Origin of the sequence: Methylophaga sp. UBA3603, from assembly GCF_002375335.1 — a bacterium.
Taxonomy (GTDB): Bacteria; Pseudomonadota; Gammaproteobacteria; order Nitrosococcales; family Methylophagaceae; genus Methylophaga.
Genome location: NZ_DFMC01000001.1, coordinates 57672 through 115342 on the forward strand (window position 1 = coordinate 57672; position 57671 = coordinate 115342).

General features: G+C 44.0%; 44 protein-coding genes and 3 tRNA genes (2 of these 47 cut by a window edge). 29 read left to right on the plus strand and 18 right to left on the minus strand.

The window, feature by feature from the left end; translation table 11 throughout:
- The 13 genes from nirB to B4F66_RS00310 all read left to right on the plus strand — a co-directional run.
- A protein-coding gene (gene nirB, locus B4F66_RS00250) for a nitrite reductase large subunit NirB (protein WP_292354119.1) crosses the window boundary here: on the plus strand, positions 1-1450 show its 3' portion. It extends 980 nt beyond the left edge of the window; the window shows 1450 of its 2430 coding nt (coding positions 981-2430); its start codon lies off the left edge, out of view; it ends in the stop codon at positions 1448-1450.
- A 6-nt stretch (positions 1451-1456) separates the two neighbouring features.
- Positions 1457-1765: a nitrite reductase small subunit NirD gene (gene nirD, locus B4F66_RS00255; RefSeq protein WP_292354121.1), complete on the plus strand. Its 309-nt coding sequence runs from the start codon at positions 1457-1459 to the stop codon at positions 1763-1765.
- Between the two features lie 10 nt (positions 1766-1775).
- Complete coding sequence (locus B4F66_RS00260; RefSeq protein WP_292354123.1) at positions 1776-4424, plus strand: nitrate reductase; 2649 nt, start codon at positions 1776-1778, stop codon at positions 4422-4424.
- 186 nt (positions 4425-4610) lie between these two features.
- Positions 4611-5858, plus strand: coding sequence for a hypothetical protein (locus tag B4F66_RS00265; RefSeq protein ID WP_292354125.1), 1248 nt, complete (start codon positions 4611-4613; stop codon positions 5856-5858).
- A 402-nt stretch (positions 5859-6260) separates the two neighbouring features.
- Positions 6261-7127, plus strand: a complete 867-nt coding sequence (locus B4F66_RS00270) for a nitrate- and nitrite sensing domain-containing protein (protein WP_292354127.1) — start codon at positions 6261-6263, stop codon at positions 7125-7127.
- Positions 7111-7728: an ANTAR domain-containing response regulator gene (locus B4F66_RS00275; RefSeq protein ID WP_292399533.1), complete on the plus strand. Its 618-nt coding sequence runs from the start codon at positions 7111-7113 to the stop codon at positions 7726-7728. The genes B4F66_RS00270 and B4F66_RS00275 overlap by 17 nt, the downstream gene beginning before the upstream one ends.
- 379 nt (positions 7729-8107) lie before the next feature.
- The gene (locus B4F66_RS00280; RefSeq protein WP_292354131.1) at positions 8108-9499 is read left to right on the plus strand and encodes a CmpA/NrtA family ABC transporter substrate-binding protein; all 1392 of its coding nucleotides are present in this window, start codon (positions 8108-8110) and stop codon (positions 9497-9499) included.
- 39 nt (positions 9500-9538) lie between these two features.
- Positions 9539-10561 (plus strand): ABC transporter permease, encoded by a 1023-nt coding sequence (locus B4F66_RS00285; RefSeq protein ID WP_292354133.1) that lies wholly within the window; start codon positions 9539-9541, stop codon positions 10559-10561.
- Positions 10562-10570: 9 nt separating this feature from the next.
- The gene (locus B4F66_RS00290) at positions 10571-11362 is read left to right on the plus strand and encodes an ABC transporter ATP-binding protein (protein WP_292354135.1); all 792 of its coding nucleotides are present in this window, start codon (positions 10571-10573) and stop codon (positions 11360-11362) included.
- A gap of 117 nt (positions 11363-11479) precedes the next feature.
- Complete coding sequence (locus tag B4F66_RS00295) at positions 11480-12757, plus strand: EAL domain-containing protein (RefSeq protein WP_292412901.1); 1278 nt, start codon at positions 11480-11482, stop codon at positions 12755-12757.
- 35 nt (positions 12758-12792) lie between these two features.
- Positions 12793-14292, plus strand: coding sequence for a diguanylate cyclase domain-containing protein (locus tag B4F66_RS00300; RefSeq protein WP_292354139.1), 1500 nt, complete (start codon positions 12793-12795; stop codon positions 14290-14292).
- A gap of 166 nt (positions 14293-14458) precedes the next feature.
- Positions 14459-15925, plus strand: a complete 1467-nt coding sequence (locus tag B4F66_RS00305; RefSeq protein ID WP_292354141.1) for a NarK family nitrate/nitrite MFS transporter — start codon at positions 14459-14461, stop codon at positions 15923-15925.
- 14 nt (positions 15926-15939) lie between these two features.
- The gene (locus B4F66_RS00310; protein ID WP_292354143.1) at positions 15940-17652 is read left to right on the plus strand and encodes a bifunctional protein-serine/threonine kinase/phosphatase; all 1713 of its coding nucleotides are present in this window, start codon (positions 15940-15942) and stop codon (positions 17650-17652) included.
- A 350-nt stretch (positions 17653-18002) separates the two neighbouring features.
- Here B4F66_RS00310 and B4F66_RS00315 read toward each other — a convergent pair whose 3' ends face one another.
- The 3 genes from B4F66_RS00315 to B4F66_RS00325 are packed head-to-tail and all read right to left on the minus strand — an operon-like array spanning position 18003 to position 21603.
- Positions 18003-19943 carry an SMP-30/gluconolactonase/LRE family protein gene (locus B4F66_RS00315; protein ID WP_292354145.1) on the minus strand — a complete coding sequence of 647 codons (1941 nt, stop codon included), beginning with the start codon at positions 19941-19943 and terminating at the stop codon, positions 18003-18005.
- Between the two features lie 24 nt (positions 19944-19967).
- On the minus strand, positions 19968-20966 hold the full coding sequence (locus B4F66_RS00320) for a zinc-dependent alcohol dehydrogenase family protein (protein WP_292354147.1): 999 nt from the start codon (positions 20964-20966) through the stop codon (positions 19968-19970).
- A gap of 34 nt (positions 20967-21000) precedes the next feature.
- The gene (locus tag B4F66_RS00325) at positions 21001-21603 is read right to left on the minus strand and encodes a TetR/AcrR family transcriptional regulator (RefSeq protein WP_292354149.1); all 603 of its coding nucleotides are present in this window, start codon (positions 21601-21603) and stop codon (positions 21001-21003) included.
- 202 nt (positions 21604-21805) lie between these two features.
- On the opposite strand from B4F66_RS00325, the gene B4F66_RS00330 reads away from it, so the two are divergent.
- Positions 21806-22804, plus strand: coding sequence for a catalase family peroxidase (locus B4F66_RS00330; protein WP_292354151.1), 999 nt, complete (start codon positions 21806-21808; stop codon positions 22802-22804).
- Between the two features lie 64 nt (positions 22805-22868).
- Positions 22869-23471, plus strand: a complete 603-nt coding sequence (locus B4F66_RS00335) for a cysteine hydrolase family protein (RefSeq protein WP_292354153.1) — start codon at positions 22869-22871, stop codon at positions 23469-23471.
- Positions 23472-23521: 50 nt separating this feature from the next.
- Here B4F66_RS00335 and B4F66_RS00340 read toward each other — a convergent pair whose 3' ends face one another.
- On the minus strand, positions 23522-24523 hold the full coding sequence (locus tag B4F66_RS00340) for a cytochrome-c peroxidase (protein ID WP_292354155.1): 1002 nt from the start codon (positions 24521-24523) through the stop codon (positions 23522-23524).
- Positions 24524-24708: 185 nt separating this feature from the next.
- On the opposite strand from B4F66_RS00340, the gene B4F66_RS00345 reads away from it, so the two are divergent.
- The gene (locus B4F66_RS00345) at positions 24709-26460 is read left to right on the plus strand and encodes a pyrroloquinoline quinone-dependent dehydrogenase (RefSeq protein WP_292354157.1); all 1752 of its coding nucleotides are present in this window, start codon (positions 24709-24711) and stop codon (positions 26458-26460) included.
- Between the two features lie 78 nt (positions 26461-26538).
- The gene (locus tag B4F66_RS00350; RefSeq protein WP_292354160.1) at positions 26539-27984 is read left to right on the plus strand and encodes a sensor domain-containing diguanylate cyclase; all 1446 of its coding nucleotides are present in this window, start codon (positions 26539-26541) and stop codon (positions 27982-27984) included.
- On the opposite strand, the gene B4F66_RS00355 is transcribed toward B4F66_RS00350, so the two are convergent.
- From B4F66_RS00355 to B4F66_RS00385, 7 genes are all read right to left on the minus strand, one after another.
- A complete protein-coding gene (locus tag B4F66_RS00355) occupies positions 27979-28407 on the minus strand; it encodes a group I truncated hemoglobin (protein WP_292354161.1) in 429 nt (142 codons plus the stop codon). The genes B4F66_RS00350 and B4F66_RS00355 overlap by 6 nt on opposite strands.
- A complete protein-coding gene (locus tag B4F66_RS00360; protein WP_292354163.1) occupies positions 28407-29237 on the minus strand; it encodes a DUF3034 family protein in 831 nt (276 codons plus the stop codon). Before B4F66_RS00360 ends, B4F66_RS00355 begins: the two co-directional genes overlap by 1 nt.
- Positions 29197-31476, minus strand: coding sequence for an EAL domain-containing protein (locus tag B4F66_RS00365; protein ID WP_292412791.1), 2280 nt, complete (start codon positions 31474-31476; stop codon positions 29197-29199). The genes B4F66_RS00360 and B4F66_RS00365 overlap by 41 nt, the downstream gene beginning before the upstream one ends.
- A 52-nt stretch (positions 31477-31528) precedes the next feature.
- Positions 31529-32194: a methylamine utilization protein gene (locus tag B4F66_RS00370; RefSeq protein ID WP_292399507.1), complete on the minus strand. Its 666-nt coding sequence runs from the start codon at positions 32192-32194 to the stop codon at positions 31529-31531.
- Positions 32195-32239: 45 nt separating this feature from the next.
- Positions 32240-33592: an NADP-specific glutamate dehydrogenase gene (gene gdhA, locus B4F66_RS00375; RefSeq protein WP_292354169.1), complete on the minus strand. Its 1353-nt coding sequence runs from the start codon at positions 33590-33592 to the stop codon at positions 32240-32242.
- Positions 33593-33740: 148 nt separating this feature from the next.
- Complete coding sequence (locus B4F66_RS00380) at positions 33741-36461, minus strand: sensor domain-containing diguanylate cyclase (RefSeq protein WP_292354171.1); 2721 nt, start codon at positions 36459-36461, stop codon at positions 33741-33743.
- A 402-nt stretch (positions 36462-36863) separates the two neighbouring features.
- Positions 36864-37835 (minus strand): LysR family transcriptional regulator, encoded by a 972-nt coding sequence (locus B4F66_RS00385; RefSeq protein ID WP_292354172.1) that lies wholly within the window; start codon positions 37833-37835, stop codon positions 36864-36866.
- 82 nt (positions 37836-37917) lie between these two features.
- Here B4F66_RS00385 and B4F66_RS00390 point away from each other — a divergent pair, with 82 nt between their 5' ends.
- The gene (locus B4F66_RS00390) at positions 37918-39498 is read left to right on the plus strand and encodes a methyl-accepting chemotaxis protein (protein WP_292354174.1); all 1581 of its coding nucleotides are present in this window, start codon (positions 37918-37920) and stop codon (positions 39496-39498) included.
- 38 nt (positions 39499-39536) lie between these two features.
- Positions 39537-41603 (plus strand): putative bifunctional diguanylate cyclase/phosphodiesterase, encoded by a 2067-nt coding sequence (locus B4F66_RS00395; protein WP_292354176.1) that lies wholly within the window; start codon positions 39537-39539, stop codon positions 41601-41603.
- A gap of 454 nt (positions 41604-42057) precedes the next feature.
- On the opposite strand, the gene B4F66_RS00400 is transcribed toward B4F66_RS00395, so the two are convergent.
- From B4F66_RS00400 to rnr, 3 genes are all read right to left on the minus strand, one after another.
- A tRNA-Thr gene (locus tag B4F66_RS00400) sits at positions 42058-42133 on the minus strand.
- Between the two features lie 124 nt (positions 42134-42257).
- Positions 42258-42333 (minus strand) — tRNA-His (locus tag B4F66_RS00405).
- Positions 42334-42767: 434 nt separating this feature from the next.
- Entirely contained in the window at positions 42768-44936 is a 2169-nt protein-coding gene (rnr, locus tag B4F66_RS00410) for a ribonuclease R (protein WP_292354178.1), read from the minus strand.
- Between the two features lie 40 nt (positions 44937-44976).
- Between rnr and B4F66_RS00415 the strand changes: the two genes are divergently transcribed.
- The 4 genes from B4F66_RS00415 to coq7 all read left to right on the plus strand — a co-directional run bounded on the left by B4F66_RS00415 (position 44977) and on the right by coq7 (position 48045).
- Positions 44977-45063 (plus strand) — tRNA-Leu (locus B4F66_RS00415).
- A 209-nt stretch (positions 45064-45272) separates the two neighbouring features.
- A complete protein-coding gene (locus B4F66_RS00420) occupies positions 45273-46226 on the plus strand; it encodes a chemotaxis protein (protein ID WP_292354180.1) in 954 nt (317 codons plus the stop codon).
- An 85-nt stretch (positions 46227-46311) separates the two neighbouring features.
- Complete coding sequence (locus tag B4F66_RS00425; RefSeq protein ID WP_292354182.1) at positions 46312-47382, plus strand: GGDEF domain-containing protein; 1071 nt, start codon at positions 46312-46314, stop codon at positions 47380-47382.
- 18 nt (positions 47383-47400) lie between these two features.
- Positions 47401-48045, plus strand: a complete 645-nt coding sequence (gene coq7, locus B4F66_RS00430) for a 2-polyprenyl-3-methyl-6-methoxy-1,4-benzoquinone monooxygenase (RefSeq protein ID WP_292354184.1) — start codon at positions 47401-47403, stop codon at positions 48043-48045.
- A 7-nt stretch (positions 48046-48052) separates the two neighbouring features.
- On the opposite strand, the gene B4F66_RS00435 is transcribed toward coq7, so the two are convergent.
- Positions 48053-48358 (minus strand): PilZ domain-containing protein, encoded by a 306-nt coding sequence (locus B4F66_RS00435; RefSeq protein ID WP_292354186.1) that lies wholly within the window; start codon positions 48356-48358, stop codon positions 48053-48055.
- Between the two features lie 82 nt (positions 48359-48440).
- On the opposite strand from B4F66_RS00435, the gene B4F66_RS00440 reads away from it, so the two are divergent.
- The 5 genes from B4F66_RS00440 to B4F66_RS00460 all read left to right on the plus strand — a co-directional run bounded on the left by B4F66_RS00440 (position 48441) and on the right by B4F66_RS00460 (position 54087).
- A complete protein-coding gene (locus B4F66_RS00440) occupies positions 48441-50834 on the plus strand; it encodes a Lon protease family protein (protein ID WP_292354188.1) in 2394 nt (797 codons plus the stop codon).
- 155 nt (positions 50835-50989) lie between these two features.
- Positions 50990-51406, plus strand: a complete 417-nt coding sequence (locus tag B4F66_RS00445; RefSeq protein ID WP_292354190.1) for a hypothetical protein — start codon at positions 50990-50992, stop codon at positions 51404-51406.
- Between the two features lie 203 nt (positions 51407-51609).
- Positions 51610-52737, plus strand: coding sequence for a hypothetical protein (locus tag B4F66_RS00450; protein ID WP_292354191.1), 1128 nt, complete (start codon positions 51610-51612; stop codon positions 52735-52737).
- Positions 52738-52812: 75 nt separating this feature from the next.
- Positions 52813-53454, plus strand: a complete 642-nt coding sequence (locus B4F66_RS00455; protein ID WP_292354193.1) for an MBL fold metallo-hydrolase — start codon at positions 52813-52815, stop codon at positions 53452-53454.
- A gap of 3 nt (positions 53455-53457) precedes the next feature.
- Entirely contained in the window at positions 53458-54087 is a 630-nt protein-coding gene (locus B4F66_RS00460) for a carbonic anhydrase (RefSeq protein ID WP_292354195.1), read from the plus strand.
- 12 nt (positions 54088-54099) lie between these two features.
- On the opposite strand, the gene B4F66_RS00465 is transcribed toward B4F66_RS00460, so the two are convergent.
- Positions 54100-54678 carry an outer membrane protein assembly factor BamE gene (locus B4F66_RS00465; protein WP_292354197.1) on the minus strand — a complete coding sequence of 193 codons (579 nt, stop codon included), beginning with the start codon at positions 54676-54678 and terminating at the stop codon, positions 54100-54102.
- A gap of 77 nt (positions 54679-54755) precedes the next feature.
- Here B4F66_RS00465 and fur point away from each other — a divergent pair, with 77 nt between their 5' ends.
- Positions 54756-55178: a ferric iron uptake transcriptional regulator gene (gene fur, locus B4F66_RS00470; protein WP_292354199.1), complete on the plus strand. Its 423-nt coding sequence runs from the start codon at positions 54756-54758 to the stop codon at positions 55176-55178.
- A 1-nt stretch (position 55179) separates the two neighbouring features.
- Here fur and recN read toward each other — a convergent pair whose 3' ends face one another.
- Positions 55180-56853, minus strand: a complete 1674-nt coding sequence (recN, locus tag B4F66_RS00475; RefSeq protein ID WP_292354200.1) for a DNA repair protein RecN — start codon at positions 56851-56853, stop codon at positions 55180-55182.
- Positions 56847-57671: the 3' portion of an NAD(+) kinase gene (locus B4F66_RS00480; RefSeq protein WP_292399485.1), read on the minus strand. The gene runs 48 nt beyond the window's last position; 825 of the gene's 873 nt are visible here — the last part of the coding sequence; its start codon lies off the right edge, out of view; its stop codon occupies positions 56847-56849. Before B4F66_RS00480 ends, recN begins: the two co-directional genes overlap by 7 nt.

Genomic DNA, 57671 nt, shown 5'->3' on the forward strand with positions numbered 1-57671 from the left:
TTCTGCAGGTAACTTTATAGGCGATGAAAGTACTGAAGATCTGGTGTTCAAAGATGCTGCCCGTCATATCTATAAAAAGCTGGTCATTCAGGATGACAAGCTGATAGGTGCGGTTTTATACGGTGATACCGTGGATGGGGCATGGTACTTCCAGTTGATGCGTGATGGCACTGATGTGTCCAGTATCCGTGAGAATATGCTGTTTGGTCAGCACCATATTGGTGACTCTGGCCATGGTGCGACCAATTCTGTCGATGGATTGCCTGATGATGCCGAAATTTGTGGCTGTAACGGTGTTTGCAAAGGCGATATCGTTAAAGCCATCAGTAAACACAGCCTGTTTACTCTTGATGAAGTCAAATCTCATACCAAAGCTTCTGCATCGTGCGGTTCCTGTACCGGTCTGGTTGAGCAATTACTGGCATCGACGCTGGGCAGTGACTTTAACGATACGCCAAGTAAAAAACCCATGTGTGGTTGCACCAGCATGAGTCATGGCGAAGTGAAAAACGCCATTAAAGAACAAGGTTTGAAAACCATTTCTGATCTGATGGTCGCCCTGGAATGGAAAAATGCTGATGGCTGCCACTCATGCCGTCCAGCATTAAACTATTATCTGCTGAGCACTTGGCCAGACTATCAAGATGATCCTCAGTCACGTTTTATCAACGAGCGGGTTCATGCCAATATCCAGAAGGATGGTACCTATTCAGTGGTGCCACGGATTTGGGGTGGGGTAACCAACGCCAATGAGTTACGTGCTATTGCCGATATCTCGGATAAATATAAAGTACCCACCGTAAAAATCACTGGCGGTCAGCGCATCGATTTGCTTGGTGTGAAAAAAGATGATCTGCCGAAAATGTGGGCTGATCTCAGTGAAGCCGGCTTTGTTTCAGGTCATGCTTACGGTAAATCATTACGTACCGTGAAAACCTGTGTGGGTTCAGAATGGTGTCGTTTCGGTACTCAGGACTCCACCGGCTTGGGCATCAAGGTTGAAAAAATGACCTGGGGTTCTTGGACACCGCATAAATTCAAAATTGCTGTATCAGGTTGTCCGCGTAACTGTGCTGAAGCCACCATCAAGGATTTCGGTATTGTCTGTGTTGATTCAGGCTACGAACTGCATGTCGGTGGTAACGGTGGTATCAAAGTTCGTGCGACCGATTTCCTGTGCAAAGTCGCTACTGAAGAAGAAGCGATGGAATACTGTGCAGCCTTTATGCAGCTTTATCGTGAAGATGCCCATTATCTGGAACGTACCGCACCGTGGATTGAACGGGTGGGACTGAAAAGCGTTCAGGCCAAAGTGGTTGATGATCATGACAACCGCAAAGTTCTGGCACAGCGGTTTTACGAGTCACAGGAAAAATCGCAGGGCGATCCCTGGGCGGAACATGCGGCCAAACAGCGCGAAAACTATATTCCCATCAAGCAAGTAGGTTAACAACAGATGCAAAATTGGACTGAAGTAGGACCGGTAGAAAGCGTACCGCAAAAAGGCTCACGAGTGATGACAACGCCGGATGGGGATGTGGCGATTTTTCGGACCAGTGGTGATGAGGTCTTTGCCTTATTTGATCAATGCCCGCATAAAAAAGGTCCGTTATCCCAGGGGATTGTTTACGATAAGCGTGTAGCCTGCCCATTACATAACTGGGTGATTGATTTAAGCAGCGGTGAGGCCACTGGTCCAGACGAAGGTTGCACCCGTTCATTTGATACCAAAGTCGAAGACGGCCTGATTTACATTGCACTCTGAGGATTGACTGTTGGCACAACACGCAACACAAACAACTTGTCCCTATTGTGGCGTCGGCTGCGGCGTTTTAGCTGCTCCGCAAACCGATGGTACGGTCGCCATAAAAGGTGATCCGTCCCATCCCGCTAATTTAGGACGCTTGTGTTCAAAAGGTTCTGCTTTAGGGGAAACCGGCGGTCTGGATAATCGTTTGTTGTATCCACAGGTAAATGGCAAACGGGTTGACTGGGATAACGCACTGAACCATGTCAGTGACCGGTTTAAACAGATCATTGATGAACATGGTCCGGAGGCCGTGGCGTTTTATGTGTCAGGTCAAATTTTGACCGAAGATTACTATATGGCCAACAAGCTGATGAAAGGCTTTATTGGCAGTGGCAATATCGAGACGAATTCGCGCTTATGCATGTCTTCTGCTGTGGCCGCGCATAAACGTGCATTTGGCAGTGATACGGTGCCGTGCAGCTATGAGGATCTCGAACAAACCGATCTGTTGGTGATTGTCGGTTCCAATACTGCATGGTGTCATCCGGTACTGTTTCAGCGTATTACTCAGGCCAAGCAAAACCGGCCGAATATGAAAGTGGTAGTGATTGACCCCCGAAAAACGGCCACCTGCGATATCGCCGATTTGCATCTGCCATTACGGCCCGGTGCGGATGCGTTTTTATTTAATGGTTTGCTGAGTTATCTCAAACAGCATGACTGTATCGACTGGCATTATCTTGAGCAATATGTGGAAGGCTTTGCTTCATCACTGGATTCGGCGGGAAAAACCGCTGCCAATATTCCACAAGTGGCACGTCAGACGGAAATATCTGAAGCCGATATAGCAAAGTTTTATCAATTGTTTGCCTCGACTGAAAAAACTATCAGCCTGTTCTCTCAAGGCGTTAATCAATCGACCAGCGGCACGGATAAATGTAATGCCATTATCAACTGTCACCTGGCCACTGGTCGGATTGGCAAAGTCGGTATGGGGCCGTTTTCCATTACTGGTCAACCCAATGCGATGGGCGGGCGTGAAGTCGGTGGCTTGAGTAATCAGCTGGCGGCTCATATGGAAATAGAAAAACCAGAACATCATGATCGTTTGTCACGTTTCTGGAACACCGATCGCTTAACCAATACTGCCGGTCATAAAACCATTGAGATGTTTCAGGCGATAGAGCGTGGTGACATCAAAGCTGTCTGGATTATTGCCACCAACCCGGTGGTGAGCATCCCGGATGCTGATCAGGTCAAGAGAGCGTTGGAAAAATGTGAATTGGTCATTGTTTCTGAAATTGAAAAGCAAACTGACTGCACCGAATTTGCCGATGTACTGCTGCCGGCGCTTGGTTGGGGCGAAAAAGACGGCACTGTCACCAACTCTGAAAGACGTATCAGTCATCAACGGGCTTTTTTACCAGCACCCGGTGAAGCTAAAGCCGATTGGTGGATGCTCAAGGAAGTCGGCAAACGTATGGGCTTTGCTGAACAGTTTCAGTTTGAAACGGCCGTAGATGTCTTTCGTGAACATGCCAGATTGTCTGCCTTTGAAAATCAGGGACAGCGTGATTTTGATATTAGCGCTCTGGCCAATATCACCGAGCAGGAATATGAATCGTTGCAACCCATTCAGTGGCCAGTGACCGAAAATGCGCCTCAGGGCACAGCGAGAATGTTTACCGATAATCATTTTTATACCGCTTCCGGTAAAGCCAGAATGATTGCGGTTGATCCGCATTATCCGCAAAACGAAGTCGATGATACCTTTCCTTTAGTGTTAAACACCGGCCGTATCCGTGATCAATGGCATACCATGACCCGCACCGGACGGGCACCCAGATTAAATGCGCATATCAGTGAACCGATGATTGATATGCACCCGGTCGATGCCGGCCACTGGCAGATCCAGAACAAGGCTCTGGCCCAGGTTGAAAGCAAATGGGGACGACTCACCGGAAGGGTGAATTTAACTCAGGATCAACGCCCGGGCAGCATCTTTGTGCCTATTCACTGGAATGGACAGTTTGCCTCACAGGCACGTGTTGACACATTGGTCGCACCCCTAACCGATCCCATTTCCGGTCAACCCGAGTCCAAACATACCCCGGTGAATGTACGTCCATTTTTGCCGCGCTGGCATGGTTTTATTTTATCCCGCAAGCCATTGAGCCTCACTGAAACAGCCTATTGGGTCAAAGTCAAAGGTCAGCAGTTCTGGCGCTATGAACTGGCTGGTGAAAACTGGGTAGAGCAACCACTTGAGTGGATTCAGAATATTACAGAACAGCAAGGTGAATGGATCGAATTCAGTGACCAGCGAGCTGGCCGCTATCGTGCTGCCAATATTGTTGATAATCAGTTACAGACTGTGATGTTTCTGGCTGCCGACCATTATCTGCCAGAACGTGGCTGGCTATCTCAATTATTTTCAGAAGAAACACTGGATGGAGCTGCCCGGCAGAGTCTGCTTGCAGGCCGTCCAGGGCCGGGACAGCAGGATAAAGGCAAAATGGTTTGTGCCTGTTTCGGTGTTGGCGAAACCACCATTAAAGACGCTATCCGTAAAGGTGAAGCCAAATCGGTTGATGATATTGGCCGATGTTTAAAAGCAGGGACCAACTGTGGATCCTGCATTCCCGAATTAAAACAGTTGTTGGCTAATTCCTGACAGCTGTCAGGGCAGAGCTTGTTTCTGCCTGAACAAATTGACGAGTGTTGTGTATTTACGATGATGCATTGCCCTCTGAACCGCCCAGCGCGTATGCAGCCATAACGACGTGGCAAATCAATCTCTATTTTTTTGATATTTCGGTCGCCGAAGGTATTTTCGCGGCCCGTAAATTAAGGAAGGATCATGTCAAAATTACCTACATATACTGCAACGACGTTGATGGCGAGCTTCATTGGCACATTTTCAATGACAGCGGCTGCAGCCGAACAAGACAGCTTTATCGAAGCCCTGACTGGCGGAAAGGTCAGTTTTTCTGCCCGTGCCCGTTATGAATCTGTTGAACAGGATAACGACCTGAAAGATGCCGATGCATTTACCGTGCGTTCTACCCTGGGGTATGAAACCGGCCGTTTAAATGGTTTTGGTGCATTTCTTGAGTTTGAGAATGTTACTGATCTGGGCGGTGATAATTACAATAGCACCACTAATGGTGAGACTGAATATTCAGTAGTGGCAGATCCGGATGGTACTGAAGTCAATCAGGCTTATCTGAGTTATCAGGGCTTTGATACCGTTGCGAAATTTGGTCGTCAGCAAATTACCTACCGAGATGCACCATTCCATCGTTATATTGGTAATGTGTTATGGCGGCAGAATCATCAAACCTTTGATGCTTTTTCGATTCAGAATACTTCTTTACCTGATACCAGGCTGAGTTACGCTTTTGTCAATAAAATAAACACTATTTTTGGGGATGATCGTGATGCTGGGATTATCAGAAATGGCGTAATTGATGTTGAAGCTCATTTGCTTAATGCCCAATACAGCGGTTTACCATTTGGCAAACTGGAAGGCTATGGGTATTTATTGGAATATGAAGATGCCGAAGCGACCTCTTCTAAAACATTGGGTGTGCGACTCAGTGGTGCTCCTGCGATCAATGATGCCTGGAATCTGGTTTATACAGCCGAATATGCCCGTCAAAGTGATTATAAAAGCGGCACCATGGATGCTCAGGATTATTATCTGGCAGAGCTGGGTGCCAAGCATAAAGGCTGGATGGCCAAACTCTCTTATGAAGTGCAGGAAGGCGATGGAACGGACAGTTTTAAAACACCCCTGGGCACTAATCATGCGTTTCAGGGCTGGGCCGATCAATTCCTGAACACTCCGGCACAAGGACTGAAAGATGCTTATTTAACAGTCGTTGGCAATGTGATTTTCGGAGCCAAACTGATTGTTTCCTACCATGACTTTGAAACGGACCAGGACAGTCTGGATGCCGGTAATGAGCTGGATGTTCTGTTGGAGAAAACCTTTAACCAGCATTACACCGTGGGTGTGAAATACGCTGATTATCAAGCGGATGATGAATTTCCATCGTTAGTGGATACTGAAAAGTTCTGGGTCTATGGACAAGTTAAGTTCTGATATCTCCTCGGTATTAGAGGCTGTTGATTTTTCATAGCTGCCTTTGTTGTACCAAGCCAGCCCTTCAGGGCTGGCTTTTTTTTATCTGTAATTCTGCTTCGGCGCACCAAAAATAAGCGATGGTCCGTTTACTACAGCCCATTTTAATGCATGACGTGACAAGATGAATTTTTAAGTTACTGATAAATAATAATTTTATCTCTGGCACAGCTTATGCAATATCGTTGTCGTTGCCATACAAAGAAGGAGGCCACAACAATGGGATACTTAGTTGATTTTTTCTATTTGATGAAAGAGTTATTCAAGCTGCTTTTGTTAGTGTTGATTTCTCCCTTAGGCTTAATGGCTGGTTATCTTTTCAGCTGGGAATAATCGGAACAACGACTAATTGAGAGTCAGGCTATGATAGTCAACCCCACCATTGCAGGTGCATTATCGGTAGCAGCATGTTTTGCTGCTACCAGACAATTCACCCTGAATTTCCGTGATAAACGACGTACAGAATTTGCCATTTCTCAACTGGTTAATTTAAAACAGTTAATTGATTTATCTCAGCAACATCGGGGCACCAGCAGTGCTGTCTGTGCTGGAAATGCTTCCCTGGTCGGCAAGCTGACCTTTCTGCAGCAACAAATCGATCAATTTATTCTCGGTGCACAAAACACCGAAATGCAAACGTTACCGCAATGGCAATCGTTTGTAGATCACTGGCCGCGACTTAAAAAGCAGATACTGGATCGCAAGCTGACTCCTCATCAGGTTATCCGGCAGCACAATGCGATGATCGAAGGCCAATTGTCTTTGTTTGATGATCTTAGCCGTTTGTACAACCTTCACCATTTTATGCTGGATAACATCACTCGCTTATCCGAAATCTGTCTTGACACTCTCAGAGCTGCTGAAATTCTCGGCCAAATGCGTGCCGTTGGATCGACCCTATGTGCCCGAGGTCAGGCAGGGGGCACCGAAACGATGATGTTGTCATTCCAACGTTTAACAGCAAACAGCAGGATCGGTGAATTACTCAGGGAAATTGCCGGAATTCGTAATAAAGACCTGGTGGGAATTCTGGCTGGTCAAAACGGTAAAATCGAACGCGATACAGATTTATTGTTACAGACCATTGATCAACAAGTGCTGATTGAAGGTTCGATTACCTTATCAGCCGATGATTACTTTAAAACGGCCTCCCGTGCCATTGATACGGTACTCAATGTGTTTTCTCTTATCATTAACTATGCTGCGGATAATCATGCGAAACTCAACTGACATCATGACACAAAATTTTAACTCCACATTGGTGTGCGATCGTTCTGATATAGCACAGCAATTAGTCGAACAATTGAGTGGCACCATGTTTGAGGTGACCAACCAATCGGCTTCTCTTCCTAAACTAGCCATGAAACAACTCGAATTTACTGGCATGTTCATTCTGGCCGTTCGTAATTGCGATAGTGACATGATGGCGCTTGTCGATATGTTACTCAGACAGCAGCCAATGCCAGTGGTTATTTTCACCGACGTTTATGACGCGCAGGTCGAAAAACAGGCTATTGAGCTTGGCGTCAGTGCGTATGTGGTTGATGGTTTACAACCGCATAGGGTGTTGCCGTTACTGAGCACAGCACGAAACCGTTTTCTGCAACAACAGACGATGCGTCAACAGGTGCAATCACTGGAAACCAAACTGGCAGAACGCAAGATTATTGACCGTGCAAAAGGCGTTTTGATGCAGCAGCGTCAGTGCAGTGAGGACGAAGCTTATCGTCTGTTACGCACCACAGCGATGAACCAGAACATGCGTCTGGCGATGTTGGCAAAACAGGTCTTGGCTACAGCAAACCTGCTGGAAACTCATCCTCATAACTGAGTTAAATAAAATGGTCTGTTACTGCACCATCTGAGTGCCAGACCTTTTGTTAAGCCCCAAAGCGACGCAAGTTGAAATTGATTATTAGTAAAGCGATTTTATAAGTGATTGAAATATATTATTTTTTAAATAGGTATGTGATTGGCATATTAACTGCAAATAGGACAGTGGGATCTGTTGTTTTTTCATAGCCGTTTTTGTTCTTGGCTATGAAAATCAGAGGGTCTTGGAACAATCCAACGCAGGATTGAAAACCGTGTCTGGAAATGATTTCCCCGGTATCGGGCAACGTCGCCGTTTTCTGTCCTCTGGCCTTGTTTTTATGATCTCCAGTAATGGAATCATCAGAATGAACTGGCCCTAAAAGTTGGAGCTATTTATGTCTTTACCTAAAGTAAATTCACATTCCATACGCCGCTGGTTATCTGCCGTTGGCATCATTGGTGTTATCAGTTTTTCGACAAACTCACTGGCAGCTCCGGGAGAGCTGGAAAAAGAAGATCTTCGCCTCGGTTTTATCAAGCTCACCGATATGGCGCCATTAGCAATCGCCTATGAAAAAGGTTTTTTTGAAGATGAAGGCTTGTACGTCACGCTGGAAGCCCAGGCAAACTGGAAAGTGCTGCTGGATGGAGTAATTAATGGTGCACTTGATGGTGCTCATATGCTTGCCGGACAACCGCTTGGTGCGACAATTGGTTATGGAACTCAGGCCGATATCATTACCGCCTTCAGTATGGATCTCAATGGTAATGCGATCACCGTTTCCAATAATGTATGGGAACAGATGAAACCGCATATCCCCACGGCTGAGGATGGCAAGCCCCAGCATCCAATCAGTGCTGAAGCTTTAAAACCGGTTATTGATAGTTACAAACAGCAAGGTAAGTCGTTCAATATGGGCATGGTTTTTCCTGTCTCCACCCATAACTATGAATTACGTTACTGGCTGGCAGCTGGTGGCATTCATCCAGGCTATTACGCACCGCACAAAGGTGACAGTAGTGGTCAGCTTAAGGCAGAAGCCTTGTTATCGGTCACACCTCCACCTCAAATGCCATCGACGATGGAAGCTGGAACCATTGAAGGTTATTGCGTGGGCGAGCCATGGAATCAGCAGGCAGTATTTATGGAGATCGGGGTACCGGTGATTACCGACTACGAAATCTGGAAAAATAACCCAGAGAAGGTGTTCGGTGTTAGCCAGCAATGGGCTGATGAAAACCCCAACACCCATATTGCATTAGTTAAGGCCCTTATCCGTGCTGCACATTGGCTGGATGCTGAGAATAATGCCAATCGTCCTGAGGCCGTTGAAATACTTTCACAAAGTTATTATGTCGGTGCTGATTATGATGTCATTGCTAACAGTATGACGGGCACCTTTGAATACGAAAAAGGTGATAAACGTGAAATCCCCGATTTCAACGTGTTTTTCCGTTATAACGCGACCTATCCATATTACAGTGACGCCATCTGGTATCTGACCCAAATGCGTCGTTGGGGCCAGATCCCGGAAGCCAAATCGGATAGCTGGTATACCGATATGGCAAAGAAAGTTTATCGTCCCGATATTTATCAAATTGCAGCAAAAGAATTGATTGAAGAGGGCAAGTTAGCTGTAACAGATTTCCCAGATTTCACCTCTGAAACGGGTTTCAAACCGGCTCAAAATGAGTTTATCGATGGTATCGAATTTGACGGGACAGCACCTAATGCTTACCTGGAAAAATTTGCCATTGGCCTGAAAGGAGAGGAGCAGGTGGATTAATTCCCCTGCTTTTCATAAAACGGACAAAGATGGACTCTTATGAACGATAAACTTATATATTTTCTGGAAATAACGGGGCTCAACTGGTTCGTCCCACTGGCGAAAATCGCTGGTGGGGAACCCGCCGGGTTTCAATTTCAACAGCTAGTAAAAATGATTGGTTTGCCATTGATAGCGATGCTTGCCTTTCTATTTTTCTGGCATTTTGGAGCTGCCAAAGTTGATACCAGTCTTGGCCAATTACCCGGACCGGTTCAGGTATGGGAGCAGGTTAAGGTGCTGAATGAAGAACATCAGGCTGAACGTCAGCGTGAGACAGATTTTTATCAGCGCCAGGAACAGCGGAATGCGAACAAACTGGCGAAAAATCCCGATGCCGAAATTAAAGTTCGGGACTTCAATGGAAGACCCACTTTTATTGATCAGATATGGACCAGTCTGTTTACCGTATTTGTCGGTTTTCTGCTGGCCAGTTTGATTGCGATTCCGATCGGTATCGTCAGTGGTTTAAGTCAAAATCTGTATAACGCAATAAATCCTCTGATCCAGATTTTCAAACCAGTGTCACCACTGGCCTGGCTGCCCATTGTGACCATGGTGGTCAGTGCAGTGTATGTCTCGGCCGATCCGATGTTCTCCAAGTCATTTATTACCTCGGCCATCACCGTTATGTTGTGTTCTTTGTGGCCGACCTTGATTAATACTGCGGTTGGCGTGTCCTCCATTGATCGTGACTTGCTTAATGTGGGAAAGGTGTTGCGACTGGGATATTTCACGACGGTGTGGAAAATCGTGGTTCCTTCTTCCATTCCGATGATTTTTACCGGATTGAGAATTTCGCTGGGGATCGGCTGGATGGTATTAATTGCAGCAGAAATGCTCGCACAAAACCCGGGGCTGGGTAAGTTTGTCTGGGATGAGTTCCAAAATGGCAGTTCCAATTCGCTCAGCCGTATTATGGTCGCGGTATTGGCGATTGGTCTGATTGGCTTTGCCTTGGATCGCATTATGCTCACATTGCAGAAGTTTTTCTCATACGACAAAACCGCAAATATTCGCTAGGAGCAGACAATGGAAAGTTATTTAAATATCGATCATGTCAGCATTGATTTTCCAACCGCCAATGGCCCATTTAGGGCGTTGGACAATGTGAACATCCAAATCAATAAAGGCGAATTTGTCAGTATTATTGGTCACTCAGGCTGTGGTAAATCGACCGTTATGAATATTGTTGGTGGTTTGTATCAGGCCACTGAAGGTGGAGTGATTCTCCAGGGCAAAGAGGTAAATGAACCGGGTCCGGATCGGGCTATCGTGTTCCAGAATCATGCCTTGTTTCCCTGGCTTACTTGTTATCAAAATGTCGAATTGGCAGTGAAATCGGTGTTTGGTAAAACCCGTAATCGTCAGCAAATTCGTGACTGGACATTGCATAATCTGGAATTGGTGCATATGACTCATGCCAAAGATAAACTACCCGCGGAAATTTCAGGTGGTATGAAACAACGTATCGGTATTGCAAGAGCGTTGGCAATGGAGCCAAAAGTCTTGTTAATGGATGAGCCATTCGGTGCATTGGATGCGTTGACTCGTGCCCATTTACAAGATTCGTTGATGGAAATTCAGGCAGATTTGAACAACACCGTTATTATGATTACCCATGATGTGGATGAAGCCGTGTTGCTGTCTGACAAAATCGTGATGATGACCAATGGTCCGGCAGCCAGTATTGGTGAAATTCTGCAGGTAGATCTTCCCAGACCCAGACAAAGACTGGACTTGGCAGATAATGCCGATTACAACCATTACCGTTCTGAAGTGATTAAATTTTTACATCAAAGGCATGCCAGGAAGGCTGCCTAATGCGTTGAAATGAGCTAAATAAGACGCGTTGGCATGGATGCAAGTGTGAATCAAACCTGCTCAACTTGGGCAGGTTTGATAATTAACAAAACTTCTCGGTGAATTGACCGCTATATTATGTTGAACACAGTTGCTTTCCAATCAGAATTTAAAGGTATGCCAATGCAGCAGATGCATGATGCTGAACAAACCAGTCTATATGTGACGGCTGATTATCATCATTTAACGTTGAGCAGTCATTTTCAGCCCATTTTCAGCATCTCGCATCGTCGTCCTGTTGGCTACGAAGGACTGATTCGCGCGGTCGATACAGAACAACAACCTCATTCACCACTAGAACTGCTGGCAATACCCCAAACCGGTGTTGAAAACCTGTCTTTGGATCGATTATGTCGACGGTTGCATATGCACAATTTTGCCCGTCAGCCGAATGGTGAAACATGGTTGTTTTTGAACCTGAATTCACAATGTCTGGTTTCTGAGCGGCCGGATGCCGGCTTTATGAACACATTATTTGAACAAACCGGTATTACTCCCCATCGCGTGGTGATTGAAATTCTCGAAAGTGAAATTGATGACCGGCAATACTTACGTAGTTTGATTCGCCACTTTCGGGATTTGGGCTGCCTGATAGCGATTGATGATTTTGGTGCCGGCCATTCCAATTTTGATCGTATCTGGGAATTGGAACCGGATATTGTAAAAATTGATCGCAGCATGATCCATGGTGCGGGCACCTCGAGTCGAGTTGAACGCATTCTGACTGGCGTCGTTTCACTGATCCACGAAGCCGGTAGTCTGGTGGTAATAGAAGGGGTGGAAACTGAACGGGAAGCGCTGGTGGCTATTGCCGCCAACGCCGATATGGTTCAGGGGTTCTATTTTGCCCGCCCGCAACAACGTATCTCCCAAAACACGAAATTTGCTGAAGATATTGATCATCTTTTGAAAATTCAGCAACGCCAGCGTTTTAAAAACAGCCATCAAATGAATCAGGATTTCAAAAAGATCGAAACACTGTTTCGTCAGGCTGTCAGTGAATTTTCTATTACCAATGCCTTTGATACCAGCACGCTTATTTTGTTTAAGGAAAAGCGTGCGGTGCGCTGTTATTTATTGGATGAAGTAGGCTATCAGATGGCCAGAAATGTCTATTCTCCACATTACCAGCAAAAAATGGATACGCGTTTTACCCCGCTTTTGTCAGGTGATAATGCTAATTGGTCACACAAACACTATCATTTCAGAGCCATTGAACATCCCGGTGAAATGCAGGTTAGTCGACCTTATCTATCCGTTGCAGATTCCAGAATGTGCATCACGGTTTCCCAGACGGTAGTGGTACATAACAAGCTTTATGTGTTTTGTTGCGATCTGGACTGGCAGGACGATTAACGCTAAAAATCCTTAGCGGATAACAAGGGGGGGGCATGTTTGAGGTAATCAAAAAGTACCGATATTTTTTGCTGCCACTCAGTCTGGTGATTATCTTTGATGTCACGTTACTGGCAATGAATTATCATATTTCGGTTCAGCTGGAAGCTTCCTCAATCAATATCAATATTGCTGGTCGTCAACGCATGTTGTCACAGAAAATGACCAAAGCACTGTTGTTAATGCGATATCAGCAGAGTCAGGGGCTTAGTACCGACGAGGCTTATCAGGAATTGATGGAGGCCATGTCCTTATTCGATCAAACTCTTAACGCCATGATGAATGGTGGTGAAACGTTAAGCGCCAATGGTCAACTTATTCAGGTTGAACAATTCAAGGAAACCGTAATTCAAAAAACACTGAAGCAGTCAATTGAGTTGTGGGAACCGTTGTACCGGTCTATTCAACAAATGCAGCTTAGGGAATCGGCGTTGGAGCAACTGGTGAATGCCATGGTGGCGGATAATCCGCAGTTACTTGCCCTGATGAATAAATTAACCAATCAACTCGAAGCTTCTGCTAAACGGCAAACATATTTGTTGAGAGGACTACAGAGCATTATTGTGATTTTGATTCTGTTGTCATTTGTGATGGCAATAAGTCGATTGATCCGTCGCGAGCAGTATTTCAGCAAGCTGATGGAAAAAAGCTCAGATATCGTTATCGTCATCAATTCTGCCAGTGGCAATATCACCTTTATTAGTGCGTCAGTGAAATTATTGCTGCAACACGAAGAACGTTATTATCTCGGCCAACACTACCACCGCCTGTTTGATCAGGAATCAGCGACACGCATCTCACATTTATTATTACTGGCCAAAAAATTTCGTCCTTTGCCTTATAGCCGCTGTGAAGTACAACTGGTCAGGGCTGACAATGCACTAATTGATGCGGAAATGTTACTTCAACTCAATCGTAGTGAAGATGGTCGCACCATTGAACTCAGCGGTGATATTCGTGATATTACCGAACGCAAACAATTGGAGCTGGCGCTCACCGAAATGGCGCATAAAGACAGTTTGACCGGTCTGGCCAACCGGGCACAGTTCAGCCTGCTGGCAGAGCAGGCCATATTACAGGCACAGCGTAAGGGTACTTCGCTGGCGATGATGTTTATTGATCTGGATAACTTCAAATCCGTTAATGACGACTGTGGTCATCATGTGGGTGATGCTTTATTAAAAGAGGTGGCCCAGCGCATTGGTCAGCGTTTACGTGCATCGGATACCGTATTCCGTATTGGTGGAGATGAGTTTGTCGTGCTGATTAGTGATGTAGCTAAAGATACGCATTTACAAACGGTAGGCGATAAAATCATTGCCACACTTTCCGAAAAAATGGTGATTGATAACTGCCCTTGTCAGGTGGGGGCCAGTATTGGCATTGCCCGTTATCCCGAGGACGGTGAAAACATTGATGCCTTGTTAAAAGCAGCCGATGAAGCGATGTACCGGGTAAAACAATCAGGCAAGAATGCAGTGGCCTTTGTCGCCTGACAATCTGCACAGCCATGGTGCAGCAAGAATAACTACGGCTTAAATAAGTGCATAAGATACCTGTTTAAATAATAAGTACTTAACAAAATCAATAGCTTATAAGTTGGCATAATTCCCGCTTTAGATGATGACCAATGTTGGTCAAACGTTCTGAAGTGAGAACACAATGTCTGCCTCAAATTTAAAATTTTTATCCTTCAGCGGTAACAGCCGCATTTTACATCTCAGCTGGATGGCTTTTTTTATCAGTTTTGTGGTCTGGTTTAACCATGCACCATTACTGGTTTCGATTAAAGAAACACTTGGCCTCACCGACCAGCAAGTTAAAACTCTATTGATTCTGAATGTCGCGCTGACCATTCCTGCCCGGATTGTGGTGGGGATGTTAGTAGATAAATACGGCCCCAAAATCATGTATTCATTGCTGCTGGGGATTTCCAGTATGTTGTGTTTCTTTTTTGCGATGGCCGACAGTTTTGAACAAATGGCCTTAGCTCGTTTTATGCTGGGCTTTGTTGGTGCCGGTTTTGTTATCGGTATTCGAATGATTTCAGAGTGGTTTCCAGCTAAACAGGTCGGTCTGGCGGAAGGCATTTACGGGGGCTGGGGTAATTTTGGTTCAGCTGCAGCGGCGATGAGTCTGCCGACGATTGCGTTGATGTTTGGCGGTGATGAAGGCTGGCGTTATGCGGTAGCGCTGACCGGCTTAATTGCATTGATTTATGCGTTTATCTATTACAACAGCGTTTCTGATACGCCAAAAGGGTCAACTTATTTCAAACCGAAAAAGTCCGGGGCAATGGAAGTTACCAGCAAAGGCGACTTTGTTTTATTAATTCTGATGACTCTGCCGATGTATGGCGCTTTGGCACTACTGGCCTGGAAACTGTCTCCAAACGGGGTCTCATTACTGACTGAATCAGTATCCATGCTGATTTATGCTGGACTAATACTGTTGTTTTTGTACCAGCTTTATCATATTTTTCAGGTCAACAAATCTATATTTCATACGCCGGTTCCAGAAATTCATCGTTACAAATTCAAGCAGGTCGCGGTGCTGAATCTGGCCTATCTGGCAACGTTCGGTTCTGAGTTAGCGGTGGTGTCGATGTTACCGCTATTTTTCAGTGAAACATTTGATATTACTGTTGTTCAGGCCGGACTACTGGCATCCGGTTTTGCCTTTATGAATCTGGTCTCACGCCCAACCGGCGGTTACTTCAGTGATAAGCTGGGTCGTAAATTGACGCTGACCATTTGTCTGGCAGGCCTGGCTGTGGGCTATTTTGTTATGGGCCTGATTACGCCTGAATGGTTTATTGTATTAGCTGTGTTGGCGACCATGTGCTGTTCGTTCTTTGTTCAGGCGGGTGAAGGAGCGGTGTTTGCTGTGGTACCTTTAGTGCAACGTCGTCTGACGGGACAAATTGCTGGCATGGCAGGCGCATATGGTAATGTCGGTGCGTTATTGTTTTTGACGGTATTGTCCGTGGTCTCAGCGCAGTTGTTTTTCTGGGTAATTGCTGCCACCGCGGTTGTTACCTTGATCGTAGTGCAATTTATGGATGAGCCGCGCGGCCAGATGGCAGAAGTATTGCCGGATGGAACCGTGCAAATGATCGACGTGCATTAAACGGGATCGAGATCATGCTGAAAGTCCGTTGCGGGCAATACTCGCGGGCCGGAGTGAAAGCCGAAAATCAGGATGCGATCGGTTTTTATGCCCCGGAGAACAGCTTGCTGCTGGAAAGCAAGGGTACCATCTGTGCAATTGCCGATGGTATCAGTAGCAGCGAACAGGCCCGCGAGGCCAGTCATGCCGCCATCACCGGATTTATTGCTGATTATTTCAGTACACCAGATACCTGGTCGGTCAAACAATCCGGTGGCAAGGTTTTAACGGCGATAAATGTCTGGCTGTGTGGCCAGAGTCATCAGTTTCGGGAAATGTCACGAGGCTTTGCTACGACCTTCTCGGCGGTGATTATCAAATCAGTTACCGCTCATCTATTTCATGTTGGCGATGCCCGTATCTATCATTATCGTAATAATACGCTGGAACAACTAACCCAGGATCACCGTATAAAACTGGATCAAGGAAAGGAATATCTGGGACGGGCATTGGGAGTCGATTATGCTTTGGATATCGACTATAAAAACCTGGCTGTGGAACAGGGTGATGTTTTTATATTGATGACGGATGGTGTTTATGAGTTTGTTGCAGACAATGTCATTAAACAGCAGTTAAGCGACAATGCTGATCCTGAGCAGTGTGCCAAAGAATTGTGTGAGTTAGCGTTGCAAAACGGCAGTGGAGATAATGTAAGCTGCCAAGTGTTTTGTATTGACGAGTTATCTGATCCCAAGCCGGATGAAGTCTATGCCCGATTGACGGCGTTACCGTTTCCACCAGAATTGTACGAAGGTGTCATTCTTGATGGTTACCGGGTGTTACGTGAGCTGCATGCCAGTTCCACCAGTCAGCTGTATCTGGCAATAGATACCCAAACCCAGCAGAAAGTGGTGTTGAAAACACCCTCAGTAAACTTTGAAGATGATCCGGCCTATCTGGAACGTTTTCAGCTGGAAGAGTGGATTGGACGACGAATTGACAATGCCCATGTCGTTCGCATCGTTGAGCAACAGCGTCCCCGACGCTTTCTTTATTATGTGATGGAATATGTGGCGGGCAAAACGCTGCAACAGAAACTGGATGATGAAGGGCCACTTAGTCTGAGTGAAGTCAGACAGATACTCCCACAACTGATCTCAGGACTTCGGGCATTTCACCGACTGGATATGCTGCATCAAGATCTTAAGCCCGGTAATGTCCTGCTTAGTGATGAAGGTGTGGTGAAAATTATTGATTTTGGTTCCACCCGAATAGCTGGTATCGCGGATGTGGCATCGCCGATAGAACGCAAAAAACTGCTGGGAACCAAAGAATTTACCGCGCCTGAATATCTACTGGGAGAACAGGCGGGAGTGCAGGCTGATCAGTTTTCTTTGGGCTCGATTATTTACCAATTGCTGAGCGGACAGTTACCTTACGGAAAGCGTTTCGAAAAACACATAAATCGTCAGCAATTGAGCCGCCTGAATTATAAATCTCTGACGCTAGTGACAAACGATATTCCTGTGTGGGTTGATAAAGCGATAGAAAAGTCCGTACAGCTTAATCCACAACGACGCTATGAAGCCTTATCCGAACTGCAGACGGATCTGCTAAAACCCAACCCGGCATTTTTACAAACTGAATTTGTGCCATTGATTGAACGTCATCCTGTGCGATTCTGGCAAACGTTAGCAGTATTAAGTTTGTTATTTAATCTACTATTGCTGTACCAACTATTGGGTTGATGGTGTCAGATCTTCATTTCTGATCGGTCACAAAGTAAAGAGGGGTCTACTAGGTGAGATTTCAGACTTCGCTTGATTTTAGTGATGGGAAACAACCATTGAAAACTCATTTGTATCAGAAGCAGTAATGCTAATAAACAATGAAAACTGATGATGAGAAATTGTTTAATACTGCGTTTGTTGAACATATATCACCCCACAACAACCAATCTAACAGTGTGGGAAAAATTAGCAGACAAATCTGAATTCAAGCTGAAGGATTTATTCCTGTTTAATACGTTAACAATCCATATTAGTAAAAACCAAAAAGCCGGGACAAGTCCCGGCTTTTTGAGAGATTTTAAATCGACTTATTTAATCGGCAGGAAATACAGTTTTCCGGCTTTCATATCGGGCATCAGAATATGTTTGCCATCGGCTGATAAAGCAATATCGGCTGCGGCTTCATACTCGTCGGTGATTAGTTGTGGCGTAGCTTTAGCTTCATTTAACTGCCATACCTTGCCGTTATTCCAGTCACTGATATATAAAAATCCATCAGTATCCCGAACCAGACCGTCTGCACCCCCAAAACCAGTGTTTACTTTGGTGGCTTTAGCGGAGTCAATATCCAGCTGGAACAAATCACCAGTGCCAAAATCAGCTACCAGCATCTTGTTATAGCCATCCATTAACAAACCATTGGGACGTTTGATACCGGAATTCTGGTTGATGATTTCAGTTACCTTGCCTTTGGCTGTAACTCGATAAATACCGGCATCTTTGCCGTTATCATCACCACTGTCGGACACATAGATATTGCCATGACCATCGATTTCGACATCATTGAGAAACACTGGTTTACCTGGAAAGTCAGCTGATTTAACCATCACTTCGCTTTTGCCATCCAGACTGATTTTCACCAATTGATCGACATCGGCAACGTATAAGGTGTTGTTAAACATATCGATGCCTTTTGGATCGTTCAGGCCATCAACTAACGTTTCAGTGCTGCCATCGGTGTTCACAACAGTGACTTTACCATCACCTTTTTTACCAAACTCACCGATTTCAGTGACAAATACCCGTCCATCCGGATGGGCGATAGCTGATTCCGGCATCATCAGATCTTCTATCGTGTTGTTGCCATGACTTGTGCTGGTGGTTTGAGCATCACTCTGTTGTTCACCGTAACTGACGCGGTAAATCACACCATTAAAATCATCAGAGACCAGCACCGAACCATCAGGTAATTGCAAGACGTCAGTTGGACGTCCCCACGCTTCACCATCCTTTAACCAGCCATCAATAAAGGTTTCATGACCACTGACTTCATTGTTTTCATCAAACGTGACACGCATTAACTGATAGCCAACCGGTTCTGTGCGGTTCCATGAACCATGCTGGGCAATGATGACATCACCTTTGAAATCTTCCGGGAACATGTTGCCGGTATAAAACTTCATGCCTAGTGCGGCGGCGTGTGCTTGAAATTCGACAACGGGATAAGTAACGTCTTTAGGCGGTGTTTTATCGGCCCAGTCTTCATGACGTTCTTTACCGCCGGCATAGTAGGGGAAGCCAAAGTGCATGCCTTTTTCAGGTGCAGCGTTTAATTCACCCGGTGGAATGTCATCACCCATCATATCGGTGTTGTTATCGGTGAAATACAATGTTCCGGTGTCCGGTTGGAAATCCATACCGACAGAATTACGAATACCTTCAGCATAGATTTCAACATCACTGCCATCTGGATTCATCCGGATAATGGTGGCTTCCTGACCTTTTACGTCGCAAATATTACATGGAGCGCCGACGGTGACATAGAGTTTGCCATCGGGTCCAAAGTCAATATAACGCCAGCCATGATGCGCTTTATCAGGCAGATCTTCATAAATCACTTCGCGCATTTCTTTAAAGGGTAGGCTCAGATCAAAGCCGGGCGCTGCATAGCGGGCAATACGGTTTTGTTCGGCAACATATAAGTTGCCCTGATACATGGCGACACCGTTACCCACTTTAAGGTCGTCAAGAATAGTGACCACTTCATCGGCTTTACGATCTTTATTACGATCCACTACTGCATAAGCTTTTTGGCCACGGGTACCGACAAACACGGTACCGGTGGACTGGCCCAGTGCCATTTGCCGTGCGCCAGGCACTTCTGCATAAACTTCAACTTTAAAGCCATCAGGTACATTGAGTTTATGCAGGTTTTTTTCGACATCAGCTGCATCGGCGAAGCTAGCAGTGCTAATTAAACCAAGCGAAGCAAGGGTTAAGGCACTTAGAGTCTTGAGGTTAAACTTCATAGGATTCCTCCATTGTGAAAAGCATTAGGTTTTTGATGTGGTGACAATGATTTTGCCAATTTGTTGGTTGGATTCCATGTACTGATGTGCAGCAACAATGTCATCCAATAAATAGGTTTTGGCAATAACCGGTTTGAGGTGGCCAGCCGCTAAGCCTTTTTCGATAAATTCCACACCGCGTTGTAAACGTTCGGCATCCTGGCTGATTTCAAACAGGGTATAACCACGGAAGGTGAGGCCTTTTGCCAGAGCAGTAAATAATGGAAAAGGTGTTGCGTCAGTGCTTAACGCACCGTAGACGAAAATTTGTGCGAATCGTCCACAGGCGTTGGCTAATTCATTTAATGCAGGCCCGGCGACAGGATCAAACACCATATCCGCACCTTTACCACCCGTAATCAGCTGGACCTGTTCGGTTATTTGCTGGGAGTCACTGACAATAACATGTTTGGCGCCATGTTCAAGCAACAAGGCCTTTTTAGCCGCTGTGCGGGTGATTGCTACTGGAAGGGCACCAACATGATTCGCTATCTGAATGGCGGCCAGACCGACACTGCTCGATGCCGCTGGAATCAGTAATGTCTGTCCTTGGGTTAACTGCCCAATATCAACCAATGCACCCCATGCGGTGAGATATTGCATCCACACAGCTGCTGCCTCATCGTCAGAAATACTGGCGGGTTGTTTAACAATGGCATGAACCGGCAAAACAGCTTTTTCAGCATAAGTTCCGTATTGATTCATTGAAAAAGCTGGAATCACATTGACCTTATCGCCAGTTTTGAACTGGCTGACATTGGAGCCTACCTGTTCAATAATACCTGACGCCTCGTAGCCTAGTCGTGCAGGAAGCTCGGGCGTTTCCAGGTATTGACCACTGCGAAACATGACCTCGGCACGATTCAGACCGATGCTATTAATTTTCAGCAGCACTTCGTCGGCTTGCGGAGCGGACACCTGCATGTCGTCCAGTTGTAAAACTTCAGGTCCACCTGTTCGATGGAAACGAACAACTTTGCTCATAAAAATCTCCGGGTAATTGGTAGAAATAAATTATTTAGCGGGTGATCAATACACGATCAAAAGTCGTATCGATAAAAGCCTGCAGGGGACTGATGCTGGAATGCATCTTGGCGCGTAAAATTGCACCTTGCCAGCCTGATAGTAAAAACTCGGAAAGTTGTTCTATATCAGTATCTTCAGAGAGTTCACCACAATCGATAGCAGCTTGGATACACAGGCCAAATTGTTGTTTCCAGCCTTCGAACACTTGATCCAGCCGAACTCGGAATGTTTCATTTTGGCTGGATAATTCCTGTCCTAAGGTGCCAATCAGGCAGCCACGCTTACACTGACCTTCGCTGATTGTTTCCACGCTGATTGTTTCCAGTCCATTTTGCAGATAGTTACGAATCCGTTGCAGCGGACTGACTTTTGTATCGCTGAGAAACGAGTCAATTTTTTCGTTATAGGCAATTGCGAATTCATCAATGATAGCCAGGCCGAAATCTTCTTTACTGGCAAAATAATAATAAAACGAACCTTTCGGTACGCCAGCGGTTTTTAACACGGTATTTAAGCCTGTTGGGTTAAAACCATGGCTGCCGATAACGTCGGTACCGACTTTGATTAATGATTGTCTTGTTTCGATGCGTGTCATATTAGACCGGTCGTCTAGTAAATGTGTGTTCACAGTAGACCAATCGTCTAGTAAATGCAAATCATGCTAAATCAACAGCGCTGAATTTTTGCTGCAATGTTTAAATCAACATGAACTAAGTTTGATGTAAAAGGCTCATAAAGCTTTAAGCTATATTTTCGTGCTCAATGCGGGCAGTAAATTCATCAAAAGGATAGCGTTAATGGGCAGTAAAACATTGAAGTATTTGCCACTGGCATTGTTGTTAGGTTTCAATATAAATCCTGTTTCAGCAGAGCAAGCAGAAAAGTCGACAGTCGAGAAGATTGTTGATGTACAGCACGATTTATTCAAAGGACCCAGAGAAGGATTGCGTTCCAATCACACTAAAGGGGTGGTGTTAACCGGCGTGTTCCATCCAGCTGAGTCAGCTCGACAAATTACTTCTGCAGCACATTTGCAACAGCAGTCTTCTCCGATAGTCGTACGTTTTTCTAATGCAACCGGGTTTCCCGATATTGCGGACAATGATCCTAAAGGATTAGCCAAAGGTATGGCGATGCGTATTGATTTGGGCGACGAGGAATATACTGATATGGTGTTGAGCTCAGTGCCACGTTTTCCGGTGGCAACACCAGAAGCTTTTTTGGAAATGCTCACAGCAGTCAGAGATTCTGCTACTTCAGAAGCTGAGACCAAACCTATTCAACAATTTTTAGCTGACAATCCTAAGGCCAAGCATTTTGTTGAATATCCCAAACCCTTTCCGGCCAGTTTTGCCAATCTGTCCTACCATGGCATCAATGCGTTTAAGTTTACCAACAGCGATGGTGAGTCGGTTTATGGTCGCTATATTGTGACACCACTAGACGGTGTGAAAACATTGGAAAAAGATGATGCTGAAGCAAAAAACGAAAACTATTTGATGAATGAAATCCGTGAGCGTTTACCTGAACAAGCTGCCGAGTTTCGTTTATCGGTACAAATTGCTGAACCTGGCGATGAAGTGAATGATGCAACGGTAATTTGGCCTGACGATCGTCAAGTAGTTGAGTTAGGCACTATAGTGATCGAGGCACCAATGGCGGATGCTGCAGAATATGAAAAAGCGACGATGTTTAATCCGCTGGCATTGCCAGAGGGGATTGAGCCCTCTGCTGATCCTATTTTATTGGCCAGACCGGGTGCTTATGCATTGAGTTTTCAGCATCGCATGGATTGATCGGCAGCAAGACTGAAGCTAACCATACCGCGGGTAAATTTTTGAACATTCAAAGAGGATTGTTATGACACAAGCATCACAAACATTAAGAGAGATTGTCGGCTTAGGGCATCAGCCGACAAAGTTGAGTGATTCAGCATTAATTATGATTGATTGTCAGAACACCTATCGAACCGGTGTTATGCAGCTCACGGGTGTGGAAAAAGCTATTATTGAAGCCAAAGCTTTGCTGGAACGTGCTAGGGCGTTAAACATTCCTATCATTCATATTCAACATGATGGAGGTGTGGGCTCACCTTACGATCTCACTACGGATATTGGTCAGATTTCCAATGAAGTGGCACCTCAAGACGGGGAATACGTTATTACTAAAAACTTTCCCAATGCATTTGTGCAAACTGAATTGGATCAAAGACTGAAATCACTGAATATTGAAAATATAGTGTTGGCAGGCTTTATGACACATATGTGTGTAAATTCCACCGCGCATGGCGGATTTAATCTGGGGTATAAACCTACAGTTGTGGCCAGTACGACTGCAACCCGCCCGCTTCAGGCTGCTGGTGGCAAAGTTATTTCGGCTGAACAGGTTCAGGATGGCGCGATTGCTTCAACTCGAGATTTATATGCGGCAGTAGTTGATAGGGTTTCAGACCTGTCTGATTAACAGCTCAATAGAAAAGCCCGCCAGTTATCAACTCTGGCGGGCTTTTTTACTTATTCCTTTTCAAATGGAACAGGAATCGGTGTGTCGCCAGTAGAGGGTGGCAATTGTGGTACGGCAAATTGAGGCTGGTCACCCGTCAGGGTTTTCAAAAATGCCGTTATGTTTTGAATGTCCTGTTTTTCCAGCTTCTGTCCCAGTTGCAGTCTGGCCATCACATCGACGGCATCTTCCAGTTTCCAATAGGCACCGTCATGGAAGTATGGGTAAGTCAATTCAACATTGCGTAAAGTTGGTACTTTGAATGAAAAGCGATCGGCATCTTTACCGGTCACTGCAATACGTCCTTCAGCCGGGTTTTCGGTCTGGTAGGGTTCCATAATCCCCATCTTCTGGAATGAACTGCCACCTACAGCAGCCCCGTTATGACAAGCCACACAACCGATTTCTTTAAATTTCTGATAACCGGCAATTTCAGTGTCAGTCAAGGCATTGTCACTGCCTTTAAGCCAAAGATCAAAACGGGAATTGGGAGTGACCAGGGTTTCTTCAAAAGCTGCTATGGCATTGGTAACCTGATCCAGAGTAATCTCATTACTGCCATAGATTTTATTGAATGCTGCAACGTATTGTGGAATCGAACGCAAAACATCAATGGCCAGAGAGTGGCTAAAAGCCATTTCCATCGGATTAGCAATTGGTCCGGCAGCCTGTTCCTGCAAATCGGCTGCCCGACCATCCCAGAACTGGGCCAGATTCATACTGGAATTGAGTACGGTGGGAGAGTTGATTGGTCCTTGCTGCCAATTATGACCAATGGAAGTCGGCAAGTTATCACTGCCTCCCATACTGAGATTATGACAGGAATTACAAGATATGAACCCTGAGCGGGAGAGTCTGGGGTCAAAAAAAAGTTTTTTCCCGAGTTCAACTTTGGCGGGTTCGGTAATAATAAATGGCTGTATCGGTTTGATGGGCTCATTTCTAAAATTATCTGCCAACACAAGGGATATATTTAAAAACGTTATAAGTCCTACCAGTAGTGTTTTATACATTACTTACCTCACTTATCTGATTAACAACAGATGTTGATAATTTGATTTTAGGGAGACTTATTATTTGCTGTAGGGTTATCGGGCTTTGATTTGATCTGGATCATAAGATCCAATTTACGGGATAAAAAATTCTTGTTCGATAGTAATTGTTATCATAACTAAAAATAATTAAGAGAGAGAAAACCATGCCTTTAAAACACATCTTCTGGTTGGGAGGGCTTTTAACTGTTTTATCCCTGCCAGTTTTAGCAACAGAGATTGAATGGCCGGTTTATGGTGGCGATGATCTACATCAACGGCACAGTAAGCTGGTCCAAATTAACAAAAGCAATGTTATGGAGCTGGTTGAAGCATGGGAATTTGATACCGGTGTAAATGAAACCTTTCAGGCAACACCGGTGGTTCAGAATGGCGTGATGTATGTTTCTTTGCCGTTTAACGATGTGGTCGCACTGGATGCCGCGAGTGGTCAACAATTATGGCGTTATGAGCATGATTTAGATGAAGATTATCCCATTTGCTGTGGTCCTGCCAATCGCGGTGTGGCTGTATCAAATGGTATGGTTTTTACCGGCACCATTGATGCCAGATTGATTGCATTGGATGCCAAAACAGGAGAAAAACGCTGGGATAATCGTGTTGTTGATGAAAACAGTGGTATTCAGGAAGATGTTAGTACGCTGGACGATACTGAACTGGGCAGCGTCTCCGGTACCTCGGGAGCGGGCATCAATATGGCCCCGATGATTTATCAGGATACAGTCATTATTGGCATCACCGGCGTGGGATATGGATTACATCTTGATGCTACGGATTCTGATTCACCTTTGGGCGCTGTAGTCGGTATCGCCGGGAAATATGGGCGCCGTGGTTTCATGGCAGGATATGACATCGAAACTGGTAAACAAAAATGGCAGTTTGACACCATCAAGTCTGAAAATTGGGAAGGTGATTTTGTTACCAAAACAGCTGATGGGGTGAAATTACCTCGCGATATAGCAAAAGAAAAAGCCGCTCTGGAACAGCACGGTGACGCCTGGCGTTATGGTGGTGCTTCGGCATGGAGTACGCCGGTTATTGACCCATATACTGGCATTCTGCATTTTGGTACCGGTAATCCATCACCGCAAATGGAAGGCTCATCCAGACCAGGTGATAATCTTTACAGCAGTTCATTACTGGCACTTGATGCCAACAGTGGCGATTATCGCTGGCATTACCAACAAGTCCCGCATGACAGCTGGGGTTATGATGTAGCCAGTCCGCCGGTTTTGTTTGATATTACCATTAAGGGGCAACCTACTCCCGCAATTGGTCAGGCTGGTAAAACGGGCTGGTTTTATGTACATGACAGACGTAATGGTAAGTTTCTCTATAAAAGCGAAGCCTTTGTCCCGCAAAAAAACATGTTTGAACTTCCCAGCAGTGAAGGAACGATTATTTATCCTGGTGTAATGGGCGGTGCAAACTGGTCTCCCGTTTCAGTGGATGCTCGCAGACGTTTGGTATTTATTGCCGCCATTCACTGGCCGGTGGAATATAAATTACACAAACAGGCTGCCAAGGATGGAGAAGAAGCGGTGCGTTATTCTTCGATGTCTCCTTTAAATACTCCTGAAAAACATGGTTTATTAACTGCAATTGATTTAGATAGTGGAGAAATAGTCTGGCAGGTCAAAACTGAAAATCCATTGATAGGCGGCGTTTTAAGTACAGCCAGTGGTCTGGTGTTCACCGGAGAAGGGAGCGGTGAACTGATGGCCTTTGATGCTGATTCGGGAGAAAAACGCTGGAGTGGTAAAACGGAAGCGGGCGTCAATGCGCCACCGATTACATACAGCGTTAATGGTAAACAGCATATTGCTGTTGCGGTGGGTGGCAATCGTCTGTTTGGTTTCAAAACTGGACAAAAAATCAAGGTATGGCGTTTACCCTGAAGAGTTACAGATTAATAAATCCTGATGAACGGAGTTCAGATGGCTGAATACGCTGCATATTATGGAAACGACTTATAGATGAATAGCATCCAGACCAGGATGATTCTACTTTGTGTCAGTCTGATTTTACTGACAGCTTTCGCGATGCAGCTGAGCCATGGTTGGTTTATTCATAAACATAATCAGCAGCAAATCCGTGAACAGGTGGCAAATGCTGCTTATTTTCTGCATCAGTACATCGACAGCCGGGAAACCAATTTACATTACGCCACCAGAGTCATTATTCAGGACTTTGGATTCAGAGAAGCTGTTGCCACCAATAATGTGCCAACCATTACCAGCATGCTCACTAACCATGCTGGACGCATTCAGGCAGATTTAATGTTGGTGCTCAATGATAACGGTGAGCTGATTGCAGCGAATGAGTTGGATTTTCCACTCTCTGATCTGGCCGATATCAACTGGCTGGCGGTTCATGGCATCAGTCAACAGGGTCAGTTTGTAGAAATAAATAATCGTTTGTATCGTTTATTCAGTGTACCCATAAATGCACCACATCAAGTCGCCATCAGTATTATCGCGTTTGAAATAAATGCACCTTTATTGGAAGAATTAAAGCTCAAAACCGGGTTGGATATTGTGTTTGAATCTACCCAGACAGATTTATTTTTAACGACACTGCCAATTCATAAAGCTGAGTTCGACCATCTTCTTCAAACAACTAATGAGCCTGACTTATGGTGGCAAAGATCTCAATTTTTATTGGAAGAGGTTAAGTTAAAAAACGTTAATAAACAGCCCATACAATTATTTTTGTTGGCAGATTTATCCATTTTTCATCGGGTTTTTGATCGACTGAATTATTCTCTGCTAGGTTTAACGTTATTTATTGTGATAATAAGTGTAGTGCTCAGTACTTTACTGGCCAAGCGGCTGGCAAATCCACTGTCCCATCTATACAAGGATTTGATTTATCGAGCGACCCATGATCATTTAACGACAATTCTAAATCGTCATGCTGCTATCGAACGGATCACCGAAGAGCTCGCGCGCTCAAGACGTAGCGACAAAATTTATTGTGTCGCATTATGTGACATAGATAATTTTAAAAAGATTAATGATACCTATGGTCATGCATCAGGTGACGAGGTATTACGCCGCTTTGCCAGTCGCCTGAAATCCACTTTGCGAAGCTATGATGTGTTGGGAAGATTTGGTGGTGAAGAATTCTTGGTCGCTTTGCAATTAAAACCGGAAGAGGCAACAGCATCTTTTGAAAGATTAAGATCTGTTATAGCGGATACCCCCATTCCAAGTGGTTCCCAGTTAATTCCGGTAACCATGAGTTGCGGTGTTTGTCTGCTATGGCCTGAAGAGCCTGTGCCGCCGATGGATGTGATTCTACATGCAGCCGATACGGCGTTATACAGAGCAAAAGAGCATGGACGTAATCAGGTGATTTTTACCCATGTTCCCACTTTCCCGGTTGTAGAAGCGGATATTGACGATAAAATTGAATTATAGATAGATAATGTTTTCACGCAATGGTGCCAATCGGGCAAGCAGCTGATTTTGAATGCGGTGAGGGATTCCCTCAGCCTCCATAGCATTAATCAATAAATCCACCAAGTGATTAAAATCACTTTCATTGATATTCATTCCAGTATGGATGTCCACCATATTGTCACCGGTATATTGGCATGGACCGTCTGAGATTGCACAAAAGTGTTCAATAAGATTTTCCCGAAATCGACTGACACGGGCTTCGGCAAAATAATGGAAAATTTGCTCATCCTGTCCAATTTCCCGGATGAGGTTTTCGACAATATTATTCACACCTTGCTCACCTCCCAGTTTGTTATACAAAGTGGGTTCTGATGTGCTGGCACAAGCAGTTAATGCCAAGTAGCAAGCCATAAAAAAGCTATATCGAAATTTTGTGAACATCAAAAGTAACCTGTAACAGAAAAATAAGCCCCTTTCTGGCTTTTGGCTCCGGCAATGCCACCCAAATCCAGCCAGGCTGCCGTCACACTGATAACTTTATTTGGAAACCAGGCCACAAATATGTTGGACCAGTCATCTTCTTTTAAATCAAGGTTATCGGGTTTTTGGCGATATTCAATGCCAAGGGCTAAATGGCGGCCAAATAGAATGGCTGTTGATGCTTCAAGAACAGTTTCGCGCTGATTTCCATGTGCTGCGTTACCAAAACCTAATAATCCAGTTTGATTGGCTTCTGTCGAGCGGGCCGTTACATTCCATAACCAGTTATATCCAGCAATAGCCCCAAGATGTAGTTTACTGGCAGACAGATAAATATCGGTTCCAGAATCATCATCTGCTCCCAATAGAAAGGCAACAGTGGGATCGTCAAGTTTTTTATGCTGAATTCCCAGGCTTATTTGTGGAAATCGACTATAGACAATATCTCCATAAAGTCTTGCTTTGACACCCAGTACTCTTTGCTTGATATCTAGATCTAATGTATCGACATGAAATTTTTGCTTGGCGACTGAGAATTCAATTCGGTCATAGAAAGTAGCCTGTGCACCGCATACACGTAAATCATAATCATCTACGTTTGCACCGCTACAAAATACATTGGCTGCTATTTCATCACGACTACCATAACCGGCTAATTGAGCCCAGGGAACAAAACCGCCACCACCGGTGCCTTCAATTTGGGAAATGCCCGGTGTGGCGATCAACTTGCCATCAGCAGCGTATAGCTGACTAGTGAGTAATACTGTCAGCAGAAAAAGAATAAGTCGCATTATTTTCACCTAACCAAGCAACGAGATCTTCAGCATCTCGTGGTTTACTTATTAAATAGCCTTGAACGCTATCACAACCCATTTCTTGCAAAAGAGAATAGGTCGCGGCATTTTCGACTCCTTCTGCCACCACCTTTAAACCGAGTGAATGAGCCAGAAAGATGGTTGAACGGACAATTTTCTGATCCGTTAGAGAACTATCCAGATTGCGAATAAAACTCATATCCAGCTTGAGTTCATCGACGGGGAGTATTTTTAATTTTGATAAAGATGACTGTCCTATTCCGTAATCATCTACAGCAATCATATACCCGGCATTTTTTAAGGTTTTCAGTACCTCAATACCCAGTGCTTCGTCATACATAATATCCCGCTCGGTGATCTCGATAGTGACTGAGTTTGCGGGAATATCGTAAACCGCAATTTGTTTTTCGAGAAAATGACAAAAATCCGGATGAGCCAAATCCTCTGCTGACACATTAATTGCTGCGTTCAAAGCCAACCCATTATCGCGCCATCTACGTAATTGCTTGAGTGTTTCCTGGATAACCCAGTGTGTTAATTCAACAATGAGTCCAGATTGCTCAGCCAAGCCGATAAATTTATCAGGTGCAACTCGCCCCAGGCCTGGACGATGCCAGCGAATCAGCGTTTCTACGGTATCCATTTTGCCGTTTTTAAGCTCAACCTTTGGCTGGAAGTTTAAAAATAATTCAATATTTGTCGGTTGTCTCAGCAATGCTTGTAGCGCTTCAATAAGACTTAATTCTTCAAGATGATTTTCGTCTTCACCCGGCGTATAAATATGTATGGTTGTACGATTTAGGCGGGCATGATCAGCAGCAATTCTGACTCGACGAAGCATTGTTTTACTGTCATAACCATCGGCTGGATAACAACATACACCCGCATAGAAGTGAGCACTCAAACTGATATTACCGATTTGAAAGGGCTTATCCAGGTTATCGAGCAATTCTTCAACAACCTGCCTAGGACTTTGCCCCGGCAGTAACTGAATAACGGATAGAAACTCGATTCCTTCCAGACGCGCATTGGTTTTTTCCCCAGCGGTAGCAAACTGGTTAAGACGTTGGGCCAGTACAGTGAGGCAGGCATCGGCGACTTCAGGCCCAAGTCGATCATTTATCTGTCGGAAATTTTGTATATAAGTCGCCACAACAACACATTGACCATATTTCTGCATTGTTGCAGTAAGCGTGCTACGTATGGTGTGAATATTGAATAAACCGGTCAATGCATCATGTCTGGCCTGCCATGTAACGACCTGTTCACGCTGTTTGACTTCTGTACCCATGGTTCTGAGAGCAGCAGCCAAATCGCGGATTTCGCTGCTGGCCTGACCGGGTTCCTGCCAGGCATCGTAATTCCCCTTGGCAAACTGGTTGGCGATACCAACAAGTTTGGCGAGCGGGGTGGTTAAGGTATGTGCAATGATGGTGCTGACAATGATAGATCCCAACATCACCAGTAAAACGATCAGTATTATGCGCGCTGACATATCATCATACTGCTGATAGATGGGTCTTAAGTCCGCTGATAACAAAATGCTGACTGGATTTATGCTTGTGGTCGCTGGCATAAAATCCGAATTGATAAATGTGGGTCTTTCCATCCAAAACCATTCTGTGTGTGCTGAATTTATCGTCTTTATAAATTCTGCATCATTGGGAATATTTTCCAGTGTGGAATAAACTGGAACTGAATGTTTAAGCAGGGTTATATCCAGACCGGTAAGTTGTTTGAGTTCATTAAGGGTTGTCTGATTCAGCTCAAATCCCACTAACGTATAAGCTATGGTTCTGGGAGCCATTATTGGCAAAAGGATTAACTCATAAACCCGGTTATCCAGCATTACAATATGTGCTGTTCCTGGTTTTTCCAGTAAATCTTTAACGACATAACTCAGTAGTGCTTCATCATAAATGGTCGAATGACTACTGGAGATGAGCCTACCGGATAAATCCGTTAACAACATTAAATCAGCATTAATTCGTGCACCATGATTCATTAATACACTGGCGATAGTGTCCTTGTCGCCGGAGGTTACTGCTTGTTTAAAACCAAAGTCGGCCGTCAGTACTCGTGCCGAATTTACCAGATTGTTTTCTGATGAACGGATGTATTGACGCAGAATATTCTCAGCCTTGATGGTATTTTGCCGAATTTGCTGCTGATTAAACTGGTTGGCAGACCACCACGAAATAGACTGAATGACCATTGTGGTCGCCAGGACAAGTGAAAGCGCAAATAGTAGAATTTGCGTGCGTAATTTAGTGATGCCCAGGCGCACCAAAGGTATCCTTAAAAGACTCACGCGGAGAAGGGGGGGCAATATTCAACTGAACTATGTGCTCACCATTATCATTTTTTTCAAGCTGATCAATTTCAAAATACTGACGGCTTTCGGCACCATCAGTTGTATAGGGATGCCAGACACTTATCCGGGGATTCTGCACAGTTGAGCTAAATTTTGCGTGACCTTGGTCAGATGACGACACAACCGTTTGGTGTTGTGCGATATAAATATAGCCAATCATTGAGTCGTGAATATTGCAGCCCACCACAACTACACCAGGCTTTTCAAATTGAATTGGCTTTTCCGGTTTGTCGGCATAGAGCCTGAGTTCAAACGTTTTTGCTTCTGAGAATGAATAGACATGATGTCGTATGTTGTCACTATTAGGAAAATCTACCGATTGACCTTGTTGAATAACAATTTGTTCAGGGACAAACATCTTATCTATCTGATCGATAACATTGATTGAATCTACTTGACCAAAGCTTTCGGGCGAACTCAATACCTCAATTACGGCACTGGAAACAGCCTGTTGTTGTTGATCAACTATTTTCAAAGTAATGGACTCTGCTCTGGCTGTTAATGCCTGACTTAATGCGGCGAGGCCTATACTCACAATTAATAGGTTTGTGAATTTCAAAATTGTATTCCGAATGTTAGTCTTTATCGTAAGGTGTAACTCAGGTTACACCAGTCCCTGTTCCATCATCGCATCCGCAACTTTACGAAATCCCGCAATATTTGCTCCTAGCATAAGATTGCAGGGGTGATGAAATTCAATGGCAGTCTCTGCACAGCGTTGATAGATATCTTTCATGATAATTTGCAAACGTTGATCCACATCAGCAAATGACCATTGCATCATACTGGCATTCTGCGCCATTTCGAGTTGACTGGTGGCTACACCGCCGGCATTGGCAGCTTTGGCTGGAGCATAATGAATCCCTGCAGCAATAATATGTGCCTGTGCTTCAGCAGTGCAGGGCATATTGGCACCTTCAACAATACAGCTAATACCGTTTTTGCACAGTGCAATGGCATCAGCTGCTGATAATTCATTCTGGGTAGCACACGGAAAAGCGGCATCTGCTTTAATACGCCATACCGCATGACCATCTTCAGGATACTGTTTGATAGGTGTGAATTCAGCGTCGGGGTGCGTTTCCCGGTATTTTGCCAAGGAGCAATTTTGATCCTCTTTTAATTCCCGCAGCAGAATTAAATCGATACCTTTTTCGTGATAAATCGTACCGGTGCTGTCAGAGCAGCTTATTGGCAATGCACCACATTGATAGAGTTTTTCAATAGTATGAATCGCCACATTCCCTGCGCCGGATACCAGACATTTTTTGCCGTCGAGACAATCATCATTGGCTTGCAGCATATTTTCTGTGAAATAGACTAAGCCGTAGCCTGTGGCTTCAGGGCGAACAAGTGAGCCTCCCCAGTTGATTGCTTTGCCAGTCAATACACCTTCAAAATGACGATTCAAACGTTTGTATTGCCCAAACAGATAGCCAATCTCCCGCTTGCCCACGCCAATGTCACCTGCAGGCACATCAATGGTTGCACCAATATGCCGTTGCAACTCATTCATAAAGGCCTGACAGAACCGCATGATTTCGTTATCTGATCGATTTTTGGGATCAAAGTCTGAGCCACCTTTACCACCACCGAGTGATAAACCAGTTAACGCATTTTTAAATATCTGCTCAAAGCCCAGAAATTTAACGGTACTGGCATTAACCGAGGGATGAAAGCGGATGCCACCTTTGTAGGGACCCAGAGCGGAGTTGAACTGAACTCGATAGCCTTTGTTGACCTGAACGTTACCGTCATCATCTTGCCAGACAACTCTGAACATAATCTGGCGTTCCGGTTCAACTATGCGTTCAATGATATTTTGTTGAAGATACTGAGGATTTTTTTCCAGTAAAGGGCGTATAGATTGGAGAATTTCTTCGGTAGCTTGATAAAACTCTGGTTGACTTGGGCTGCTTCGTTGCAGCTTCTTCATCGTCGCCTCAATATAGGACATTCAAACCTCTTCGTTTAACCTGATAATGCATAGATACAATCTAACAGAAGTAATACTATTTTTCAGACTCAGCAAATTGTTACAGGTTCACCACTTGGAGTTCTGGAGGAATAAAAACACGTTGATTTTATTTATAAATATTGAGTTATTATTTTTCAAATCCACCGGCCTGAAATAAACCGACACCATCACGACCACGAGCTTTGACATCGTAAAGCGCCATATCGGCTTTTTTCATCAGCTGAAGAGCAGATTCATTTGTTTCAGGTAAATAGACGGCAATGCCGATACTTAAGGTCACCAATAAACGGATAGTGTCAAACTCAAGGTGGTTTTTCAGACTGTTTCGCAAATGTTCGGCTACTTTTACCGCAGCATCTGCAGAGCTTACCTCGTTCAGCAATACCACAAATTCATCGCCTCCAAATCGGGCAAGCGTATCTGTTGCCCGTAATGCTAACTGCATGCTTTCAGCAACGCGTTTTATCACCTGATCACCAACATCATGCCCGTAGGTATCGTTGATCTGTTTAAAATGATCGACATCAATAAACATCAGCGCAAGTGGATGTTTATTTCGCTTTGCGCCGAGTATTGCCTGGTTTATCCTCTCATCAAACAAACGACGATTTGGTAAACCAGTCAATGCATCATAGAGCGCCAACTTGCGCATTAATTCGTGTTCATGTTTTCTGGCCGTTATGTCCTCTATTTGTGAGACAAAATGCAACAGTTCTCCGTTTATATCATGCACAACTGAGACGCTGAGTAATACATCAATAATCTGATGATTTTTGCGAACGTAGCGCTTTTCCATATGATAGTGATCAATTTCACCGGCGACCAGTTGAGCGACAAACTGCTGATCGAGATCCAGATCTTCAGGATGTGTCACATCCATAAAAGTCATTTGTAATAATTCGCCTTCGCTGTAACCAAGCATTTCGCAACAGGCTGGATTTGCTTCCAGCCAGCTGCCATCCAGACCGACCAGAGCCATCCCGATCGCCGCCGTATCAAAGGCATTTCTGAAACGTTCTTCACTGATCCTAAGGGTGATTTCGATTTCTTTGCGACCACTGATATCGGTATGTGTACCTATCGCCCTTAGCGGATTTCCCTGCTCATCACGTTCAATCACTGTGCCACGGTCAAGAATCCATTTCCAGCTACCATCTTTACACAGCATACGGTGTTCGTTTCGGTACTCAGGTTGGCTGCCATCCAGTAACGCATCAATATCGCTGAATACCTGTTGACGATCATCTGGATGAATTCGATCTGACCATTCGCTGATATGAGGAGAAAATTCATCTGGCGTATATCCCAGCATGGAAATCAGTTTTTCCGAAAAAAGCACTTTGTCATTGATAATTGACCAGTCCCAGACGCCTTCGCCACTACCTTCCAGCGCATGTTTCCAACGTGATTCAGTTTGTTCAAGTTGTGTCTGATAAAGCCAGCTTTCTGTAATATCAAAACAAATCCCAATCATGCTTGTTGCTGCACCTGAGGTATTGAAACTCAAGGCCGCCTTGAGTTGCACCATTCGAGTATCGCTTCTGGACTGCACCAACACTTGAATATTTAACTCGAGACGATCGGACTTGCATTTGTGAAAAGCGTTTTCAACTCGTTGCCGATCAGTTTCCTCAAAATGTGCAAACCAGTTTTCAAGTGTTAAATAAGGATTAGATTGTTCACTTTGTCCGAAAATGGTTAATTGATGTTCATCAACCAAAACATGCTGTTTTTGAAAATCCCACTCCCAAGTGCCCATGCCAGCGGTGTCTGTTGCTAGTTGGAGCTTCAGATGCTTTTCACGCAGGAAATTTGTTATTTCGTTGGCCCGGCGCTCTGCACGTTTTCGTCCACTTACCAATAGCCAATAAACATAAGCAAGCAAACAAGTTATAAGCAATTGTATTAACAACATCGATTTGGCAGATTGTTTTTCAAAGGCTTTTATAAAATTCTGATCAGGATAAGCCACAAACTTCCATTGGCGGCCAGCGAGTGTAAAGGTTTCGCTTAATTCAAATGAACTGGTCTCGAAACTGCTTGACTGGAAAAGTACATCCATTGGCTCAGTAGTCACATCTGAGATTTTCAAGTGACTAAGTGTGCCATTTTGCGTTAATGATGCTTTCACTACATCACTGATCCGGAATACGACGTAAACCCAGCCAATATGAGGATTTTCAGGCTCAACTGAATCAAATAAAGGGAGATACATCAGAAGGCCTGTGACGGATTCATCAGGATTATCCTGTACCAGTTTTACCCCACCAGAAAGACTAACCTCACGACTAACAAGGGCTTCGATCATCGCAGCTCGACGTGTGGGTTCCGAATACATATCAAAACCAAAAGCCCTCAGATTGCGAGCTTGAAAGGGCTCAAGATACAAAATGCTGGTATAGAGCTCCCGTTTACCCTCTGGAGTAATGTTATAGTCCGGAAATCCCGATTGTCTTATCGATTCGATATGAGCAAGTTTCTCAGCGGGCGTAATAACTGGCACATATCCCAAACCTTGAATCCCGGGATAAAAGGCTTCCAGCTTGAGTTTTTCGGCATAATTTTTAAATTCTTCACGGGTGATGCTGTCCGAAGACTCAAAAAGACCCTGAGTCGCCCGTAGCATCTGTTCGTAGCTTCGAATTTTTTCGGTAACGCTTTGGGTGGTTTCGTTAAAGGAGATAGCAAAGCGATCAGCAATTACCTGTTGATTTCGTTGTTTAACCTGATGATATTGTGCCAAGGAAAAACCAGAACCTACCACTATCACCAAAAAAGGTATAAATAATAGTGGCAGTTTGGAAATACTTTTTTTTATATCACAATACAAATAAATAGCTTTATTCATTTATTTACATGCAGCCAGCCATCAACCTTTGACAGATGCCATACTACAATCTTCCCTTAAAAAATATTTGCATATATTACAAGGTTAATACTTACCTGAGGTAATGCTATTAATACTGATCGCTACTAATAATCCAAAAGTGGTAGGTCGGGCTTTTTTGCTTATAAATAATGAACTGAAATAATCGTCACCATATATGATTTAGTGATATAGGTTTAATGTTTTAGTATTTTTATATGTAAATATGAAAGTATGAAACTTTTTGTTATAAAAATATGCATTTAATTTAACTGTATAAATTATAATTGTTGTTCAATATATTTTAGAATAGTGACAATATCCATCGTGGTAAAACTATTTATATTTAACATCCGACTATACTTAATAAATATTAGTTTAAGTTTAAAGGTTATTCTGAATGATAAAGGATTTATCCATCTGGTTAAGGTAGAAACAAGAATCGTCACAATAGTTTTCAGAAATTAAACGTTCAAAAGTTACATGCCAGTCTTCAAGAAAAAATCTATTGGATATGAAGCTGAATTTAATTTCAGGACCCGGCTGAGAAATTGGCTTATAACTTGTACCTTTCATACAAAGTCCTGCCATCGATTCTGCTATAAAGGCAACACCAGTTTCCGCAGCAACAAAACCAAATATTGCATTGCAACTATCCGCCTCTCTTATGGCTTTTGGCATAAAGTTTTTGTTATGAAAATGTTCCAGTATATGGTCATATAAACTGGGGTTTTGAGGTCTGGGAAAAAGAATTATCGTTTCCTGTTTGAGTAATTCAATTGGTATTTCATTCAGTGAATTAAAGGGATGATTATCCGGTATCATCAAGCCCATTGATTCGGACCGGATATTTATTGTTATCAGGTTTTCGTGTTTTGGTTGCGCCATAATAAATGCGCAATGGATATTATTTTCAAGTACCTTATTAATTAATCCTGTTGTATTGTCTTCAGAAAAAATCAATTCATATCCTGTAAGTTTATCTGTCGTTTTTCGTATCAAGCTGGGTAAAAAACTACTCATTGCAGCGCATGTATATCCTATTTTTAATTTGTTATATTTAGTTAGAGAATTGAGCGACTCAGTTATACCTGCTAGGTTTTCAAAAATTTTAGGTAATTTGTTTCTAAGTTCTTCGCCTGATGGTGTTAATTCAACGGTATTATTTTCTCTAATGAAAAGTTGGCAGTTCAATGCCTCCTCAAGTTGAGAGATTTTTCTAGAAATGGCCGGTTGAGAAATAAACAAATTCTCTGCTGCTTTGCTAAAGCTTTTTACTTTGGCAACTTCAAGAAAAGCTCGTAACTGTTTCAGGTCATAGTTGAACTGATAATTTTTTGTTATACGTTGATTCATTTTTGGTATTAGACCTATTGTTTAAACTAAATATAGCCTTGAGAGGAGTTAAATCTACTTTCCACGCTAAAGGCCAAAAGTTATGAAGATTAACGAGCCAGTTACACAAGTAGAAGAATCATACAAAAGCGATGCAAACATACTTACCACTACAAATAGTAAGGGAATTATTACTTATGTCAATCAGGACTTTGTTGAGATTAGTGGTTTTACTGAAGAGGAGCTGGTAGGCAAAAATCATAATGTAGTAAGGCATCCCGATATGCCATCTGCTGCCTTTGCTGCTTTGTGGGGAAAAGTTAAATCTGATAAGTCCTGGATGGGGATGGTCAAAAATCGTTGCAAAAATGGAAATCACTACTGGGTTGATGCCTACGTTACTCCGATAATTAAAGACGATGGAGCAAGGGAATATCAGTCAATAAGAAGAAAGCCCAAAAGAGAACATGTGGATCGGGCTTCCCGCCTTTATGAAAAGATTCGCACAGGGAAAAAGACTGCAGAACTTAAAAACTCTCTATCTATAATTTTCAAAATTGCTGCATTAATAGTTCTGCCAATGATGATCCAGGTTTTAGCAAGCCTGTTACTTCAAAGCTGGTTATTCATTACTCTCATTTCGCTTTTGTGTATCAGTATTTCACTGGGTGGGGTTTATATCCTGCTATCACCCTTAAAAGTTATTGTTGCCAATGCACGTAAAACCATAAATGATCCTGTGGCCAGATATATCTACATTGGAAGGCGTGATGAGCTTGGTGATATAGCACTAGCAATGAAGTTTCTGGAGTCTGAAACAGCAGGTTTAATCGGTCGTGTTGCAGACAGCGCCGCTACAATGGGCTCAAATACTTATACATTAGGTGGGGCCATTAAGGCTTCAAAGGGTTATGCCGAGCAGCAATTTAATGAGACAGAACAGATTGCAGCGGCAATAAACGAAATGTCTGCAAGTATTCAGGAGGTTTCGAGGAATGCTCAAAACAGCACTTTAATAGCCAATAAAGGAGTTGAGGAAGTAGAAAATGGCAAGAAGGTTGTGCAAATCAGTGTAGATTTAATGCAGGCTTTGCGAGGTGGGGTAGAACAGGCATCAGAAACGATTAAAGCATTGGAAAAAAGTAGTAACGATATCGCCATAGTGCTAGATGTAATCAATGAAATTTCTGAGCAAACCAACTTACTCGCCTTAAATGCTGCAATAGAAGCAGCAAGAGCCGGCGATGCTGGACGAGGTTTTGCTGTAGTTGCTGATGAAGTTCGCTCGCTTGCCAGTAGAACTCGCACTTCTACTGAAGAGATTCGTATCATGGTGGAGAAGCTGCAAAACAATTCCGCTACTGCTGTTAAGGCGATGGCAGAAGGTTTGAATCAGGCGGATACCTGTGTCGGTCATAATCAAGATACAGTCAGTTCTTTTGCAAATATCCTGGATGTAATCCAGAAAATCAACGATATGACTACTCAAATCGCTTCTGCAGTCGAGCAACAGAGTGCTGTGGCTGAAGAAATCAGTAAGAGTATTCATAACATCAGAGACTCGTCGGGCAATAACGTTAGGGAAGCCGATAACACTGTTTCCATCAGTTCACACATGCTGACACTAACAACAAACTTTGAATCCCTGGCCGCTCAGTTCTGGGCCAAACAAACTAATTCATAAGCATAAACCGAGGGGGGGTAAGTAGTTTGGAGTAAATTATGTTTGATTTAAGCAATCGAGACTTTCTGTTGATGGAGTTATTTAAAAAGGCTCAGGAAGGGATGATTATTACCGATGATAAAGTTCGCATTCTTGCCTGTAATGCTGCTTTTTGTCGGATAAGCGGTTTTACAGAAGAAGAATTGATTGGAAACAATCCGAGTATTCTCAGTTCCGGTCGGCAGGATAAAGATTTTTACAAAGACATGTGGCTGGCTATTGAGAAAGATGGAAGTTGGGAAGGAGAGGTATGGAATAGAAAAAAAGACGGCACTTTCTATGCGGAACTGTTGAGTGTAAACAAAATCAACATTCCAGGCACAGATACCGTGCATTATCTGGGAATGATGTCTGATATAACCAAAATGAAAGAACATCATACAAGCCTTGAAAAATTGGCCCATTACGATGCACTTACCGGATTACCTAACAGGCACTTGTTGGGCGATCGGTTTAATCAGGCTGTTGCTAAAGCAAATCGAAATCATGAAATGTTAGCAGTTTGTTTTTTAGATCTGGATGACTTCAAACCAGTTAACGATACATATGGTCACAACATCGGAGATCAGCTTCTGGTCGAATTGTCCGATAGAATAAAATCCCTGCTTAGACAGGAAGATACGATATCAAGATATGGTGGTGATGAATTTGTCATTTTACTGAGTGAAATTCACAGCCGATCGGATTGTGATGGAATACTTCAAAAAATATTACATACGCTGAGTCAACCCTATGATCTTGTTGAAGGACACAAAATTATCATAGGGGCATCTATTGGTTATACGCTCTATCCTTTTGATAAAGGGTCTCTGGATTCCCTGATTGAACACGCGGATCAAACACTTTATCAAATTAAAAATGCAGGTAAATCAGCATTTTTAATGTATGGAGATACCGAAAAAGTAAAAGAAGTCTCAAAAAGTTCATTCAGTCATGTTGAAGTCTTATCGGCAATACACGATAAGCAGTTGCGATTGTTCTTTCAGCCTAAAATAGATATGACATCCGGCGAAATAATTGGTTTTGAAGCGTTGGTTCGTTGGCAGCATCCTTCAAGAGGGCTTTTATCGCCAATTGAGTTCTTGCCTTCAATAAATGAGTCGGATGTGGAGGTTTTGCTGGGACAGTTTGTAATAAAGGAAGCTTTGAAATGTCTTGAAAACTGGCACAAGTATGGATTAAAACTTCGTGTAAGTATCAATCTGTCTGCTTATCATCTTGCAAGAAGCTCATTTATAAAAAGTCTGGAGAAAATATGTAATGAATTTCCCGGACTTGATTTGAGTTTTTTTCAAATTGAAATACTGGAGAGCCATGCGCTTGATGAATTATCTTCAATACAGACTGTTATTGCTGAATGTAAGGAAAAATTCGATATCTCAATGGCTTTGGATGATTTTGGAACAGGATATTCTTCGCTTAGCCACATCAGAACACTTCCCATAAAAACTATCAAGATAGATCAATCTTTTGTTCGGAATATGCTCAACGATGCAGATGACTATAAGATTGTCGAAAGTGTTATATCTCTTGCCAACTCATTTAACATCGAAGTTATTGCTGAAGGCGTTGAGTCTGTTAAACACGCCCAAATTCTTTTATGCATGGGGTGCAAAATTGCACAGGGTTATGCTATTGCGCGACCAATGCCAGCAGCAAGTGTATTGGAATGGGCTTGCAATTTTTATATACCCGAACTGATTGCTATTGAAAATGACCAAAATGATTGCTTAAAAACCTCTCAACTCAGATTATTAATACATTTTCTCGAAATAGAATATGAATTTTTAAAAAACAATATCCAATCTAAAACCAATAGTAATGTTCCATTAATCGCCTCAACGCATAGTCATTGCGGATTTTGGTTGAAAAAAGCAAAGAGCACTCAATTTATCGAAGCACACCAGCAGGAGCAACTGGAAAACCACTATTCAACGCTATTAAACTCAATCGCTAATACACATGTTCTGCATCAGTGCGGTGACATAACGTCGGCAATGATTGGATTCGAAGAGATTGAAGAAGGATATAAAAACCTGATTAATTTAGTAAATAATTTATTTTAGAGATAATCTTCTCTAAATAACTGCTGTAAATTTATATGATAGTTATCATGCAAGGGAAAAGTTTGTTGCCCAGCATACCGTTGGCTAGAGTAATCAAGTTCGTATAATTGAACAGCCAAGCATAATTCCAGGGTCAACCTGTGGTGCGAAGGGAAAATGTCAGTCACTCAAAGCAGATGATGTCGCATTTGCACGATACTTTGACCGGGAATTAGTTAAAACGGGTGATGTTAAAGGCGAAATTATCTCAAATTTCGCTAAGTTTAATTGGATTTACCTCCACACTCTTTAAACTTCATGAGCACAGACTATGAGTGCTGAAATGAGACGCCCATTGGGTTTTCTGAAGCTACAGATACAATAAGAACTTGGTAGGAAGAGAAGGAAAATCTCAAATGCCGAAAACAAATAAAAAAGCCTCCGAAGTTAAAAACTTCTGAGGCTTTGATATATATGGAGCCGGAGATAGGACTTGAACCTACGACCCACTGATTACAAATCAGTTGCTCTACCAACTGAGCTACACCGGCAACAAGAGGCGCATTATACAAACAGTGTGGGGGGCATGCAAGCCTGAATCACCTGTAAAAAAATAATGCTGAATCGGTTATTTACTTTTCGATATTTTGATGTAAATAGTCGATGTCAAAAAAATGGGGTGAGTGATGGGGCTCGAACCCACGACAACCGGAATCACAATCCGGGACTCTACCAACTGAGCTACACTCACCACAGAAATCTATTCAGAAAATCACTCGAAAGAAGCTGGGTGACCTTCAGGAAGTCGACAATTGTACTGCCTTTATTTTTCTGGTCAAGGGAAATGAGACCTTAGGGCCTGTTTATCTTTCAGAGCCACCACTGCTGGAAGCTGTTTTTCCGTCCAACAAGGCAGAAATGATTCGATGTAGTTGTTCTACATAAATCATTTCCAACACAGGAGGGCGGAAAAATAGTCCCAGCCCTACGGGTTGAGGCTGAAAATGCACCACTCTGCGTTACTCGTAGTTTTATTTAGAGTGACTACAAAAACGTCCGGAACGTTTTTGAGCGTAAGCCCCTTAGGGGTGAGATACATGGATGTATCTCACAAACTGCATTCCTCGCGCCTTGATTGGCGCATTTTCAGTCACAACAGAGGCGGCTATGAAAGATCAACAGACCCTAAGCCAGTTCCAGGTCGATTTTCTTTTCATCCAGATCGACTCGTACCACTTTAACCTTAATGGAATCACCCAAACGATAGGATTTGCGTGATCTTTCACCCATCAAGCGATGGCCGCTGGCATCAAACTGATAGTAATCGTTTTTCAGTGCAGTGACATGAACCAGACCTTCAATGTAGATATCACTCAGTTCCACAAATAAACCAAAACCCGTAACACCGCTGATCACACCTTCATGAACTTCACCAACTCGATCACGCATATATTCGCACTTGAGCCAGTCAGCCACATCACGTGTTGCCTCATCAGCTCTACGGCTAGCCATTGAACAATGTTCGCCTAGCTGAACCATAGCTTCTTCCGAATAATGCCAGGCGGCTTTTTTCTGTTTAGTAATCGTATGCTTGATTGCACGATGTACTAACAAATCCGGGTAGCGTCGAATCGGTGACGTGAAATGTGCATAAGCCTCGAGACCAAGACCAAAGTGACCCAGATTTTCAGGAGAATAAACAGCTTGTTTCATACTGCGTAACATAACTGTTTGTAGCAAATGTCCATCAGGACGATTGCTGACCGTTTTCAATAGAGAGGCATAATGGCCGGGCTCGGGCTCATCTCCACCCCCTAAAAACAATCCCAATTCCCCTAAAAACTCACGTAAGGCGGATAGCTTTTCAACCGAAGGCACTTCATGAACACGATATAAAACCGGCAGTTTGCTGGCGAGCAGATATTTTGCCGCGGCGACGTTGGCGGCAATCATGAATTCTTCAATTAACCGATGTGCGTCATTGCGTTGACGTGGTTCGATTGAGGAAATTTTCCGATTCTCATCAAACATAAATTGCGTTTCGGTCATTTCAAAATCAATTGCTCCACGTTTTTCGCGAGCTTTGAGCATGACATGAAACAGTTCATACATGGTTTCCAGCCCCGGAAGTACATGGGCGTATTGATTGCGTAATTCGCTATCATTTTCTTGCAGAATGCTGGCAACTTGCTCGTAAATCAGCCGTGCCTTGGAGTTCATTACTGCTTGATGAAATTTGTAGGATTCAATCTCACCGTCCTGATTAATGATCATTTCGCAGGCCATGCATAAACGGTCAACCTCAGGATTTAATGAACACAAGCCATTGGATAGTGCTTCAGGCAGCATTGGAATGACCTGACTTGGAAAGTACACTGAAGTGGCGCGTTCCTGGGCATCTTTATCGAGATTATCGTCAGGTTTCACGTAATAGGAAACGTCAGCAATAGCCACCCATAAACGCCAGTTACCAGAGTCCAGTTTTTCAGCATAAACTGCATCGTCAAAGTCACGCGCATCAGCACCGTCTATGGTGACCAGCGGTAATTCACGCAAGTCGAGGCGATCTTGAATAGCATCCTGAGGAATGGTTTCACCGAAACTTTCAGCCTGAGCCAGTGCTTTTGGAGACCAGACATGCGGCAATTCAAAACTGCGAAGTGCAATATCGATTTCCATACCTGGCGCCATATGATCGCCTAATACGGTAACGATTTTGCCCAAAGGCGAGCGATGTTTATTCGGATGTTCAGTAATTTCTGCTTCGACTATTTGTCCGTCTTTGGCGTCCATTAAGTCGGGAACAGGAATCATAATATCCTGGCTGATGCGACGATTATGCGGAATTAAATAATAAAGGCCGGCATCTTCCTGCAAGCGACCAACCACAGTTTGGTTGGCACGTTTGACTATTTCAACAATCGCGCCTTCTCTTCGGCCACGACGGTCGGTGCCGCTGATGCGGGCTAATGCACGATCACCATGCAAAACCACCCGCATTTCACGTTCGCTGAGAAATAAATCCTCACCGCCTTCGTCAGGAATTAAGAAGCCAAAGCCATCGGGATGCCCCATCACACGGCCACTGACCAGATTCATTTTAGAGACAATGCCGTAAGCATTTTTGCGATTACGCAGAATTTGTCCGTCACGCTCCATGGCGCGCAGACGGCGACGAAGTGCCTCGGTTTGTTCTTCCCCTTTGATGTCCAGAAGTTTGGAAAGATTTTTCCGGGATACAGGGGCTTTGTGTTGTTTTAGGAGCTCGAGAATAAATTCACGGCTAGGGATGGGATTATCGTATTTCTCGGCTTCACGACCCTCAAAAGGGTCAGTTATGTTTTGTTCAGTCATTGACAGTTTTTATCTCGATCTATATGATGCGCGTCTTCTTGCCCAGGTGGCGGAATTGGTAGACGCGCTAGCTTCAGGTGCTAGTGTACGTATGTACGTGGGAGTTCGAGTCTCCCCCTGGGCACCATTCCGAATTTTTCTTTATTGTCACCAGACCATTTTAACTGCTATTGGTCCTTTCAGGTGAATCTTTCTCGTTCCACATTTCCACATTCTGATTATTAATGCTATTGAACCTGTTTTAAGGTTACGATATTGTGCAAGTTAACATACCGTATCAAGGTACATTCCTAGTGTGCCCAACGGAAAATCAGCCTTTGCACAGTGAGAATGGACATGGCAACTTTTATTGACTCGATTGATGAGCGTACCAAACTAGCAGGCACAAATCACCTTGAAGTTTTGCTATTCAGTCTTGGTACTAATGATGATACCGGACGAAATGAACTGTTTGGTATAAATGTGTTTAAAGTTCGTGAAGTGCTTAATGTCCCTGAAATCACAGGCGCCCCTGAAATGCCTGATGGCATTGAAGGTTTTGTAAGTCTGCGTGGCGATATGGTGCCGATCATTAATTTGCAAAAATTCTGTAAATTAAAATCTCATGAAACCCCAAAAATCCTGATGATCACCGAGTATAACACCCATGTACAGGGCTTTCTGGTGACTTCAGTTGATACTATCCAACGTTTAAGCTGGCAGCAGGTTAAAGAACCACCTCCATTGATTTCCAAACGTCTGGGCGGGCTGGTCACCGCGGTGGCTGAATTACAGGATAAACGTCTGGTCATGATCATGGATGTGGAAAAAGTACTGGCCGATACCGGCGACTTTTATGATGAGAATGCTTTTGAAGGCATTGAAAAAATTGAAAACGGTAAAAAATACAAAGTGTTATATGCCGATGATTCAAATGTTGCTCGTAAACAGATTACACAGACATTAGACAAGTTGGGCGTTGGCCATGTAGGCGTAGTGAACGGTGCACTGGCCTGGAAAATGCTCGATAAACTGGCGACCCAATGTGAACAGGAAAACCGGAACATTACGACGGAAATTCAAGTAGTGTTAACCGATGTGGAAATGCCTGAGATGGACGGCTATGTCCTGACACAGAAAATCAAAGCGGATCCGCGTATGGCCCATTTACCGGTGATTATGCATTCTTCCCTGACAGCGGTTGCCAATCAGGCAATGGGTCGGGGAGTGGGATCAGATGCCTATGTATCAAAATTTCAACCACGTGAATTGGCAGCAACCATTCGTGGTTTTATTGAAAGTACTCATTAGTGTTTTATACCATTTTAATATGGAGGCTGTTCCAACAGCGTAAATGAGTCTTTTCGATTATCCGAACTGTTGAAGGCAACAAATAATGCAACATCGTCATAGCAGTATACGAATTGTCGACAATCTTGCCGAAATTACCCGACATCACGATCGGCAGGTACTGGAAAAAAGTCTGCTCAAAACTCTCAATGAATTGTTTCCGGCACAATCACTACGTTTATTTAGAATCAAACGCCATGATCTGATGCACGATATCAGTCTGCTGGCTTTTTGTGTAAATGATGTTATTTCATCTTCCGAACAGCATCCCAAACTGAATCAGGAAACGGCGGATGAGCTTACTGCCGCAATGACAGAAGCGATTGATAAAGAAGATATTGTTTCTTATCGTCCTGCTGAAGAAACTGGCTGGAATGTGATTTATCCCGCATATGATTCACATGGTGAAATATTCGCCAGCCTGGTCCACCATTGCCAGGAATTGCCATCCAGCATTGACCAACGACTGGTCCATGGAATTCTCAGGGTGTATGCCAATTATCTGGCGTTAATTGATAAATCTCAACGTGACAAATTAACCGGTTTATATAACCGGGAAACGCTGGATGAAGAAATAACCAAGATTCTCGTCAATCAGAGCAGTGAACTTAACAAACTGATGGCTTCACCAAATGATTCACGACGCCGTCGCTATGCTATTAAGCATTGGTTAGGCGTTGTGGATATTGATAAATTTAAAACCATCAATGATACCTACGGCCATTTATACGGTGATGAAGTGATCATTCTGGTCGCAAGGCTGATGACTTCGGGCGTTATCCGTGATGATGATCTGATTTATCGCTTTGGTGGCGAGGAGTTTGTGGTGTTACTTAAAGCTGCAAATGAAACGGATGCAATGCAGGCTTTTGAAAGAATACGCAGGGTAGTGGCGGAGCATAGCTTTCCTCAGCTTGGTCAGGTCACTGTCAGTATTGGTTTTGTGGAAGTTTCCGCACAATTATCGCCAACGGATGTTATTGGACAGGCCGATGAGGCGCTGTACAGCGCCAAAAACGAAGGTCGAAATCAAGTGCAAAATTACCATAGCCTGGTGGCAGAAGGTAAAATTAGCGAGCCGAAAAAAATAGCGAGTTCAGACGTTGAATTATTTTGAAAAAATCCCAGGAAAAATATGAGCTTACGTAATCTGTTGTTGGCTGACAAAATTATTATCGAACTGGATAAAGCATTAACTACTCTGGCTGGGACCCCACCATCAAGTGGCAGAGATAACCCGGCAACAAATATAGAAGAAACACCCCTTACCGATAATGAACGTCGGCAATCAGTTGCATTGATGCGAGTGAATCATGCGGGTGAAGTATCTGCCCAGGCTTTGTATCAGGGACAGGCATTAACGGCAGAACTGACCAATGTTCGCGAATCGATGCGTCAGGCAGCCGCTGAAGAAAACGATCACTTGTTATGGTGCGAAAAACGTATTGATGAACTGGAGGGGCGTACCAGCCTGTTAAATCCGTTGTGGTACGTCGGTTCTTTCGTGATTGGTGCCGTGGCAGGAAAAATTGGTGATAAATGGAGTCTGGGGTTTGTTGCCGAAACTGAAAAACAGGTTATAGAACATCTCGATGAGCATCTCGGCAAGATGAGTGATGCGGATCTGCGCAGTCGTTCAATTCTTGCGCAAATGCGTGAAGATGAAAGTCATCATCAGCAAACTGCTTTAGCTGCCGGCGGCGCTCAATTGCCATGGCTGGTGCAGAAAATCATGCAGCCAATGTCGAAAGTGATGACCCGCAGCAGTTATTGGCTGTAAGCTGACTTCAATAGATTGTCGTAAACTTCAATGAAATATTGAAACGTCCCGCCTGTTCTTCAGAAGGCTCAACTCTGACCACTTCAGCCTGTGCAACAAAGTCGGCCAGGTCCGGATTATGACTTTTAATGCTGATATCCAGTATTTCCCCCTCGCTAACCATTTCATCCGCTATCAAACTTAAACCGCTGGCGCTTAAATCGAGTCCTTCTGCCTGAAAACTTTCTGTGGTATCCGGACGCTTTATCTGTACCGGACCGTTGACGCGCATTCGGAAATAATTGCGTTTTTCTTCAAAATCCTGACCTGCCATAATTTTTATCCCTTATCGATGCAGTTGCCTATCAGATGCCCCTAGCCTAAGCTAAGTTCTGTTCATTCGTCCAGAGATATCCATGTCTGTAACTCACTTAAACGCGTCACAACTGTATCACGGCTGCAATCCGGCTGATCTGCCCTTCAAAACTACCGCTACAGTGGAGCCTTTAACAGGCTTGATTGGCCAGGACAGAGCCCGCGAAGCAATTGAATTTGCAGCGAATATTCAAGCAGATGGTTATAACCTGTATGTGATGGGGGAGGCCGGCATGGGTAAAAAGTCGCTGGTCAGTGAATATCTCACCAAACATACTGCCAACCGGCCTGATGCAGAAGATTGGGCTTATTTACATAATTTTGATTTACCTCAACAGCCTAAATCATTGTCATTACCCGCCGGTGATGGTGCGCAGTTAAAACTGGATATCGAGCGGGTTATCAAAGCGCTACAGCAACAATTACCTCACGCTTTTGATGACGAATATTATCGGGGAAGAGTAAGGGCAATTGAAGAAGCCAGTCGCCAGCACCGGGTACGCTTGTTTGGTGCACTGCAGACTGAAGCGGATAAACAGGGCGTTGTACTGCTTAGAATGGAAGATGGCAGTTACGCCTTTGCAGCTCAGCATGAAGGGGAGCCTTTATCTGGCGAAGATTTTGAAGATCTGCCCTATGCCAAGAAAATGGAAACGGAAGAGGCTATCGCGAAATTACAGGTGTCAATGCAGGATACCCTGATTGAAATTCATGAATGGGAACATGACACGGTAAATAAGATTACCGCGCTGAATGATCAGGTTGCGTTAGAAGTGATAACCCGGCAAATCGATTTTTTACGCCATGCTTATCCAAAATCCGAGCCGTTACAGAATTATTTTGATGATATGCAATTTGATATTCAGCGGAATATCGAGATGTTCCTCAAAAATGAAGAGAGGCAGGAAGATGTTAATGTCGATAATTGTCTGAAGCGCTATCAGATTAACCTGATTGTGGATAATGCCGATCTGCATGGAGCTCCGGTGGTGTATCTCAATCAACCAAATCATCAGAATCTATTGGGCTGTGTTGAAAACATGGCAATGATGGGTGCACTGGTGACTGACTTTACCTTGATTAAGGCGGGCGCATTACATCGTGCCAATGGCGGCTTTTTAATTGTTGATGCCGAAAAGCTTCTGGAGCAGCCTTTTGCCTGGGAGGGGTTGAAGGCAGCGTTAAAAGCTTCCGAAATCCCCCTGGAAAACCTTGAACGAACCTATAGTCTGGTGGCAACGGTTTCACTAGAACCTGAACCAATCCCGCTTTCAACCAAAGTGATTCTTCTGGGGAATCGGGATCTTTATTATCAACTGTATGAATTGGATCCCGAGTTTGCTGGATTATTTAAAGTGCTGGCTGATTTGGAAGATGAATTACCGCGTACGGCTGAAACACATATGCAAATGGCAAAATTGATTGCCTCAACAGCAATGAATGAGCATTTGCCCGCTTTGCAGCAGAGTGCAGTGGCGTTAATGATTGAATATGCAGCGAGATCAATTAATGATGGGCAACAAATGTCGCTGCATATTGCTGATATGACTGATCTGTTGCGTGAAGCCGCCTATTGGACTCGCAAATACCAACAGGCTGAAATTACTGCTGATGCGGTGAATCATGCCTGGCAACAGCGTCTCAGAAGGGTGGATCGCGTTCGTTCAGTGGTTTATCAGCAAATACAGCGGCAGATTATTCAACTGGATGTGAATGGCAAGCATATCGGTCAGGTCAATGGCTTATCGGTATTGAGCATCGGCAGTTTTCATTTTGGTGAACCTACCCGCATCACTGCCAGTTGCCGATATGGTGATGATGCGATTATTGATATTGAAAGAGAAGTGGAGCTGGGGGGCAACCTGCATGCAAAAGGTGTGATGATTCTGGCTGCTTATCTGGGGTCTTTTTATGCGGCAGATAAGCCGCTATCCATGGCTGCCAGTATTGTGTTTGAACAGAATTATGGTGAGATCGATGGCGATAGTGCAACAGTCGCTGAGCTGTGTGCTTTATTATCTTCTATTGCCAGAATTCCACTCAAACAATCTATCGCTATTACCGGATCAATGAACCAGTTCGGTCAGGTTCAGGCTATCGGTGGCGTTAATGAAAAGATTGAGGGCTTTTATGATGTCTGTTGTCTGGTGGGAATGACAGGCACACAAGGCGTGATTATTCCCCGCAGTAATATGCAGCATCTGATGCTGAAACCCGAAGTCAGACAATCCGTTGAGAATGGTCTGTTTCATATTTACGCTGTCGATGACATCAGCGATGCTATCAATGTGCTGAGTGAATATGAGGCTGGCGAAGCAGACGAACAAGGCAACTATCCTGAAAACAGTTTTAATGGCGCTGTCGCGGCAAGACTGGCTAATTGGGCGGAGCTGCACAAGCATGATAAAGACAGTAGCCATGAAGCAAGTGATTAGGGCTGATTTTATCTTCATCACTGCCTTGTCGGACAAGAAATAGTCACCAGCAATAGCGGAGATGAAAGATAAACAAGCCTTAGGCTATAGTTACGGTCAGGTCAGCCGTTAACCTCTACAGGCAAACACGCATAAATTGTATAGGTATGTCAGTTATGAAAAATCAATTTTTTATCAAGTCTATAGGTTTGATGCTTGGTTTTATGGTGTTACCAGTACAGGCGTTAACACCTGTTCCCGTGCCGACTGAGCCAATTTATTATGAACCGCCGGTAGTGCAAATTACCGATGAAATCCGCAAGCATAGCTGCGTTGAAATTGATGGTGCTATCAACCAGCTTCATCCATATCGTTATAGTTACAAGCCTGGCTTTTACGAGGATGGCAGTAATAAACTGGCCGCGACATTAATTGCTTTTGATACGATCCCGATTGTTGAGGGATGGTTGGGTCTGGCCTATCTGGGATATTCTTCTCTGGTAGATGAAAAAGAAGCCAGAAGAACACAGCAAGTGGAACAGAAAATAGCTATGTTGCAGCGGGTAAAAGCTGAAAAGCATTGCTTTGAATAATTAGATTATTTCGCTGTCTCATCGCATGGTTTTACTTGTAGTAGGCTTCACTTCTGGGGTAGTATCAGTTTGTAAAACTACCCAAAGAGGTAAACGCAATGAGTAGCACAATAGATATTAAAACAAAGTGGTACGAGAGCAATCACGCAACAGTTGATAGCATTAAAGCTAAGTTGCAATCCGCAAACGCAGTGAGAGATAAAATGAAAAAACTGCCTTGGTACAAAGCGGCACAGAATCCTGTAAAGCATTCTGAACGTCCGTGGTATGAAGCGAATATGGTGAAGCATCTTGATACCAAGAAAAAATGGTATGAAGCCAATTTGCGTACTGCTGTTGAAGCAGTGCGGGCGAACCGTCATTGGTATGAAGCGAACCTGGATAAAACGCCTACACAAACCCATTGGTATGAATTTGCTGATTCACAATACAGTGATTTGAAAAGGCGTTGGCAACAGGCCAACCTGGCAAAATTCCGTGAGCAGCACAGTAAATGGTATGAAGCCAACCTGGATCAGACGCCAACGGAGAAACACTGGTATGAGTTCAGTGATGAGCAGACTGCCAGTGATAAAAAATGGTATGAAGCCAACCTGCAAGCGGCTCGGGAAAGCCATCAAAAATGGTATGAAGCGAACCTGCATCCCGATCCACATGCGGATATCAAAAAGAAATGGTATGAAGCTAATATCAGTCTGGCACGTACCCAACAAATCAAGCGTGACTGGTTTGCCTACAATACCCATGTTGCTCGTGAAAATTCCAAATGGTATGAAGCGAATCAGCGTCCTGCTCAACAGCGCGATACGCATTGGTACGAAGCCAATATGGTGGATCATCTTGATACCAAGAAAAAATGGTATGAGGCCAATTTACGCACAGCAGTAGAAACGGTTAGAGCGAATCGTCACTGGTATGAAGCCAATTTGGACAATACGCCTACGACTACCCATTGGTATGAGTTCAAAGAAGCGGGCGATACCGATTGGAAAAAACGCTTCCAAGAAGCTAATCTGGCCAAATTCCGTGAACAACACAGTAAATGGTATGAAGCCAATCTGGATCAGACGCCAACCGATAAACATTGGTATGAATTCAGTGATGAGCAGACGGCCAGTGATAAAAAATGGTATGAAGCCAACTTGCAGGCCGCTCGTGAAAGCCATCAAAAATGGTATGAAGCGAACCTGCATCCCGATCCACATGCAGATATCAAAAAGAAATGGTATGAAGCTAATATCAATCTGGCCCGTACCCAAAAAATTAAACGTGATTGGTTTGAAAACAATATGCGTTTAGCGCGCGAAGCGCAGAAAAACAAAGATAAATAAAACGTCTTACATGTCATTATTAAAAACAGCTGGTTTAACCGACCAGCTGTTTTTTTTTGGGGAGAGTTATACAGGATGAAAATCACCTGCTTTACCGTTGGTGCATTTCAGGTCAATACCTATTTAATCGAGGATGAGACGACTGGTGATGCAGCTGTAATCGATACCGGCGAAACAGATGAATTAGTTCAAAAGTTGCTGTCAATCAATCCTCGTCCCCGCATACAGATGATATTGCTAACACATGGTCACCTGGACCATGCAGGAGGCCTGGTCTACTTACAATCGCAATTTGATGTGCCGACCTACCTGCCGCGAAACGAGGTTCCATTATTTGAGACATTACCGATACAGGGGGACTGGTTTGGCGAGCCAGCATTTAATCGGCCATGTGGACGAATTGACCATTTTGTCGACGATGGTGATGAAATTCAGCTGGGGAATACCAAACTGAGGTTTATCTCGACCCCTGGGCATACACCAGGCCAAGGTTGTTACTATGACGAGCAAGATATCTTTGTCGGTGACACATTATTCTCTGGCAGCGTTGGACGCACTGACCTACCTATGGGGAATCCGGCTATAATGCAGCAAAGCTTACAACGGTTAATGCAATTACCCGGGCATTTGCGAGTGCATAGTGGTCATGGACCGGTCACAACCATTTCCCATGAGAAACAACATAATCCTTTTTTAACGTTTTTGAGACATGCATAAAAAATGGCGAATACAGATAGATTAATTGAAGGTTTTCAACGTTTTAAAAAACAATACTTTGGTCAGGACAGCCGACTTTATGCCAGTATGAAAACGGGGCAGCCAGCGAAAACCTTAATGGTTGGCTGTTGTGATTCCCGAGTTGATCCCGCGATTTTGACAGATTGTGATCCTGGGGATTTATTTACCGTCAGAAACGTCGCCAATCTGGTGCCACCCTGTGAGAATGATGGTTTACATCATGGCACCAGCTCAGCACTTGAATTTGCCGTTAATAATCTTGAAGTCGAAAACATTATTGTCATGGGGCATGCCAACTGTGGTGGTATACGTGCGCTGTGGGATGATGATGGACAACAAAACTCAAAATTCATCCATCAGTGGGTTTCAATTGCACAACCGGCAAAGGACTGGGTTAAATCGCACGCTGATGGCGATGAGGCCAGTCAGTTAAAGGCCTGCGAACAACGTGCAGTGCTAGTTTCGCTGGATAATTTGATGAGTTTTGAATGTGTTCAGCAACAGGTAGAAGAGGGTCGTTTGACCTTACACGGCTGGTATTTTGACTTGGCAGCAGGAGAGTTGCTTTGTTTTAATTCCCAAACCGGCCAGTTTGAACCGGTTCAGGAATAGCGTTTCAGGGACTTACTGAATATCTGGGAGCTGACCTGCAGGTTGTGTTCCCATTGAGTCATCTAAGTTTTCCGGCAGAGCTTCTTTCTGCTTTTTCTCAGCGGCATCAGTTTCGTTATCGTCTTCGATAATCTCTGCTTCATCTTCGCCTAGGCCAAACACATTAAATATGCCATTGAAGAAACCGGTTTTCTTCTCGTTTAATGGAACCACCACGTTAGTATCAGTGCGCTGTTCTTCCGTTAATTGGATGTTTTCAACAATCTGGGTATTGCCATCAATGTAGTCAAGCGTTTCTGCTTCATCAAAATACAAAGTGATGCGACGCTGCTCGCGTGTACCGTTTCCGGGGTGGAAACTGTATATGTAATCCCAGCGATTCGGATGGAATACATCAATTAACATCGGTGTTCCCATCACAAAAGATACCTGGCTTTTAGTCATGCCAGGTTCGAGCTTACTGAGCATTTCCTGTGTAACCTGATTGCCTTGTTGAATATCAATTCGATAAACACCAGGGATTTTGTCTTTGCTACAGGCGCTGAGAGTGAGAATAACCAAGGAAAGGCTATAAATAAGCAGGCTTTTCATTTAGTATTTGTTTCTGTGTTGATGACCAAAGTGCGATGATACGCTATTCGTAACTATTCTACGAGGCAACAATAATAATGGAAAGACAAGATTTAAGAAAAGCGGGATTGAAAATTACTCTGCCACGTTTAAAGGTGCTGGAGATTCTTGAACACTCCAAACAGCGCCATTTAAGTGCTGAAGATGTCTATAAGGCTTTGCTGGAAATGGGAGAGGAAATCGGTCTGGCAACTGTTTACCGAGTGCTTACGCAATTTGAGGGTGCAGGGCTGGTTTCACGATTAAATATTGATGGTGGACATGCGGTCTTTGAACTGGAAGATGGCGAACATCATGATCATTTGTTCTGTGTGAAATGCAATCGCATTATCGAATTTTATGATGAGGTGATTGAAGAGCGGCAAAGAGAGATTGCCAAGGCGAATGGGTTTGAAATGACCGATCACAGCCTTTACATCTATGGCATTTGCAACCGCGAAGACTGCAAAAAAGAACGATAAATCAGTTTTGTCCCTGATCCAGCATCTCTTCAGCATGTGAACGAGTTTTCTGGGTCAGGTTCATTCCGCCCAGCATCCGGGCAATTTCCTCAATGCGTTGTTCACGATTAAGTTCGCTGATTTCAGTATGGGTTTTATCTTCACCCAGAATCTTTGTAACCTGCAGTTGCTGATGAGCTTGTGCCGCGACTTGAGGCAAATGAGTAATACAGATCACCTGCTGGCTTGATGCCAGTAATTTGAGATGTTGACCAACAATTTCAGCAACGCCGCCGCCTATTCCCACATCAACTTCATCAAATATTAACGTAGGAACGCTACGTTTTCCTGCAGTAACTACCTGAATGGCCAGGCTTATCCGTGCTAATTCACCTCCCGATGCAATTTTGCCCAATTCTCCTGCCGGCTGGCCGGGATTGGTGCTGACCAACAATTGAATTTGATCCGCACCATGTTCACTGAATTTGCCATCTTCAAAGGGTGTGATAACAAATTCTATACGGCCAGCAGGTATGGCCAGTTGTTGTATGGACTGGGTAATGGTCTCCGCCAGAGGTTTAGCATGTTTTTCTCTGTTTGCACGGATCTGTGCAGATAAGTCCAGACATAATTTTTCCTGGGCTTTGAGTTGCTGAGACAACTCTGTCTGATTTTGCTGGGATTTTGACAGGCTATCCAATTCATCACACAAAGCCTGATAATGGGCAGGTAAGGCCTCAATTTCAACATGATGTTTACGCGCCAGATCATGTAACACAGCTAACTGATCTTCAACGGCTTCCAGCCTCGCCGGATCCAGATCCGCACTGTCCAGATAATGACGTAGCGAAGTGGCCGTTTCATCAAGGTTGATTGCCGCACTGTTCAGCGTCTCAATGATCTCGGTAAAACGGGGTTCGTATTGTTGTAACTTTTCCAGCTCGGTCAGTGCTGAACCAATCAGATCGTAAGCCGCACCATGCTCCTGCTCAAATAAATTATGCAGAGTTGATTCGCTGGTATGGAGAAGTTGAGCAGCATGTGCAAGCTGTTGCTGGTCCTGTAGCAGTAAGTTGATGCTCTCGTCTGTCAGTGCCAACGGTTCAAGCTCACTGACCTGATAGTTTAATAATTCCTGACGTGCAAGTTGCTGTTCAGTTTGCTGACGGATTGCAGCCAGTTGCTGCTGAATTTTTTGCCACTCGGCATGGGCTTGTTTTAATGATTTAAGCAGGGCTTTATTGTTAGCGACAATATCCAGAAGTTCGCGCTGAGTCTCCGTCCGTAACAAGGATTGGTGTTCATGCTGTCCATGAATATCAACACTTAATTCACTGATATTACGTAGTTGGGTTAATGCAACCTGTCGGGCATTGATATACGCTTTGGAGCGACCATCACGGCTGATTGTTCGGCGCAGATGACATTGATCTTCATCATCAAGTTCTTGTTCTTTAAGCCACTGTTGAAGCGGCAAGTTACTGCTGATATCAAAACTGGCTTCTATTTCAGCACGTTCACTTCCATGGCGTACCATATTTGAATCAGCACGATCCCCCAGTACCAGACCAAGGGCATCCACCAGTATGGATTTACCGGCCCCGGTTTCACCCGTTAGTGAAGTCATGCCGGATTTAAAAGTTAAGGATAAATCTTCTACCACCGCCAGCTGGCGAACAGTTAACGCTATCAACATGTCAGTTTTCGGCCCCATTCCAGTTTGGCACGCAAAATTGAATAATGATCATGATCTTCAAGATGCAGTAAATCTATACGGTTTAGATGACGCTGAATTCGGACAGTATCGCCAGGTTTAAGCTCGTGGCCAGGACGTCCGTCACAAGTGACCATTGCTGTGGTAATGTTATTTTCACTTAATGTAATGTCAATAATGCTGCTGCCCGCAATCACTAGAGGACGATTGCTCAAAGTGTGTGGACAAACTGATGCTAACACCACCGCATCCAAATCAACATCAAGAATCGGACCTCCCGCTGACATGGCATAAGCGGTTGAGCCGGTGGGCGTAGCAACCACTAATCCATCAGCACGTTGGCTGTTTAAAAACCGTCCATTGATATGGGTTTCAAATTCAATCATATGTCGGCTTTGATGTGAATGCACCACTACATCGTTCATGGCAATGCTAATTGGATCTTCAGCATTATTCAGGTGGGCTTGTAATAAAAACCGATTGTCATGCCGATACTGGCCGTCAAGAATTCGACCTAACTGAGATTGCAGATTATTCAGGGTGACATCAGCTAAAAAACCCAGCCGGCCAACATTTACGCCAACAACCGGTAAATCAAATCCTGCCAGGGCTCGTGAGGCAGATAGCATGGTGCCATCCCCGCCAATCGCTATAGTTAAATCACATTTTGAAGGAAACTCTGCGATCGAAATAACTTCCAAATCAGGTAAAAAACTTATCGGCTCGTTGCAAAATACCTGTAACTCTCTGGATATCAGGAATTCATTTATTTGAATTACAGCAGTTTCCAGGACAGGATC

Bases quoted from the DNA above. Each gene is read 5' to 3' on its own strand.
- nirD (WP_292354121.1), top strand. From the start codon at position 1,457: ATGCAAAATTGGACTGAAGTAGGACCGGTAGAAAGCGTACCGCAAAAA.
- B4F66_RS00265 (WP_292354125.1), top strand. From the start codon at position 4,611: ATGTCAAAATTACCTACATATACTGCAACGACGTTGATGGCGAGCTTC.
- B4F66_RS00270 (WP_292354127.1), top strand. From the start codon at position 6,261: ATGATAGTCAACCCCACCATTGCAGGTGCATTATCGGTAGCAGCATGT.
- B4F66_RS00275 (WP_292399533.1), top strand. From the start codon at position 7,111: ATGCGAAACTCAACTGACATCATGACACAAAATTTTAACTCCACATTG.
- B4F66_RS00280 (WP_292354131.1), top strand. From the start codon at position 8,108: ATGTCTTTACCTAAAGTAAATTCACATTCCATACGCCGCTGGTTATCT.
- B4F66_RS00285 (WP_292354133.1), top strand. From the start codon at position 9,539: ATGAACGATAAACTTATATATTTTCTGGAAATAACGGGGCTCAACTGG.
- B4F66_RS00290 (WP_292354135.1), top strand. From the start codon at position 10,571: ATGGAAAGTTATTTAAATATCGATCATGTCAGCATTGATTTTCCAACC.
- B4F66_RS00295 (WP_292412901.1), top strand. From the start codon at position 11,480: ATGTTGAACACAGTTGCTTTCCAATCAGAATTTAAAGGTATGCCAATG.
- B4F66_RS00300 (WP_292354139.1), top strand. From the start codon at position 12,793: ATGTTTGAGGTAATCAAAAAGTACCGATATTTTTTGCTGCCACTCAGT.
- B4F66_RS00305 (WP_292354141.1), top strand. From the start codon at position 14,459: ATGTCTGCCTCAAATTTAAAATTTTTATCCTTCAGCGGTAACAGCCGC.
- B4F66_RS00310 (WP_292354143.1), top strand. From the start codon at position 15,940: ATGCTGAAAGTCCGTTGCGGGCAATACTCGCGGGCCGGAGTGAAAGCC.
- B4F66_RS00315 (WP_292354145.1), bottom strand. From the start codon at position 19,943: ATGAAGTTTAACCTCAAGACTCTAAGTGCCTTAACCCTTGCTTCGCTT.
- B4F66_RS00320 (WP_292354147.1), bottom strand. From the start codon at position 20,966: ATGAGCAAAGTTGTTCGTTTCCATCGAACAGGTGGACCTGAAGTTTTA.
- B4F66_RS00325 (WP_292354149.1), bottom strand. From the start codon at position 21,603: ATGACACGCATCGAAACAAGACAATCATTAATCAAAGTCGGTACCGAC.
- B4F66_RS00330 (WP_292354151.1), top strand. From the start codon at position 21,806: ATGGGCAGTAAAACATTGAAGTATTTGCCACTGGCATTGTTGTTAGGT.
- B4F66_RS00335 (WP_292354153.1), top strand. From the start codon at position 22,869: ATGACACAAGCATCACAAACATTAAGAGAGATTGTCGGCTTAGGGCAT.
- B4F66_RS00340 (WP_292354155.1), bottom strand. From the start codon at position 24,523: ATGTATAAAACACTACTGGTAGGACTTATAACGTTTTTAAATATATCC.
- B4F66_RS00345 (WP_292354157.1), top strand. From the start codon at position 24,709: ATGCCTTTAAAACACATCTTCTGGTTGGGAGGGCTTTTAACTGTTTTA.
- B4F66_RS00350 (WP_292354160.1), top strand. From the start codon at position 26,539: ATGAATAGCATCCAGACCAGGATGATTCTACTTTGTGTCAGTCTGATT.
- B4F66_RS00355 (WP_292354161.1), bottom strand. From the start codon at position 28,407: ATGTTCACAAAATTTCGATATAGCTTTTTTATGGCTTGCTACTTGGCA.
- B4F66_RS00360 (WP_292354163.1), bottom strand. From the start codon at position 29,237: ATGCGACTTATTCTTTTTCTGCTGACAGTATTACTCACTAGTCAGCTA.
- B4F66_RS00365 (WP_292412791.1), bottom strand. From the start codon at position 31,476: ATGGTCATTCAGTCTATTTCGTGGTGGTCTGCCAACCAGTTTAATCAG.
- gdhA (WP_292354169.1), bottom strand. From the start codon at position 33,592: ATGTCCTATATTGAGGCGACGATGAAGAAGCTGCAACGAAGCAGCCCA.
- B4F66_RS00380 (WP_292354171.1), bottom strand. From the start codon at position 36,461: ATGAATAAAGCTATTTATTTGTATTGTGATATAAAAAAAAGTATTTCC.
- B4F66_RS00385 (WP_292354172.1), bottom strand. From the start codon at position 37,835: ATGAATCAACGTATAACAAAAAATTATCAGTTCAACTATGACCTGAAA.
- B4F66_RS00390 (WP_292354174.1), top strand. From the start codon at position 37,918: ATGAAGATTAACGAGCCAGTTACACAAGTAGAAGAATCATACAAAAGC.
- B4F66_RS00395 (WP_292354176.1), top strand. From the start codon at position 39,537: ATGTTTGATTTAAGCAATCGAGACTTTCTGTTGATGGAGTTATTTAAA.
- rnr (WP_292354178.1), bottom strand. From the start codon at position 44,936: ATGACTGAACAAAACATAACTGACCCTTTTGAGGGTCGTGAAGCCGAG.
- B4F66_RS00420 (WP_292354180.1), top strand. From the start codon at position 45,273: ATGGCAACTTTTATTGACTCGATTGATGAGCGTACCAAACTAGCAGGC.
- B4F66_RS00425 (WP_292354182.1), top strand. From the start codon at position 46,312: ATGCAACATCGTCATAGCAGTATACGAATTGTCGACAATCTTGCCGAA.
- coq7 (WP_292354184.1), top strand. From the start codon at position 47,401: ATGAGCTTACGTAATCTGTTGTTGGCTGACAAAATTATTATCGAACTG.
- B4F66_RS00435 (WP_292354186.1), bottom strand. From the start codon at position 48,358: ATGGCAGGTCAGGATTTTGAAGAAAAACGCAATTATTTCCGAATGCGC.
- B4F66_RS00440 (WP_292354188.1), top strand. From the start codon at position 48,441: ATGTCTGTAACTCACTTAAACGCGTCACAACTGTATCACGGCTGCAAT.
- B4F66_RS00445 (WP_292354190.1), top strand. From the start codon at position 50,990: ATGAAAAATCAATTTTTTATCAAGTCTATAGGTTTGATGCTTGGTTTT.
- B4F66_RS00450 (WP_292354191.1), top strand. From the start codon at position 51,610: ATGAAAAAACTGCCTTGGTACAAAGCGGCACAGAATCCTGTAAAGCAT.
- B4F66_RS00455 (WP_292354193.1), top strand. From the start codon at position 52,813: ATGAAAATCACCTGCTTTACCGTTGGTGCATTTCAGGTCAATACCTAT.
- B4F66_RS00460 (WP_292354195.1), top strand. From the start codon at position 53,458: ATGGCGAATACAGATAGATTAATTGAAGGTTTTCAACGTTTTAAAAAA.
- B4F66_RS00465 (WP_292354197.1), bottom strand. From the start codon at position 54,678: ATGAAAAGCCTGCTTATTTATAGCCTTTCCTTGGTTATTCTCACTCTC.
- fur (WP_292354199.1), top strand. From the start codon at position 54,756: ATGGAAAGACAAGATTTAAGAAAAGCGGGATTGAAAATTACTCTGCCA.
- recN (WP_292354200.1), bottom strand. From the start codon at position 56,853: ATGTTGATAGCGTTAACTGTTCGCCAGCTGGCGGTGGTAGAAGATTTA.